The 53151-nt window shown below is 67.9% G+C and carries 53 protein-coding genes and 6 pseudogenes (1 of these 59 cut by a window edge); 28 read left to right on the top strand and 31 right to left on the bottom strand.

Features of this window, described 5'->3' with window-relative positions; all coding sequences use genetic code 11:
- Positions 1-323 precede the first annotated feature (323 nt).
- Positions 324-1415: a cation diffusion facilitator family transporter gene (locus tag ACZ3IC_RS10855; RefSeq protein ID WP_467414724.1), complete on the bottom strand. Its 1092-nt coding sequence runs from the start codon at positions 1413-1415 to the stop codon at positions 324-326.
- A 66-nt stretch (positions 1416-1481) separates the two neighbouring features.
- Here ACZ3IC_RS10855 and ACZ3IC_RS10850 point away from each other — a divergent pair, with 66 nt between their 5' ends.
- The 4 genes from ACZ3IC_RS10850 (at position 1482) to ACZ3IC_RS10835 (ending at position 5385) form a co-directional block, all read left to right on the top strand.
- A complete protein-coding gene (locus ACZ3IC_RS10850; RefSeq protein WP_467414722.1) occupies positions 1482-1841 on the top strand; it encodes an ArsR/SmtB family transcription factor in 360 nt (119 codons plus the stop codon).
- Between the two features lie 455 nt (positions 1842-2296).
- Entirely contained in the window at positions 2297-3379 is a 1083-nt protein-coding gene (locus tag ACZ3IC_RS10845; RefSeq protein WP_467414721.1) for a magnesium and cobalt transport protein CorA, read from the top strand.
- A 603-nt stretch (positions 3380-3982) separates the two neighbouring features.
- The gene (locus ACZ3IC_RS10840) at positions 3983-4546 is read left to right on the top strand and encodes a hemerythrin domain-containing protein (protein WP_467414760.1); all 564 of its coding nucleotides are present in this window, start codon (positions 3983-3985) and stop codon (positions 4544-4546) included.
- A gap of 62 nt (positions 4547-4608) precedes the next feature.
- Positions 4609-5385, top strand: coding sequence for a VOC family protein (locus ACZ3IC_RS10835; protein WP_467414719.1), 777 nt, complete (start codon positions 4609-4611; stop codon positions 5383-5385).
- A 94-nt stretch (positions 5386-5479) separates the two neighbouring features.
- On the opposite strand, the gene ACZ3IC_RS10830 is transcribed toward ACZ3IC_RS10835, so the two are convergent.
- Positions 5480-5926: a Crp/Fnr family transcriptional regulator gene (locus ACZ3IC_RS10830; RefSeq protein ID WP_467414717.1), complete on the bottom strand. Its 447-nt coding sequence runs from the start codon at positions 5924-5926 to the stop codon at positions 5480-5482.
- A gap of 632 nt (positions 5927-6558) precedes the next feature.
- On the opposite strand from ACZ3IC_RS10830, the gene ACZ3IC_RS10825 reads away from it, so the two are divergent.
- A complete protein-coding gene (locus tag ACZ3IC_RS10825; protein ID WP_467414715.1) occupies positions 6559-6885 on the top strand; it encodes a plasmid stabilization protein in 327 nt (108 codons plus the stop codon).
- A 180-nt stretch (positions 6886-7065) separates the two neighbouring features.
- The gene (locus tag ACZ3IC_RS10820) at positions 7066-7623 is read left to right on the top strand and encodes a hemerythrin domain-containing protein (protein ID WP_467414758.1); all 558 of its coding nucleotides are present in this window, start codon (positions 7066-7068) and stop codon (positions 7621-7623) included.
- A 466-nt stretch (positions 7624-8089) separates the two neighbouring features.
- Here ACZ3IC_RS10820 and ACZ3IC_RS10815 read toward each other — a convergent pair whose 3' ends face one another.
- Positions 8090-8788 (bottom strand): UdgX family uracil-DNA binding protein, encoded by a 699-nt coding sequence (locus tag ACZ3IC_RS10815; RefSeq protein WP_467414714.1) that lies wholly within the window; start codon positions 8786-8788, stop codon positions 8090-8092.
- A gap of 360 nt (positions 8789-9148) precedes the next feature.
- Here ACZ3IC_RS10815 and ACZ3IC_RS10810 point away from each other — a divergent pair, with 360 nt between their 5' ends.
- The 4 genes and pseudogenes from ACZ3IC_RS10810 to ACZ3IC_RS10795 all read left to right on the top strand — a co-directional run bounded on the left by ACZ3IC_RS10810 (position 9149) and on the right by ACZ3IC_RS10795 (position 11867).
- On the top strand, positions 9149-10333 hold the full coding sequence (locus ACZ3IC_RS10810) for an alcohol dehydrogenase catalytic domain-containing protein (protein WP_467414712.1): 1185 nt from the start codon (positions 9149-9151) through the stop codon (positions 10331-10333).
- Positions 10334-10453: 120 nt separating this feature from the next.
- On the top strand, positions 10454-11491 hold the full coding sequence (locus ACZ3IC_RS10805; RefSeq protein WP_467414711.1) for an NAD-dependent epimerase/dehydratase family protein: 1038 nt from the start codon (positions 10454-10456) through the stop codon (positions 11489-11491).
- 13 nt (positions 11492-11504) lie between these two features.
- Positions 11505-11600: pseudogene (locus ACZ3IC_RS10800) on the top strand (DUF6233 domain-containing protein); the annotation flags it as partial.
- 57 nt (positions 11601-11657) lie between these two features.
- On the top strand, positions 11658-11867 hold the full coding sequence (locus tag ACZ3IC_RS10795) for a hypothetical protein (RefSeq protein WP_467414756.1): 210 nt from the start codon (positions 11658-11660) through the stop codon (positions 11865-11867).
- Positions 11868-12276: 409 nt separating this feature from the next.
- Here the strand turns inward: ACZ3IC_RS10795 and ACZ3IC_RS10790 are convergent, their stop codons facing one another.
- The gene (locus ACZ3IC_RS10790) at positions 12277-13365 is read right to left on the bottom strand and encodes a glutamate--cysteine ligase 2 (RefSeq protein WP_467414709.1); all 1089 of its coding nucleotides are present in this window, start codon (positions 13363-13365) and stop codon (positions 12277-12279) included.
- 493 nt (positions 13366-13858) lie between these two features.
- Here ACZ3IC_RS10790 and ACZ3IC_RS10785 point away from each other — a divergent pair, with 493 nt between their 5' ends.
- A complete protein-coding gene (locus ACZ3IC_RS10785) occupies positions 13859-14923 on the top strand; it encodes a lipoate--protein ligase family protein (RefSeq protein WP_467414707.1) in 1065 nt (354 codons plus the stop codon).
- A gap of 357 nt (positions 14924-15280) precedes the next feature.
- On the opposite strand, the gene ACZ3IC_RS10780 is transcribed toward ACZ3IC_RS10785, so the two are convergent.
- Positions 15281-16756 carry an amidase gene (locus ACZ3IC_RS10780; protein ID WP_467414705.1) on the bottom strand — a complete coding sequence of 492 codons (1476 nt, stop codon included), beginning with the start codon at positions 16754-16756 and terminating at the stop codon, positions 15281-15283.
- 359 nt (positions 16757-17115) lie between these two features.
- On the opposite strand from ACZ3IC_RS10780, the gene ACZ3IC_RS10775 reads away from it, so the two are divergent.
- Entirely contained in the window at positions 17116-17892 is a 777-nt protein-coding gene (locus ACZ3IC_RS10775; protein ID WP_467414704.1) for a hypothetical protein, read from the top strand.
- Here ACZ3IC_RS10775 and ACZ3IC_RS10770 read toward each other — a convergent pair.
- The 3 genes and pseudogenes from ACZ3IC_RS10770 to ACZ3IC_RS10760 all read right to left on the bottom strand — a co-directional run.
- A complete protein-coding gene (locus ACZ3IC_RS10770; protein WP_467414701.1) occupies positions 17855-19417 on the bottom strand; it encodes an NCS1 family nucleobase:cation symporter-1 in 1563 nt (520 codons plus the stop codon). The genes ACZ3IC_RS10775 and ACZ3IC_RS10770 overlap by 38 nt on opposite strands.
- Positions 19418-19542: 125 nt before the next feature.
- Entirely contained in the window at positions 19543-20544 is a 1002-nt protein-coding gene (locus ACZ3IC_RS10765) for a TIGR03842 family LLM class F420-dependent oxidoreductase (RefSeq protein WP_467414755.1), read from the bottom strand.
- Positions 20545-20559: 15 nt separating this feature from the next.
- Positions 20560-21074, bottom strand: a pseudogene (locus ACZ3IC_RS10760) (amidohydrolase family protein); the annotation flags it as partial.
- Between the two features lie 688 nt (positions 21075-21762).
- Between ACZ3IC_RS10760 and ACZ3IC_RS10755 the strand changes: the two are divergent.
- A complete protein-coding gene (locus tag ACZ3IC_RS10755; protein WP_467414699.1) occupies positions 21763-24174 on the top strand; it encodes a beta-N-acetylglucosaminidase domain-containing protein in 2412 nt (803 codons plus the stop codon).
- A 302-nt stretch (positions 24175-24476) separates the two neighbouring features.
- Here ACZ3IC_RS10755 and hydA read toward each other — a convergent pair whose 3' ends face one another.
- The 8 genes and pseudogenes from hydA to ACZ3IC_RS10715 all read right to left on the bottom strand — a co-directional run bounded on the left by hydA (position 24477) and on the right by ACZ3IC_RS10715 (position 30727).
- Positions 24477-25868, bottom strand: a complete 1392-nt coding sequence (hydA, locus tag ACZ3IC_RS10750; RefSeq protein WP_467414696.1) for a dihydropyrimidinase — start codon at positions 25866-25868, stop codon at positions 24477-24479.
- A 347-nt stretch (positions 25869-26215) separates the two neighbouring features.
- Positions 26216-26413, bottom strand: a pseudogene (locus ACZ3IC_RS10745) (transposase); the annotation flags it as partial.
- Between the two features lie 18 nt (positions 26414-26431).
- Positions 26432-26551 (bottom strand): annotated as a pseudogene (locus ACZ3IC_RS10740) (IS30 family transposase); the annotation flags it as partial.
- A gap of 385 nt (positions 26552-26936) precedes the next feature.
- Positions 26937-27932, bottom strand: coding sequence for an SRPBCC family protein (locus ACZ3IC_RS10735; RefSeq protein WP_467414695.1), 996 nt, complete (start codon positions 27930-27932; stop codon positions 26937-26939).
- Between the two features lie 6 nt (positions 27933-27938).
- Positions 27939-28688 carry a histone protein gene (locus ACZ3IC_RS10730; protein WP_467414694.1) on the bottom strand — a complete coding sequence of 250 codons (750 nt, stop codon included), beginning with the start codon at positions 28686-28688 and terminating at the stop codon, positions 27939-27941.
- Between the two features lie 7 nt (positions 28689-28695).
- Complete coding sequence (locus tag ACZ3IC_RS10725; protein ID WP_467414692.1) at positions 28696-28923, bottom strand: hypothetical protein; 228 nt, start codon at positions 28921-28923, stop codon at positions 28696-28698.
- A gap of 476 nt (positions 28924-29399) precedes the next feature.
- Positions 29400-29528 carry a gas vesicle protein GvpO gene (gene gvpO / locus ACZ3IC_RS10720; protein WP_467414690.1) on the bottom strand — a complete coding sequence of 43 codons (129 nt, stop codon included), beginning with the start codon at positions 29526-29528 and terminating at the stop codon, positions 29400-29402.
- A 1043-nt stretch (positions 29529-30571) separates the two neighbouring features.
- Complete coding sequence (locus ACZ3IC_RS10715; RefSeq protein WP_383059705.1) at positions 30572-30727, bottom strand: DUF6131 family protein; 156 nt, start codon at positions 30725-30727, stop codon at positions 30572-30574.
- Between the two features lie 1087 nt (positions 30728-31814).
- Here ACZ3IC_RS10715 and ACZ3IC_RS10710 point away from each other — a divergent pair.
- The 9 genes from ACZ3IC_RS10710 to ACZ3IC_RS10670 all read left to right on the top strand — a co-directional run bounded on the left by ACZ3IC_RS10710 (position 31815) and on the right by ACZ3IC_RS10670 (position 35905).
- A complete protein-coding gene (locus tag ACZ3IC_RS10710; protein WP_467414687.1) occupies positions 31815-32198 on the top strand; it encodes a gas vesicle protein GvpO in 384 nt (127 codons plus the stop codon).
- An 85-nt stretch (positions 32199-32283) separates the two neighbouring features.
- Positions 32284-32721, top strand: coding sequence for a gas vesicle structural protein GvpA (locus ACZ3IC_RS10705; RefSeq protein WP_467414686.1), 438 nt, complete (start codon positions 32284-32286; stop codon positions 32719-32721).
- 3 nt (positions 32722-32724) lie between these two features.
- Positions 32725-33438: a GvpL/GvpF family gas vesicle protein gene (locus tag ACZ3IC_RS10700; RefSeq protein ID WP_467414684.1), complete on the top strand. Its 714-nt coding sequence runs from the start codon at positions 32725-32727 to the stop codon at positions 33436-33438.
- Between the two features lie 9 nt (positions 33439-33447).
- The gene (locus ACZ3IC_RS10695; protein WP_467414681.1) at positions 33448-33699 is read left to right on the top strand and encodes a gas vesicle protein GvpG; all 252 of its coding nucleotides are present in this window, start codon (positions 33448-33450) and stop codon (positions 33697-33699) included.
- A 105-nt stretch (positions 33700-33804) separates the two neighbouring features.
- Positions 33805-34227, top strand: a complete 423-nt coding sequence (locus ACZ3IC_RS10690; protein ID WP_467414752.1) for a gas vesicle protein — start codon at positions 33805-33807, stop codon at positions 34225-34227.
- Entirely contained in the window at positions 34224-35039 is an 816-nt protein-coding gene (locus tag ACZ3IC_RS10685) for a GvpL/GvpF family gas vesicle protein (RefSeq protein WP_467414679.1), read from the top strand. The genes ACZ3IC_RS10690 and ACZ3IC_RS10685 overlap by 4 nt, the downstream gene beginning before the upstream one ends.
- The gene (locus ACZ3IC_RS10680) at positions 35036-35275 is read left to right on the top strand and encodes a gas vesicle protein (RefSeq protein WP_467414677.1); all 240 of its coding nucleotides are present in this window, start codon (positions 35036-35038) and stop codon (positions 35273-35275) included. Before ACZ3IC_RS10685 ends, ACZ3IC_RS10680 begins: the two co-directional genes overlap by 4 nt.
- Entirely contained in the window at positions 35272-35679 is a 408-nt protein-coding gene (locus tag ACZ3IC_RS10675) for a gas vesicle protein K (protein WP_467414676.1), read from the top strand. Before ACZ3IC_RS10680 ends, ACZ3IC_RS10675 begins: the two co-directional genes overlap by 4 nt.
- 52 nt (positions 35680-35731) lie before the next feature.
- Positions 35732-35905 (top strand): CsbD family protein, encoded by a 174-nt coding sequence (locus tag ACZ3IC_RS10670; protein WP_467414675.1) that lies wholly within the window; start codon positions 35732-35734, stop codon positions 35903-35905.
- Between the two features lie 315 nt (positions 35906-36220).
- Here ACZ3IC_RS10670 and ACZ3IC_RS10665 read toward each other — a convergent pair whose 3' ends face one another.
- Positions 36221-37174: a Rieske (2Fe-2S) protein gene (locus tag ACZ3IC_RS10665; RefSeq protein ID WP_467414673.1), complete on the bottom strand. Its 954-nt coding sequence runs from the start codon at positions 37172-37174 to the stop codon at positions 36221-36223.
- Between the two features lie 179 nt (positions 37175-37353).
- Here ACZ3IC_RS10665 and ACZ3IC_RS10660 point away from each other — a divergent pair.
- Positions 37354-37772, top strand: a pseudogene (locus ACZ3IC_RS10660) (VOC family protein).
- The gene (locus tag ACZ3IC_RS10655) at positions 37769-38746 is read left to right on the top strand and encodes an iron-containing redox enzyme family protein (RefSeq protein WP_467414671.1); all 978 of its coding nucleotides are present in this window, start codon (positions 37769-37771) and stop codon (positions 38744-38746) included. The pseudogene ACZ3IC_RS10660 and the gene ACZ3IC_RS10655 overlap by 4 nt, the downstream one beginning before the upstream one ends.
- Here ACZ3IC_RS10655 and ACZ3IC_RS10650 read toward each other — a convergent pair.
- The 5 genes from ACZ3IC_RS10650 to ACZ3IC_RS10630 form a co-directional block, all read right to left on the bottom strand.
- Positions 38726-38908, bottom strand: coding sequence for a CDGSH iron-sulfur domain-containing protein (locus ACZ3IC_RS10650; protein ID WP_467414669.1), 183 nt, complete (start codon positions 38906-38908; stop codon positions 38726-38728). The genes ACZ3IC_RS10655 and ACZ3IC_RS10650 overlap by 21 nt on opposite strands.
- 58 nt (positions 38909-38966) lie before the next feature.
- A complete protein-coding gene (locus ACZ3IC_RS10645; RefSeq protein WP_467414667.1) occupies positions 38967-39629 on the bottom strand; it encodes a HemK2/MTQ2 family protein methyltransferase in 663 nt (220 codons plus the stop codon).
- A 15-nt stretch (positions 39630-39644) separates the two neighbouring features.
- Positions 39645-40610 (bottom strand): LLM class F420-dependent oxidoreductase, encoded by a 966-nt coding sequence (locus tag ACZ3IC_RS10640; RefSeq protein ID WP_467414665.1) that lies wholly within the window; start codon positions 40608-40610, stop codon positions 39645-39647.
- 98 nt (positions 40611-40708) lie between these two features.
- Positions 40709-40966 carry a DUF5133 domain-containing protein gene (locus ACZ3IC_RS10635; protein ID WP_467414663.1) on the bottom strand — a complete coding sequence of 86 codons (258 nt, stop codon included), beginning with the start codon at positions 40964-40966 and terminating at the stop codon, positions 40709-40711.
- A gap of 292 nt (positions 40967-41258) precedes the next feature.
- Positions 41259-41432, bottom strand: coding sequence for a CsbD family protein (locus tag ACZ3IC_RS10630; protein ID WP_467414662.1), 174 nt, complete (start codon positions 41430-41432; stop codon positions 41259-41261).
- A 1114-nt stretch (positions 41433-42546) separates the two neighbouring features.
- On the opposite strand from ACZ3IC_RS10630, the gene ACZ3IC_RS10625 reads away from it, so the two are divergent.
- Positions 42547-43116, top strand: coding sequence for a DJ-1/PfpI/YhbO family deglycase/protease (locus ACZ3IC_RS10625; protein ID WP_467414661.1), 570 nt, complete (start codon positions 42547-42549; stop codon positions 43114-43116).
- Positions 43117-43165: 49 nt separating this feature from the next.
- Here the strand turns inward: ACZ3IC_RS10625 and ACZ3IC_RS10620 are convergent, their stop codons facing one another.
- The 4 genes and pseudogenes from ACZ3IC_RS10620 to ACZ3IC_RS10605 form a co-directional block, all read right to left on the bottom strand.
- Entirely contained in the window at positions 43166-43702 is a 537-nt protein-coding gene (locus ACZ3IC_RS10620) for a hypothetical protein (protein WP_467414658.1), read from the bottom strand.
- A 288-nt stretch (positions 43703-43990) separates the two neighbouring features.
- Positions 43991-45274, bottom strand: a complete 1284-nt coding sequence (locus tag ACZ3IC_RS10615) for an aspartate aminotransferase family protein (RefSeq protein ID WP_467414655.1) — start codon at positions 45272-45274, stop codon at positions 43991-43993.
- Positions 45271-46113 carry a nitrilase-related carbon-nitrogen hydrolase gene (locus ACZ3IC_RS10610; protein ID WP_467414654.1) on the bottom strand — a complete coding sequence of 281 codons (843 nt, stop codon included), beginning with the start codon at positions 46111-46113 and terminating at the stop codon, positions 45271-45273. Before ACZ3IC_RS10610 ends, ACZ3IC_RS10615 begins: the two co-directional genes overlap by 4 nt.
- A 264-nt stretch (positions 46114-46377) precedes the next feature.
- Positions 46378-46497, bottom strand: a pseudogene (locus tag ACZ3IC_RS10605) (aminoglycoside phosphotransferase family protein); the annotation flags it as partial.
- Between ACZ3IC_RS10605 and ACZ3IC_RS10600 the strand changes: the two are divergent.
- A complete protein-coding gene (locus ACZ3IC_RS10600; protein ID WP_467414653.1) occupies positions 46464-46751 on the top strand; it encodes a hypothetical protein in 288 nt (95 codons plus the stop codon). The pseudogene ACZ3IC_RS10605 and the gene ACZ3IC_RS10600 overlap by 34 nt on opposite strands.
- Here ACZ3IC_RS10600 and ACZ3IC_RS10595 read toward each other — a convergent pair.
- The 3 genes from ACZ3IC_RS10595 to ACZ3IC_RS10585 form a co-directional block, all read right to left on the bottom strand.
- Positions 46729-47904 (bottom strand): RNA polymerase sigma factor, encoded by a 1176-nt coding sequence (locus tag ACZ3IC_RS10595; protein WP_467414750.1) that lies wholly within the window; start codon positions 47902-47904, stop codon positions 46729-46731. The genes ACZ3IC_RS10600 and ACZ3IC_RS10595 overlap by 23 nt on opposite strands.
- Before the next feature lie 8 nt (positions 47905-47912).
- A complete protein-coding gene (locus tag ACZ3IC_RS10590; RefSeq protein ID WP_467414650.1) occupies positions 47913-48320 on the bottom strand; it encodes a YciI family protein in 408 nt (135 codons plus the stop codon).
- Between the two features lie 63 nt (positions 48321-48383).
- Positions 48384-48725, bottom strand: a complete 342-nt coding sequence (locus ACZ3IC_RS10585; RefSeq protein ID WP_467414649.1) for a hypothetical protein — start codon at positions 48723-48725, stop codon at positions 48384-48386.
- A gap of 92 nt (positions 48726-48817) precedes the next feature.
- On the opposite strand from ACZ3IC_RS10585, the gene ACZ3IC_RS10580 reads away from it, so the two are divergent.
- Positions 48818-49924 carry a Rieske 2Fe-2S domain-containing protein gene (locus tag ACZ3IC_RS10580; RefSeq protein ID WP_467414647.1) on the top strand — a complete coding sequence of 369 codons (1107 nt, stop codon included), beginning with the start codon at positions 48818-48820 and terminating at the stop codon, positions 49922-49924.
- Between the two features lie 241 nt (positions 49925-50165).
- Here the strand turns inward: ACZ3IC_RS10580 and ACZ3IC_RS10575 are convergent, their stop codons facing one another.
- Positions 50166-50435: a helix-turn-helix domain-containing protein gene (locus ACZ3IC_RS10575; protein WP_467414644.1), complete on the bottom strand. Its 270-nt coding sequence runs from the start codon at positions 50433-50435 to the stop codon at positions 50166-50168.
- Positions 50436-50476: 41 nt separating this feature from the next.
- Here ACZ3IC_RS10575 and map point away from each other — a divergent pair, with 41 nt between their 5' ends.
- Positions 50477-51244: a type I methionyl aminopeptidase gene (gene map / locus ACZ3IC_RS10570; RefSeq protein ID WP_467414643.1), complete on the top strand. Its 768-nt coding sequence runs from the start codon at positions 50477-50479 to the stop codon at positions 51242-51244.
- Between the two features lie 251 nt (positions 51245-51495).
- Here the strand turns inward: map and ggt are convergent, their stop codons facing one another.
- Positions 51496-53151, bottom strand: partial view of a gamma-glutamyltransferase gene (ggt, locus tag ACZ3IC_RS10565; RefSeq protein ID WP_467414641.1) — the 3' portion only. The gene runs 153 nt beyond the window's last position; 1656 of the gene's 1809 nt are visible here — the last part of the coding sequence; its start codon lies beyond the right edge, outside the window; it ends in the stop codon at positions 51496-51498.

Below are 53151 nucleotides of genomic sequence, written 5' to 3'. Positions count from 1 at the left end.
CCGTCCAGCTGCACCCCTTTTCCGACGGTCCGGGGCCGCGCGGTGTGAACTCACCACGCGGCCCCGGACCGTTTCCGATCACCATTGACGCGGGTCCGGCGGCGTCCCGTACCGGTTCGGACGAAGTCGGCGTGATGGCAAGGTTGCGGAAGACCTTGCGTACCGGGTCGGAGAAGGCCCAGGACACCGGACAGACATGACCGGCCACACCTGCCTCGCCCGCGAGGCCGATGACGCGGACCGACCATCCACGCCCTGGAGGTACTCGCCGACCACGACCGACGAAGTCCTCATCGTCCTGGTGCCGTTGCAGATCTCCCGGCTCAGGTCCCGTGGTGGGCCAGGACCAGGTGCGGGTCCGGGGCACCCGGCGCCGGAGTCGGGTCGGCATGGATCAAGGCCGCGGTCAGCTTCGGTACGGCGTGCAGCAGGGCATGCTCGGCCTCCACGGCCACTTGGTGGGCTTCACGCACATTCAGTTCGCCGTCGACGACGACCGCGACCTCCGCACGCAGCCGGTGGCCGATCCAGCGCAGCCGCAACTCACCCACCGCCCTTACGCCCGGCACTCGTTCCAGCGTTTGCTCGGCCGCGTCGACCAGGGCGGGGTCGACGGCGTCCATCACCCGGCGGAAGACTTCCCGGCAGGCGTCGCGCAGCACCAGCAGAATCGCAGCGGTGATGACCAGACCCACGATCGGGTCGGCAAGCCGCCAACCGATCGCGGCACCACCTGCGCCCAACAACACGGCGAGCGAGGTGAATCCGTCGGTTCGGGCGTGCAGTCCGTCGGCGATCAAGGCAGCAGAGCCGATCTCGCGTCCGACTCGGATGCGATAGCGAGCCACCCACTCATTGCCGATGAAGCCGACCACGGCCGCGGCAGCGACGGCGGGCAGGTAGCTGATCCCCCGCGGGTTCAGCAGCCGGTCGATCGCGGTCCAGGCGGCAAAGAATGCGGAGGCCGCAATGGTCAGCACGATGACGATCCCGGCCAGGTCCTCGGCCCGCCCGTAGCCGTAGGTGAAGCGGCGGTTCGCCGCCCGGCGACCCAGGACGAAGGCCACGCCCAACGGCACTGCGGTAAGTGCGTCGGCCGCGTTGTGCACGGTGTCGCCGAGCAGAGCCACCGAGCCGGACAGGACGACCACCACAGCCTGCGTCACAGCCGTGACGCCGAGCACCGCCAGAGAAATCCATAGCGCCCGCATGCCCTGCGCGGAGGACTCCAGGGCACGGTCGACCTTGTCGGCGGACTCGTGCGAGTGCGGTTTCACCAGGTGGCCGAGCCGATGCCGCCACCGCGCCCGGCAGCCGGTGCCACCGTTCCCATGGGCATGCCGGCTGTCCCGCCCGTGGTCATGGTCGCGAATGTGCCGGTACTCGTGCGGGTGGTGTCCAGGCTGCTCGCTCATGGTCCGGCCTTTCGACGCGGGACGGGGATGTGGACACCACAAGGCGCCCCGATCCATTATGTACACATGAGCGCACGCATGCACCTATCACCTGCACCCGCTACGCACCCGCAAGATCCAGGCACCGAACAGCTCACGCACGCCGCCGCGGTCCTGGGCCTGCTCGCCGACCGCACCCGGCTCGCACTGGTGCACACCCTCGGCAAAGGTGAAGCGGATGTCACCACACTGACGGCAGCCTGCGGAGCCGCTCGTCCGGCGGTCAGTCAGCACTTGGCCAAGCTGCGACTGGCGGGGCTCGTGTCCGTACGCAAGGAAGGTCGGCGCATGATTTACGGCCTGTCCAACGGGCACTTGCGGCGCGTGGTCAACGAAGTCCTGAACCTCGCCGACCACCACCTCGGCGGCGCTGCCGTACACGACTGAGAGCCTGTCGGGTGGCCTCCGATCGGATGGCGGACGCGGTCTGGTGCGTGCGATTCCAAGGCGGAGGAGGAAGTCAACGCGAAGGGGGCCCCATGCCTTCAAGGCCCTCAAGCTATGGGGGAGTTGGTGGCTGACGACAACGCGGGAAGCGTGCGTGCCAGGGCGTGGCCGCCCGGTCGGAGGTCACCCGACAGGCTCTGCGGCGGCGGGCCTCTGCGAGGTGGCAAAAGCGGCTCCACAGCAGGCGGTTGACGCCGGCAACGTACAGTCTCGTCACCACCAAGTTCGCCGCACTTGAGGCGGAATCACCTCGGCAGCGGCCGGGGCCTTGGGGCAGGCTTTTGAACACCGTCGTCGAAAACGCTCCGGCCGTACGCCCGCCCCTCCTCATCCCCAGGCCCACAACGGCCGGCGGCACACTGGCGACCTGCTGTCCGAAGGAGCTCGATGTGCCGATGATCCGCAATCTCCGACGTGCGGTGCGCCGCGCCTACCGCCGGAAGGTCGACCTGAGCCACCCTGCCCGCTCTCCGCTGGGCAGCGCGGTGGTCAACTGCGTGATCTACGAAGACGGCGTACGGCAGCCGACTGCCTGCCCGACGGACGAAGCTCTGCGGCGGGTCCGCAAGTCCGGCCGCGGCTTCGTGTGGATCGGGCTGCACGAGCCCTCCGAGACGGAATTCGCGGGAATCGCCGAGCTGTTCGGCCTGCATCCGCTGGCAGTCGAGGACGCGGTGCATGCCCACCAGCGGCCGAAGGTGGAGCGGTACGGCGAGACGCTGTTCGCCGTCTTCAAGACCTGCCGCTATGTCGAGCACGAGGAGCTCACCGCCACCAGCGAGGTGGTGGACACCGGGGAGCTGATGATCTTCACCGGTTCCGACTTCGTGATCACCGTCCGGCACAGCGCGCACGGTTCGCTCGGTCCGCTCCGCGAGGCGTTGGAAGCTGCCCCCGCGCAACTGGCCAAGGGGCCCGCAGCCGTACTGCACGCGATAGCCGACCATGTGGTCGACGACTACCTGGCTGTGGCGGACTCGGTGCAGATCGATATCGACGCCGCCGAGACCGATGTCTTCAGTGGGCACGCCGCTCGTGGTGACGCGGGCCGGATCTACCAGCTCAAGCGCGAACTACTGGAGCTCAAGCGTGCGGTGGCACCACTGGACCGACCGCTGCAGGCGTTGGTCACCCGGCCCATGCCGCCGGTCAGCCCGGAGATGCAGCCGTACTTCCGTGACGTCGCCGACCACCTGGCCCGCGTCATCGAGCAGATCACGTCGTTCGACGCCCTGCTCGATTCGATCCTCCAGGCCCACCTCGCCCAGGTGACCGTCGCCCAGAACGAGGACATGCGCAAGATCACGGCATGGGCGGCGATCATCGCCGTACCGACGATGGTCTGCGGCGTGTACGGCATGAACTTCGACGACATGCCGGAGCTGCGCTGGACCTACGGGTATCCCCTCGCCCTCGGAGTCATGGCTACCGCCTGCCTCGTCATCCACCGAACCTTCCGCCGTGCAGGCTGGCTCTGACCAGCGTCCCTCCGGACCTGCTCCGGCCCTGCGGTAACACCTCGAGGAAGGACAGGACGTACGGGCCGGTCATCGCTGCGGAGAAGAGCAGGAAGGGGCAGTTGGACGCCACGGTGCGCCGGAATGTCACGCCTGGGCGGGGACTCCCGACCCGGCCCGGCGGTGCGGGATCGGGCGCGGGCGCAGCGGCGCTGAGGTGCGGTGGAGTACGGCCGGGTGCACGGTGAGGGCAAGAGCCTGGCCCCGACGATCGTGGTACGCGGCCCCTGACCAACCGGCGGCGACGTGTCGTGGTCAGTCATGGGACAGAGTGGAGATCACGGGTCCGGCCCATTCCGACCGTGGTGTTCTGCTCTTCCTGAAGCAGGCCGGCCTCGAAGAACTGGAGGCGATTCTCGACAGCAGGAGCCGAAGCCCACCCATACATGCCGCAGGCCCTGCGGGCCCCAGGGAACCGGGGCCGTTCAAGCGTGCTCAGGGTGCCACTGAGCCGGGGAGGTGAGTCCCGGTCCGGCATGGCCCGCGAAGCACCGGTTTTCCTCCCGTGGCCTGATGGCTGGGTCACCCCGCCTGTGGGGCAACGAACCCGAGGAAGCGATTGTCATGGGACACGGTGGCAATGTGATCGCGGAGCTCACGGCCGATCATCGTGAAGTGGAAGAGTTGTTCCAGCGGATCGAAGCGCAGCCCGTCGACCATCCGCAGCGGCGGGAACTGGCGGACCGGCTGACCGCGGAACTGGTGCAGCACTCGGTGGCCGAGGAAATGCACCTGTACCCGACCGTACGCAAGCAGGTCCGCGGCGGTGAGGAGCTGGCGGACAAGGAGCTGGCCGAGCACACCAAGATCGAGAAGATGCTCAAGGACCTTGAAGATTTGAACGCCGACGATCCACAGTTCAACGACATCGTCATGAAACTGAAGCGCGAGTTCGCCACCCACCTGAGCGAGGAGGAGAACGACCTCTTCCCGAAGCTCGCAGCCTCCTGCTCGCCCGAGAAGCTGGACGAGCTGGGGCAGCTGGTCCGCCGCGCCAAGGAAACCGCCCCCACCCGCCCGCACCCCTCCCTCCCCCACACCCCGCCCGCCAACAAGCTGCTCGCGCCCGGTGCGGGGCTCGTGGACCGCGTACGCGACCTACTGAGCGGCCGCAAGACCACGGGCTGAACCCGCCCGTCACACCGCAGCATTCCTGACGCGGACGATTCATTCACCAGAAGGAGCATCGAATGCCGGCCCTCGAACAGATCATGCCGGTGATCGGCGCACCCTGCTGGGTCAGCCTGCTGACGCACGATCTGCACGCAGCACAGACCTTCTACGCCGAGGTCATGGAGTGGGAATTCCGTGACAGCTCCCTGGGCAGCGAGTTCTCGGTGGCCATGACGCACGGCAACCCCGTCGCCGGGATCGGATGCTGCTCCCCCGCCGCCAGCCCTCCCACCGTCTGGACCCCGTACTTCGCGGTCGACGACGCCGATGAGACGGCGGACCGGCTCAGGGAGCGCGGCGCCACTCTCGCCGTCGGGCCTCTGAAACTGGGCGCAGGACGTGCCGCGATCGCCGCCGACCGTGAGGGGGCCACCTTCGGTTTCTGGGAAGGCCCGGCCCTTTCCTGGTCGGTAGGCCGCGGCAGCGCACCCGCACAGCTGGACCTGCAGACACGCCACGTCTTCGAGGCCGCCATCTTCTACGCAGAGGTCTTCGACTGGGCCAAACCGCCCGGCGGCTGCACGGTCGACTACGCGCAGGACCACGTCCTCGTCCAGGTCGCAGGCCACACCGTCGCGACCCTTCGCGGCGGGGGCATCGAATCGGCCCCGGACCCGACAATCCGGCCCCGGTGGATCGTCGACTTCCACGTCGAGGGCAGCAAACAGATCGCGGCAGCCGCCGTCAGCGCCGGGGGCGAATCCTCACCGGTACCCTCACTTGCCGGTTCATCGAAGGACGCCTTCATCATCCGTGACCCCGAAGGCGGCCTCTTCACCGTGTCCGACACATGACGAGCAGCCCCCTCCGGGTTACCCGAGTGGACTGGGCCGCCGAGGGGCAGCGCGGACCCACCCGGGCGAGGGTGCTGATCCTTTCCGAAGAGACTCAGGACCGCGAGGCGGATTCGTAGAGGTCGAGCAGCCGGCCGCGCGTCGCGTGCAGCCGTTGGGTGAGCACCAGGCCGACCCACTGACTGATCGCGAATCCGAATTCGGGGTCCGCTCGGCACAGCGCCCGTACCTGGGGTGCTTCGAATTCGTAGGCGCGGACGGGGCTCATCGTCTCGGCCCCCAGTTCCCACTCGAAGGGCGGGAAGAGCCACGACAGTCCGATCAGCTCGCCCGGCCCCAGTGTTTCTATTTCTGCGCGACGCCGGTGAGTAACCTGTGCGTCGAGGGTCACCGCGCCGGTCTTCAAAATCCAGAAGTGGTCGGCAGCCATGTGTTCCTCGAAGAGTCGATGCGCTGCGGGGAACCCTACGTTGTCGGCAAGGCTCAGGAGACGGTCACGATGTACGGGCGTTAGAGACGTGACCTTGAGTGTGGTGGTCATTCGGAGAACACCTCCGAGGGGTGGCTCTGCGGAGGCGGGGCCCTCATGCATGCCGCCGAAAGGCATCGCCCACCGCAGCGTTCATGCCCCCTTGGGACGGAGCGCCCCGAGAACATGGCCCGAGCGTGTCGGCTGATGCGGTCACGAGGTTCCGCCGACCTCTCGTAGAGAAGTTGTTCCCCGTCGTGGTGGAAGTACGCGACCGGCTGGGGGCGACGACTGGCCGGTGCACCTCGCGCCCCCGCCCGAGCGGTGAGCCGGCCACCGGGGCGACGCGACCTCGCCGACCTTGAGGTGATCCGACAGGAATGGCCGGGGGTTCGATCCGCATGCTGTGGATCAGCGGCACCAACGCTGCCGTGTCCCTGCCCGAGCTGGCCCACATCCGCTCGATCCTCGCCAGAAACGCCTGTGCACGCTGCACTCGCGCGACCGTCAGCAGTGGCCCCGCCGCTACCACTCCCCCGCGAGTGCCCCCACACGTGTCCCCGGGCTGTCCCGGGTGGCGTGGGGGGCACGGGGGGCGTATGGGTGGAGTGACGCGGCGGCCCGGTGAGGGGTGGCCCGCTTGGCGCGGGAGTCTTCGCGGACTTCCGTGTACGCAGAGTCGGACATGAGAAAAGGAGCGTTTGATGCCTGCAGGTTCGAGTCGTAAGCGGGAGAGGCAGTACGAGCACATCAAGGAGAGTGCGCAAAAACGCGGTGCTTCCGAGGAGCGTGCGAAGGAGCTTGCGGCGCGCACGGTGAACAAGGAACGGGCCCGGTCCGGGGAGGCCAAAACAGCCAGCAAGACCTCAACGCGCGATCCGAAATCCGCCTCACAACGCGGCGGTGAGCGGTCCCATCGTGGAGCGCAGGGGCCAACGAAGGACCAGCTGTACGAAGAGGCGAAGAAGAAGCACGTCGAGGGCCGCTCGACGATGAACAAAGAGGAGCTGCGCAAAGCACTCGGTCATTGACATCGGACGGCCCGCCGAGCAAGCGTTCCGGGCCGGCCGGCGGCGGGGTCGAAGAAACGAGCCTGCATGGCAGGCAGAGCCGCTGCATGGGCGGATGTCTGTTGCGCGGCCGTGAATGCGTTTCGTTTTTCCGCGTGTCCGGTTCCGGCCGCGCGTCTGGACCTGAAGGCGGTATGCATCATGCGGCATGGCGGCGATGTCGTCGAGGAGCTGACGGCCGACCACCGTGAGGTGGACGAACTTTTCGACCGGATCGAAGCCGTTCCGGCACGAGGCCCAGAACGCAGACGGCTGCTCGACCAACTGACCATTGGGCTCGTACGGCACGCAGTCGCAGAGGAGCGGCACCTGTATCCGGCAGTGCGAGAGCACGTCCCGGGCGGCGATGCGCTGGTCGATAAGGAAACTGCCGATCACGTCCGTGTCGAGCGGCTGCTGAAAGACCTTGAGGGGATGGATGCAGACGATCCCGAGCTCATCCACCTGTTCGTCAAGCTCCGCACCGAGGTCCGCGCACATGTCCAGGACGAGGAAGGCAATCTGTTCATCCAGCTCCGCGCGGCCTGTGGTCCAGAGCTTCTGGATCTTCTGGGGCAGGACGTCCGTATGGCGAAGGAGACGGCTCCCACCCGTCCGCACCCCGGCGTCCCGAGCTCCCCACTGGCCAGCAAGATCCTTTCTCCTGGGCTGGGGCTGGTCGACCGTGTACGCGACTTCATCACCGGCCGCGGCGAATGACCGGCTCTACCACTTGTCCGGCAGAGTTCGGGGTCCGGCGCAATCCATGGAACGGGATCGGAGCACCCGCACACGGCTGCCGGCCGACCGGGGTGACCAGCAGTGTTTCGGCCCGTCCAGTCCATTCCGCCGCTCACCGCCGACACTCCACAGAGCTTGAACAAGGCGAGCACCCCCACCCGGTCTTCACCAGCCGGAGCGGCATCAGCCGCCGACACCGCAGTCGAGGGGATTCCCTGCCCCCGGCAAGCGGGAGCGCCTTACCGGACTTGCCGGCGGTGCCCAGGAAGGTACTGTGCGGGCGGGGCATCGCCGGGCCGTGGCCCTGGGCTTCGCGCGCGAGGGCGCCCCTGACGCATGGCGACGCCTCGCGGAACAACGAGGGGAGCGCCCGGTGCAAGGCCACACCTCTGGGTAGGTGGCTTCTTACGCTCAGCAAACCGAGCCCGCGTCGCAAATCGAGGCCTCAGGCGAGGAACCGTGCGGCCACCCGCAGATCCGAAAGCAGACCTCGGTACGCCTCGTCCCGGTTCTTCGCCCGCAGCACGGCCGAGGGATGCACCGTGGCGAGGAACCGGTGGTTGTTCGCGTCGGCCTCCGGGACGGCATCCTGCTCCGCGGGGATGTCCCAGTCAGACAGGTCCGGCAGGGGCAGCAGCGCGCCGCGCGCCTCGGACACCCTGAAGGAGCTGCCGAACAGGGCCTTGCCTGCGGTCGCGCCCAGTGCCACAACAAGTTCTGGATCGATCCGGCGCAGTTCGGCAGCCAGCCAAGGGCGGCAGGCTGTAATCTCCCGAAGGTTCGGTGTCTTGTGGATACGCCGCTTTCGCGTATCCGTAAGGGGCGCGAACTTGAAGTGCTTGACGGCGTTGGTGAAGTAGACCTGGTTCTCGTCGATCCCGGCTTCGGCCAGTGCCTTGCGCAGCAGCCCGCCCGCCGGGCCGACGAACGGTTTGCCCTGGCGGTCCTCCTGGTCGCCCGGCTGCTCCCCGACCAGAACCGTGCGCGCGTCGGCCGGACCGGCACCGAAGACCGTCTGCGTGGCGTCCGCATACAACGCACACCCTCGGCAATCGGCCGCCGCACGGCGCAGAGCGGGCAGGCCACCCCTGCTGGGTAGGTAGTCGAGGGCGCTCTCGTGGAGTCTCTTTGCGCTGTCGGCCATGATAAATCCCCTGCTCGCCCCGGACGCCAGCCGTCTCTTTGGGAACCTGACGCCTCACATTCAATGGATTCCACCGTCTCAAGCCAGGCTCGGCCTGTCCCGCGGTGCGCGGGCGAGGAGGCGAATGCCTCCAGCATCCGCGCCACAGGAGGCGAGGTGGCCCAGCCACTGGTTGGCTGGATAGGTCGGCCCGTATCGGCGACGCACGTGGCCAGGCCTGGGAGCGTGACCGTGCTGGAGGCAGCGGATGTGATGCCGAGGCACCGGCGACTGGGCGCTCCCGCCGGCGGCGGGGTGGAGAGCGACCCGCCGGGAGCACCCGGCCCGCGATCTAGAGGTACCGCAGTGAGGAGAGACACCATGCGTGCACTCACCTGGCAGGGACGTCGGGACGTGCGGGTGGAGGACGTCCCGGATCCACACATCGAAGGCCCCACCGACATCGTCGTACGCATCACATCCACCGGGATATGTGGTTCCGACCTGCACCTGTACGAAGTGCTCGGACCGTACCTGGAGCCGGGCGATGTCCTCGGTCACGAACCGATGGGGGTGGTGGAGGAGGCCGGCCGCGACGTCACGGCGGTGCGGGTGGGTGACCGTGTCGTGGTCCCATTCAACGTCTCCTGCGGCACCTGCTTCATGTGCGAAAGGGGGCTGCAGTCCCAATGCGAAACCACGCAGGTCCGCGAGAAGGGGACCGGAGCAGCATTGTTCGGGTACACGAAGTTGTACGGGCAGGTGCCCGGCGGGCAGGCGGAACTGTTGCGCGTGCCGTTCGGGAACACGCTGCCGATCCCGGTTCCGGACGGGCCGTCCGACGACCGATACGTCTACCTGTCCGACGTGCTGCCCACCGCCTGGCAGGCGGTACGGTACGCGTCCGTTCCTCCCGGGGCCAGCGTCACGGTGCTGGGGCTCGGGCCCATCGGGGACATGGCGACCAGGGTCGCCCGGCACTTTGGCGCCGAATTGGTGATCGGCGTCGACCTGGTGCCCGAACGCCTCGCCAGGGCGGCCGCGCGGGGCATTCAGATCTTCGACATGAACCGCTACGGCAAGGAGCTGCCGGACGCAATCCGGGAGATCACCCACGGCCGGGGAACCGACGCCGTCATCGACGCGGTCGGGATGGAGGCCCACGGCGCGCCGCTCGCGAAAACCGCGCAGTGGGCCACCGGTCTGCTGCCCGACATGGTCGCCCGGAGGCTCATGGAGCACGCGGGTGTGGACCGTCTGGCCGCCCTCTACACCGCGATCGACGTGGTGCGCCGTGGCGGAACCATCTCGATCTCCGGCGTCTACGGAGGCGCGGCGGATCCACTGCCGCTGCTGACCCTGTTCGACAAGCAGATCCAGGTGCGTATGGGTCAGGCCAACGTCCGGCACTGGGTGCCGGAGATCCTTCCCCTGCTCGACGACGAGGACGTGCTCGGAGTGGACGGATTCGCCACCCATCACCTACCGCTGTCGGACGCCCCGAAGGCGTACGCGATGTTCCAGGACAAGGAGGACGGGATGGTCAAGACCCTCCTGCACCCCTAGCCCCGCCGGACGACCGGCACTCGCAGGAGGCGCTGCGCCGGAGCAGGCTTCGGCTTGCCGGGGCACGGTGAATGCACGGACGGCGTTCCCGCACGATCCTTCGGAAAGGGCGGAATGACCATGAGCACACATGCGGGCTTGCGCGTGGTGGTGACGGGGGCCACCGGCAATGTGGGGACCAGTGTCGTCAGAGCCCTCTCGGAGGACCCGGACGTGGCGGATGTCCTCGGTCTCGCGCGACGGCGGCCGGAGGCATCCGTCCCGGGGGTGCGGTGGGCCTCCGTGGACCTCTCCCACGAGGACAGCCCGGGCGTGCTGGACCAGCATCTGGCCGACGCCGATGCCGTTGTCCACCTGGCCTGGCGTTTCCAGCCCACGCACGATCCAGTGGTCACCTGGCGAAGCAACGTCCTGGGGTCCGTGCGGGTCTTCGACGCCGTGGCGCGCGCGGGCGTGCCGGCCCTGGTGCACGCCTCTTCAGTGGGCGCTTACTCCCCCGGTCCGAAGAACGTGCCGGGGGTGGACGAGGATTGGCCCACCCACGGGTGGCCGGATGCCGCCTATTGCCGGGAGAAGTCTTACCTGGAGCGGGTATTGGACTCCTTCGAGTTGCGTCACCCGGAAGTCCGGGTGGTGAGGATGCGGCCCGGGTTCCTGTTCAAGGAGCAGGCCGCCAGTGAGCAACGTCGCATCTTCGCGGGCCGTTACGTCCCCGGCGCCCTGCTGCGCCCGGGCCTTCTCCCGTTCGTGCCGGACCTGCCGGGGCTGCGGCTCCAGGTCCTCCATACCGATGACGCGGCGCAGGCCTATCGGGCGGCCGTGCTCACAGACGTACGGGGCTCGTTCAATCTGGCAGCGCAGCCGGTCCTCGGTCCGCGGGAGCTCGCGGATCTGCTCGACGCCCGAGCGGTACGCCTCCCGACGACACTGGTACGGACGGCTCTGTCGGTGGCATGGCGCGCCCACGCCGTGCCGGCCTCCCCGCATCTCTTCGACGCGGTGCTGCGCCTGCCGGTCCTCGACTGCGCCCGGGCGCACGACCTGCTGGCGTGGCAGCCGGCCCGGTCGGCACAGGAGGCGTTGTCGGCTTTTCTGCGCGGCGTACGACATGGCGCGGGCATGAACACCCCGCCGCTGGCCGGCGGGCAGTGGGGCTGACCACAACGAGGCAGTGAACCCCGACCGGAACAGGAAGGAACGTCACCAACCAATCAGTCGCGAGCAGGCCCTCGCCGCTCTCGCTAAGGGAATCCGGGCGTGCGCGCACTGCAGGCCAGATGGAACTCGGGGTGCTGTGAGCAGCACCCCGTCGCACCCTGAAGAGATGAAGGCTCCGATAGTCGTCCACGGCCTCTCCCGTTCTGGCGGACGGAGAGTCGCCATCAAAGGGAAGGTCGTCGGGATCGCCCACAACGACAGCGACCTCGTCGAATTCCTGAGGCGTGCCGGGCTCGACAACGCCTGGGAACTCGTCGAAGACCCCCACTGGATCGAATGGCGCGGCGGGCGGGCGCACTGGTACGAAGCAGCGTGACGAACTTCCTCAGTTCGCTCGGCACTCCTCTCGGGCCTGACGCTGCCGTCTTGCCGCCATGACCGGCCGGGAGGTCCACCCTGAGAGCTGGCCGGCTCTCTCGACGTGGCCGGGCCGACTGCGCTCCGGTCGGCGTCTTTGTAATGCGATCACGCCCGACCCGCACAAGGAAGTACGGGCGGTGGCCCAGCCGCGCCCCTCCCCTGCCTCCGCACGGGGACAGGTCGCCTCCCTTCCCGGCGCGTCGGTCCGCTTCCCGTCCCAAACCCGCCATGGGGCCTGGAGGTACGTATGCCGCGGCCCTTGGAGCGGTCAGTTTTGGCCTGGACAGCATCCCGATCAAGGTCATCAGCGCGACCGAGGACCGCTCGGTCTCATTTCCTGGAGGACATGGGCGACCTCCCCACGGTCAGCCACGTGTCCTGGACACGCACTCGGCCACTGCGTCACGAAGACTTCCCGTGCGAGCGAGCAGTTCCCGTTGGGTCTGTGCCCCGGTCCCCCGCTCCAGTACGTCCATGAGCGCCTTTTCAGCCGAAGCGAAGTCGTGACTGTCCTCCAGCGCACTTCGAACGTGCGCGAGCAGGGCCCCGACGACATCGGCCGCGGGCTCGGGGCGCATGGTGCGGGGGTGGAGCAGTTGCCCCTCCAGTCCCGACCGGCTGGCTTGCCAGGCAGCCATACGCAGGACGCCCACTCCCGTGGGGTCCGGCGGATCGCCGGCACGCCATTCGCGTGCCGCGGTCTCGACGAGGCCGCGGACGAGCGTAGCAAGCAGCACGGTGTCGGCCGGGTACAGGCACACGTCCGCCACTCTGATCTCGATCGTCGGGTACCGGTGCGAAAGCCGCGCGTCGAAATAGATCATTCCTTCGTCACGCAGGACTCCCGTGTCGATGAGTGCCTGGACCTGTTCGTGGTAGCGCTCTGCGGAACCGAAGATCTCGACCGGTCCGGCGGAGGGCCAGCGCCCCCAGACCCTGCTCCGGTAACTGCTGTACTTGGTGTCGCTGCCTTGCCAAAACGGCGAGTTGGCGCTCAGTGCCAGCAGGACAGGCAACCATGTGCGCACCCGGTCCAGCACACCGACGCCCTCCTCGTCAGAGGACACGGAAACGTGTACGTGGCATCCGCACGTCAGCTGTTCCTGGGTGGTCTGACCGAACCTGTCAGCCAGCCAGCTGTACCGCTCACCCAGACCGATCGAGGGGCTGACCGGCAAAGGGGCCGTTGCGAGGGCCACCACAGCTGCCCCGGTCCGGGCGGCACTCTCTGCGGCCTCAGCGCGCCAGCGGCGGATTTCGTCCGCGAGTTCGCGCATCTCACTGCACGGTTCGGTGGCGAATTCCAGTTGCTGATGATGAAGCTCCGGCTCGAAGACCGAGTCTCCCTCCGACCGGCGTTGGGCGACGGCCAGCACGGCCGTCGAAAGCGCCCGGGGCTCACCGCTGGATGTGTCGACGAGCAGCAGTTCCTCCTCAACACCAACAGTCCGCACGATTGCATTCTCCCAGCAGCGGCCCACTGGCGCTTGTCATAAGTCGTCGCGTGGCGTCGCCTTGCCGCAATCGAGTGAGCAGGATCGCGAGGATGAACCGGCCCCATGGCAGCAAACCGGTCGTGACCCATGCCGAAATCACCCTGGCCGGCTTCCCGGCCGTGCCGGAGAGAGACGGAGTTCGCAGTGTGACAGCCCACTGCGGCAGCGTGGCGCACCGCCGACGCTCGTGCCGTCCCAGGCCTGCAGGCCGACTAGAAGCAAAGCTGCAGGTAGCGGCAGAGGAGTCGAGCTGTACGCCAGGTTCTGTTCGGCCCGCAGGCGTATGACAAGCCTGACGGTCGCGCTTCCGATGCCGCTCCAGCAGCGTCGAAGCTGCGTAGCCGCTCGTCACGAGCGAGCATTAGGCTGCGATGGAAAGTATGTGCGCGTCTATCTCACGTCGGAGCAGCAGGCTCAAGATCCACGTCGCGCACTGGAAGGGAACAGAGCCGTGCATGGCGAGTACAAGGTGCCCAGCGGCAAGCTTGTCGTCGTAGATCTGGACGTCGAGGAAGGCGTACTACGCAATGTGCGCGTTGCCGGGGACTTCTTCCTGGAACCCGACGAAGCAATCCTCTCGATCAACAGGGCCCTGGAGGGTGCCCCGTCCTCAACGGACGCCGCAGGCCTGGCGGCCCGGATCACGGCGGGGCTGCCGGAGTCGACCGTCATGCTCGGACTGACCGCGGAGGGCGTCGGCATCGCTGTTCGGCGAGCGCTGGCCCATGCGACCGAGTGGAGCGACTACGACTGGCAGTTGGTGCACACGGAACCACAGGCCCCGGCCCTGCACATGGCACTGGACGAGGTCCTCACCGCCGAGGTGGCCGCCGGGCGGCGGGCTCCCACGCTGCGGGTCTGGGAATGGGCCTCGCCTGCTGTGGTGATCGGCAGCTTCCAGTCGCTGCGCAACGAGGTGGACCCCGGAGGGGCGGCAAAGCACGGAGTGACCGTGGTACGCCGCATTTCTGGTGGTGGGGCCATGTTCGTAGAGCCCATGAGTACCATCACGTACTCCCTGTCCGTGCCGGAGTCGCTGGTCTCCGGCCTCTCCTTCGCCGACAGCTACGCCTACCTTGACGACTGGGTGCTGGGCGCCCTCGGCGACATGGGCATCAAGGCCTGGTACCAGCCCCTCAACGACATCGCCACCGATGCCGGAAAGATCGCCGGCGCCGCACAGAAGCGGATCGTCGGCTCTGATGGTGGCCCTGGTGCCGTCCTGCATCACGTGACGATGTCCTATGACATCGATGCGGACAAGATGCTGGAGGTGCTGCGGATCGGCAAGGAGAAGATGTCCGACAAGGGCACCAAGAGCGCCAAGAAGCGCGTCGATCCGCTCCGTCGCCAGACCGGCCTCGCCCGGGAACAGGTGATCGAGAACATGATCGCCTCCTTCCGCAACCGCTACGGGCTGACCACCGGCGCAGTCACAGTGGAAGAGATGACCCGGGCGCAGGAGCTGGTGCGGACGAAGTTCGCCACCGAGGAGTGGATTGCCCGGGTGCCTTGAGCACCCCGCCGGATGCCGTGTGGCATCCGGCGGGAGCAAGCACTCGCCCGTGATCACGCAGGCTCGTAGGGCCGGAGCCTTCCACGGCTTCGACACCTTCGCGCCACGGGCAGCTCTCAGCCAGGACGCTCGCAACGCCCGTTCCCGCCGGCTTCGGCGCGTCCTCACACAGTCCGATGCGAGCAGTGAACCTGCCTGCTGAGCAGGTTACGGCGGCCGGGCGTTGGCGCGTCAGGCACCGGCCCCAGCTACCCCCGAGGCGCTCGCGCACCCGACTCGAGGTGATGAAGCGCGCCCGGCTCGCGCTCGTTGCGCGCCACATCGGTACGCCCGCGGCATTGAACTGCCGGCGCTTGGTCAGCGCCCGCCGCCCGGCCTGACCGAGGGGGACGGCGCGGGTGGCCGGTGCTCGTACCAGCGGCGGTCGGCCTCCAGCTGGGCGGCGAGTGAGATCAGCCGTTCCTCGCTGCGGGAGGGGCCGAGCAGCTGGGCGCCGACGGGCAGCCCGTCGGAGGTGAACCCGGCCGGTACGTTGATGCCGGGCCAGCCCAGTACGTTCCAGGGCCAGGCGTACGGGCAGGCCTCGGCCATCGCCACATCGGTGCGCCAGGCGCTCAGCCCGTCGAACCTGCCGATCGGGGGCGGTGGCAAGGCGGTCGTCGGGGTGAGCAGTACGTCGTACCCGGCGCCGGCCCCGGACCTGTGGAAGAACGCGCCGATCCTGCGGTGCTGGCGCACCTCCCGCTCCCTGGCAGCGCGCACCACCCGGCCGCCCAGACGGGTGCCGGTGCGCAGGGCGCTGCGGGTGCGCGGGTCGAGGAGGGCGGGCTCGGGGTGGCGGGCGGCGAGTTCGGCGATCCCGGCGGTGGCGCGGGGGATGAAACCGAGGCCGATCAGCCCGTAGCGGGGCCTGGCCTCCTCCACGTCGTGGCCGAGGCGTGCGAGGGCCTCCGCCAGTGCGGTGACGGCCCGTCGCACATCGGGGTGGAGTGCGGAGCCGGTGAGGGTGAGCGGGGGGCGCCAGGCGAGGGCGATGCGCAGTCTGCCCGGGTCGCGGCGGGCGGCGGCCGAGGCCTCGACGGGGGGCGGGCGGTGCGGGTCGTCCGGGTGGGGTCCGGCGACCGCGTCGAGCAGCAGGGCGGCGTCGGCGACGGTCCTGGCCAGCGGCCCGTTGACGGTCAGGCCCTGGAAGGCGTCGCTCTGCGGGTGGACGGAGATCCGGCCGCGCTGCGGTTTGATGCCGACGAGGTGGGTCCAGGCTGCGGGGATACGGACGGACCCGGCGCCGTCCGAACCGAGCGCGGCGGGTACGAGCCCGGCCGCTACGGCCGCCGCGGAACCGCCGGACGAACCGCCGGGGGTGTGTCCGTTGTTCCAGGGGTTGCGGGTGGCGCCGAAGGCGGGGCCCTCGGTGAACGGCCACTGGCCCAGCTCGCAGGAGTTGCTCTTCCCGACGATCACGGCCCCGGCGGCGCGCAGTCTGCGTACGACCTCGCTGTCGGCGGTGGCGGCGGGCAGATCGCCGTCGCAGCCGAAGTAGGTCGGCATCCCGACGACGTCGGTGTCGTCCTTGACCGCGACCGGCACCCCGAGCAGGGGCAGCCGCTCCCCCGCGGCAAGCCGGCGGTCGGCCTCGGCAGCCTCGGCGAGGGCGGCCTCGGCGCGCAGGTGCCTGAAGGCGTTGAGGGTGCCCTGGCTCGCTTCGATACGGCTCAGGGCGGCGGACACCTGCTCGGTCGAGGTGGTACGGCCTTCGGCCAGCTCCCGTGCGCTGTCGGCCAGTCCGGCCGGGCCGGCCGGTTCGGTGGTTTCCACGGCTTCCGTTGAGGACATGGGCTGCCAGCTTTCCTCGCATCGGCAGGTGCGCACGCCCGCACCTGTACGCCCGCACGAACTTACCGGAGGGTAACGAGTAGTGGGCGGTCCGCTCAACCGTTCGGTGGAGTCGCGTGCCACGCCGGCCATCCGTGGGTGGACAGTGATCCGGACCGGCGGTGGGAGCGGCCGGCGGGTGCGCTCGCGGGGTTCCTGGACCGGAATGCTTCGTCGAGACGGGAATCGGTCCGGCCACCTGGGCGCGACGGTCGGTTCGACGGCTCCTCCGCCGCGCGGCCCGTCCTGGCCCGTCGTACTCTCAAAAGGATCGGATCGCACACCTGAACAGGCCCGACGGGCCCTTCGAGGGAGACGCCGTGACCGGCCAACTCATCGGCACACGCCAGGCCGCCTGGGCGGCGGTCCTCGTACTGGGGCTCACGAGCGGTGGTGTCATCGGCGGCGGTGCGGCCCGGGCGGACGACGGCATCGACACGCTCTCCGCCCAGCAGATCGCCGACCGCTCACGCGACGCGCTCCTGAGCGCCCACTCCCTGCACCTCAACATGCGAGGCGACCTCGGCAACGACAGTCCGCCGATGGCTCTGGATCTCACTTTGGACCGGGACGGCAACTGCACCGGTTCGGTGGACCTCGGCAGCAGTCAGGGGTCGGTCCGGATCGTGAAGCGCGGCAACGACGTCTGGGTCAAGCCGGATGCGGACTTCTGGAAGAACCAGGTTCCCTACGGCGGCCCGGCCTTCGCCGCAATCCTCAAGGGGCGTTACATGAAAGGCTCGGCCACCGACCCGAGGGTGCGCGAGATGGCGGACGGATGCGATCTGGACACCTTCCGGGTGCTGGTCAGCGACCACGCGAACAACGACCGGGGCACGCTGAACAAGGGCAGGAAGACCACGCTCGACGGGGTTTCGGTGATCCCGCTGACCAGGCTCAGGGACGGTCGGACGCTGACGACGTACGTCGCGGCCACGGGCACGCCGTACCCGCTGAGGCTCACGGTGCAGGGCGGTGGGGCGAACGCGATCGTGGGCTTCTCGGCTTTCGACAGGCCGGTGCCCACGGCCACACCGCCACCGGACCGGACATTCGACATCAGTGCGCTGCTGAGCCGTCCGATGGCGCCGGTATGACGCCGGACCGACGGCCGCTGAGCACCGCGTACAGCACCAGCGACGAGGCCAGCCCGACCGCCCAGCCGTAGTCCGCCAGCGGCTTGAGGATCGGGATCAGCCCGTCGGCCGGGAACGGGCCCGTGCCGGGGGCCGAGTGGGAGCCTCCGATCGCCAGGATGCCGCCGACGGCGAACGCGACGACCGCCCGCCAGTTCCAGCCGTTCGCGTACCAGTAACGGCCGCCGGGCCGGTAGAGGTCCGCGAGGTCGAGCACGGTGCGGCGGACGATCCAGTAGTCGGCGATCAGGATGCCCGCGACCGTACCGAGCAGTCCGCCGACCAGGCCGAGCCAGGTGAAGATGTACAGCTCCGGGGTCTCGGTGAGTTTCCACGGCATGATGAGAACGCCGACGACACCCGTGATCAGGGCGCCCATACGGAAGTTGATGAACTTGGGGGCGAGGTTCGCCAGGTCGTACGCGGGTGACACGACGTTCGCCGCGATGTTCACGGAGACCGTCGCGACCAGCACCGTCACCAGGGCGTAGAGCAACCCGAAGACGTCGTCGGTCCTGGCGACGAGCTGGACCGGGTCCCAGATCGCCTCCCCGTACACGACCTGTGAGCCGGAGGTGACCAGGACCGAGAGGAGAGCGAAGAGCGTCATCGTGGTCGGCAGGCCGAGCGACTGGCCCCGGATCTGGGCGCGTTGGCCGGCCCCGAAGCGGGTGAAGTCGGGGATGTTCAGCGAGAGCGTGGCCCAGAAGGCGATCATGCCCATCAGGGAGGGGAAGAAGACCGGCCAGAACTCCTTGCCCCAGCCGAGCTGGGAGGGCTGGTCGAGCAGCGGGCCGAAGCCGCCGGCCTTGACGGCGACCCAGACCAGCAGCACCACGGCACCGACGATGACGAACGGGGCCGCCCAGTTCTCGAACCGCCGCAGGGTGTCCATCCCCCGGTAAATGATGGCGAGTTCGAGCGCCCAGAAGAGGATGAAGCAGAGCCAGAGCGTCCACGGCTGCCCGCCGATCCGGGACGCCTCGGCCCATCCGCCGAAGATCTTCCCGAGCAGGGTGAAGATGCCGACGCCGCCGATCCAGGTCTGGATGCCGAACCAGGCACAGGCCACCGCGGCCCGGATCAGCGCGGGCAGATTGGCACCGCGCAGGCCGAAGGAGGCGCGGGCCAGAACGGGAAAGGGGATGCCGTACTTGGGTCCGGCATGCCCGGTGAGCAGCATCGGGCCGAGCACGATCAGGTTGGCCAGCGCGATGGTGAGGACGGCCTGCTTCCAGTCCATGCCGAGGGCCACCAGGCCGGAGGCGAGCAGCCAGGACGGGATGTTGTGGGCCATGCCGACCCAGAGCGCGGCGAAGTTGTACGTCGTCCAGCGGCGCCGTTCCAGCGGTACGGGCAGCAGGTCCTCATTGGCGAATCGGCTGTCGGTGGGAACGGCGCCGGGGGCGAGTTCGATGCGGCCCGACGGGTCGGGTATCCGGTTCTGCGGTGGGAGGGGTGGGGTGGGTGGGACGGTGGATGTCATGGCGGTGGGCCCTTCGCTCGGGAACGGTGCCGTGCGGGGCGGGGCGCGGGGGTGCGTGCCACCCATGGGGCGTACAAGCGTGGGTGCGTACCCCCATGGGGACTCACCGGCGTGGGGCGGGCGGGTCAGGTGGACAGGGCGGGGATGATCTGTGAGCCGTAGGCGTCGATCGTCGCCTCGCGTGCATCGTGCATGTTGTAGACGGCGAACTGGTCGACGCCCAGGTCGCGCAGGGCCCGGAGCTTCTCGATGTGCGCCTCGGCGGGGCCGAGCAGGCAGAACCGGTCGACGATCTCGTCCGGTACGAACGTCGTGTCGGGGTTTCCGGCGCGGCCGTGGTGGCTGTAGTCGTAGCCGGACCGCCCGGCGATGTACGCGGTCAGAGCCTCGGGGACGAGTCCGGAGTGCTCGCCGTACCGGGAGACAAGGTCCGCGACATGGTTGCCGACCATGCCGCCGAACCAGCGGCACTGCTCGCGGGCGTGGTCGAGGTCGTCGCTCACATAGGCGGGGGCGGCGACGCAGATGGTCACGGAGTCCGGGTCACGGCCCGCCTGTGCCGCCGCATCCCGTACTGCTTTGATCATCCACTCCGTGAGGAACGGGTCGGCGAGCTGAAGGATGAACCCGTCGGCCTTCTGCCCGGCGAGGGCGAGCGCCTTCGGGCCGTACGCGCCCATCCAGACCGGCAGGCGGCCGCCCTTCACCCAGGGGATCTGGACGGGCTGCCCGTCGACGGTGGCCTCCCGCCCCTCGGCGAGGTCGCGGATGACGTCGATGGCCTCGCCCAGGCGGGCCAGGGTGTTGGGCTTGCGTCCTGCGACGCGCATGGCCGAGTCGCCCCGCCCGATGCCGCACACGGTGCGGTTGCCGAACATGTCGTTGAGGGTGGCGAAGGTGGAGGCGGTGACCTCCCAGGTGCGGGTGCCCGGGTTGGTGACCATGGGGCCGACGACGAGGTGTTCGGTGTGCTCGAGGATCTGGCTGTAGATGACGAACGGCTCCTGCCAGAGCACCGCCGAGTCGAAGGTCCAGCCGTAGCGGAAGCCGTTGCGTTCGGCGCGGCGCATCAGGCCGACGACGGCCGAAGCGGGCGGGTCGGTCTGGAGGACGAGTCCGAAGTCCATGACGGGTGCTCCTAAAGGGCAGTGGTCGGTGGAGACGGCCTGGAGTTCGTTGTTCCTGAGACCCCGCCAGAGCGCTTCCTGGTGTTCCTCGGGCGCAGGGGGGTGGAGCAGACGTATTTCACGCCCTCGAAGTCCGGCTCGGCGAGGTTGTCCGTGGAGAGGAAGAGGTACTGCGGACAGGTCTCGCCGAAGACCGGAAGCCCCTTGTGGCGGGCGGCGGCGACCTCGGCGACGGCCTCGTCCGCGGAGACGTGCACGACATACAGGGGGGATCCGGCGACGCGGGCCAGCTCCACGGCGCGGTGGGTGGCTTCGGCCTCCAGCGCCACCTTGCGGACGTCGCCGTGGTGGCGCGGGTCGGTGCGGCCCTCTGCGAGGGCCCGCTCGACGAGGACGTCGATGGCGATGCCGTTCTCCGCGTGCATCATGATCAGGCCGCCGTTGTGGGAGACCCGTTGCATGGCGCGCAGGATCTGGCCGTCGTCGCTGCAGAAGACACCGGGGTAGGCCATGAACAGCTTGAAACGCGTGCGGGCGCGCCCTCGGACATCGTGACGTCTCCCCCGGCGACACCGCGCTTCGCGGGGCCGCCCAGGCGCGGGTCGAAGGTACCTGTGATGCAAAGGTCCGGCAGACCGTAAAGGGGCGGAACCGGTGTGCCGTCGTAGTCGCCCAGTGCGCATACCGCCCTCTCCCAAGCTCCGGTCTTCAGGTACTCAAGGGCACGCTGGTAGAGGCTCTGTGGGCGCTGCCCTGGAGTGACGTGCTCCGGCAGATCTTTCCACATGAGGCCGTGCCGAACCCGTACAACAACGCCTCGAACGCGAGTCGCGGGGGGACAATCCTGGACTGCTTCCTGGGTCTTGGGAAGAGGTCCTCCACAGATGCCCACTGTTCATCCGTGAGCGTCGGCGGCACCATGCGCGTGTGCTCCTGGAACCAGGCTTCGAAGGGGCAGCCGACGTCACGGGGGGCATCAAGGCAACGGGCAGCCGAGTCCACACCTGTGTGCGCGACTCCCGACCACCTCCGCCACCCGCCAGAGGCACCTCGGATCGCAGCGAACCCGGCCGAGCGGTCGGGTAGTTGGTGGTTGCCGAGCGCGAAGCCGAGAAACGGGCAACGGCCGCCCAAATACGGTCGGCACCCTTGACAGGGAATGGAGTTCCGCCACTATCCTTGCGGGCAGAATATTGGTCTAGACCTCTTGGAGCCCTGATGGGAAGACGCGTTATCGCTCTGAGCGCATGTCTCGCACTTGCAAGTTCCATGGTCTCCGGCGCGCTGGCTCAGGGCCCCGTGGCCTTTGCCGCATCACCGCAGCAGGACCCGTCTGCCACCGCCGAACCGCTGCCGCCCGTCTCCCCCACGCCCCAGTCGCTCACCCGCTCCGGCCGCGATGCCACCGTGACCGGCCGTGTGCTCCTCGTCGCCGACGACGCCACGGACGCGGCAGCGCGTGACCGCCTCGTCCGCGAGCTCAGGAAGCACGGCTCCGACCGGGTCGACATCGTCACGCCCGGCAACGTCCCCCAGGCCGCCGCCGGCCTGCTCACCGTGCGGATCGGCCCGGCCGCCCGGCCGGACATTGCCGAGGCGCTCGGCGACGTGGCTGCCCCGGACCGCGCCGAGGGTTACGCCCTGCGGGTCGACGCCAGTGAGCAGGGCGCGCAGATCGCCCTGGGCGGTCACGACGCCACCGGCCAGTTCTACGCCGTACAGACGCTCCATCAGCTCTTCGTCCGCGGCAACGACGGCTGGAAGATCGCCGGCGCGCAGGCCGCCGACTTCCCGTCGATGCCGCTGCGCGGCACGATCGAGGGCTTCTACGGTCAGCCCTGGACGCACGCCGAGCGGCTGGATCAGATGGACTTCTACGGCGACGTCAAGGCCAACACCTACATCTACGCGCCCAAGGACGACCCCTACCACCGCGACAAGTGGCGCGACCCCTATCCCACCGACAAACTCGCCGAACTGGGCGAGCTGGTGAACCGGGCCACCGCGAACCACGTCCGCTTCACCTTCGCCGTCTCACCCGGCGGCTCGATCTGCTACTCCGACCCCGACGACCGCAAGGCCCTCAAGGCCAAGCTCCAGGCCCTCTACGACTTGGGCACCCGGTCCTTCTCCATCCCGCTGGACGACATCAGCTACACCAGATGGAACTGCGCGGCCGACCAAGCGGCGTACGGCCAACCGGGACGCACCGCAGCTGCGAAGGCCCAGGTCGACCTGCTCAACGACCTCCAGCAGAACTTCATCGCCACCCACGAGCGCGCCCGCCCGCTCCAGATGGTGCCGACCGAGTACGGCGACCTGACCGACACCACCTACAAACAGACGATGCGGGCCACCCTCGACCCCGCGGTCGTGGTCATGTGGACCGGTACCGACGTCGTACCGCCCGCGATCACCAACGAGCAGGCCGACGGCGCCTCCAAGCTCTTCGGCCGCAAGGTCTTCGTCTGGGACAACTACCCGGTCAACGACTACGGCAACACCAGCGGTCGGCTGCTGCTCGCCCCCTACGACAAGCGCGAGGCGGGCCTGTCCAGCCACCTCTCGGGCATCGTCGCCAACCCGATGAACCAGCCGTACGCCAGCAAGATCGCGGTCTTCGGCGCCGCGGACTTCACCTGGAACGACAAGGCGTACGACGCGAAGGCGAACTGGGCGCGCGCCATGGCCTACCTCGCGGGAGGTGACCGCCGGGCCACCGACGCGCTCCTCGTCTTCGCCGACCTGGAACACCTGGCCCCGACCTTCGGCACCACCCCCTGGCAGTCCCAGGCACCCGAACTCACCAGCCGGATAGCCGAGTTCTGGAAGGCATGGGACGCGGGCGACCGCACCGATTCCGTCAAGGCGCTGCGCACCTACGCGAACGAAATCGAGGCCGCCCCGGCCGCTATCCGCGCCGGGTCGGTGGAGCAGGGCTTCGCCGCCGATGCCAAGCCCTGGCTTGACGCCACCCAGCTGTGGGGCATGTCGATGGTGAAGACACTGGACGCGCTCGCAGCCCGGCAGGCCGGTGACAAGGAGAAGGCCGAGGCGCTGCTCGCCGACTCCGAGGCTCTGCAGAAGCAGGCCCGAGCCGTACGGGTCGATCCGGCGCGCAACACCTGGGGCAAGGCCCAGCCCAAGGTCGGCGACGGGGTACTCGACTCCTTCCTCATCCAGGCGGACATCCGGCTCCAGCTGTGGGATACCGCGGGCGGCTCGGAGAACCTCGCACTGAAGGGCACGGCGAGCGCATCCAGCGTCGAGCAGAACCTCGACCGGCTCTCGGCCCGGTACGTCAACGACGCTCAGCTCGGCACCCGTTGGGCATCCGGCTACAGCGACAACGAGTGGGTCCAGGTGAAGCTCGCCGCCCCCGCCAAGGTCGCAGCGGTAACCCTCGCCTGGGAGGGCGCCTGCGCGACGGAGTACCAGATCCAGACCTCCCTGGACGGGACGAACTGGACCGAGGCGGCCACCCAGCACCCCGACAGCTGCGGCAATGACGTGATCAAGATCAACTCCGACAGCGCGGTGCAGTATGTCCGAATGCAGGGCGTTCAGCGGAAGACGACCTGGGGCTACTCGGTCCACGAGATGGGCATCTACGGCTCGCCCGTGGCGTGATCCGGCGGTAGCCGCCAAGGCGTAGTCAAGAGGCAGGAGGGCGGACCGCCCAACGCGGACCGCCCTTTTGTCACCTCGTGATCCGTCGCCGGCGCCGCGGTGTGCGCAGCAGGGGCGGCGGCCGGTCTGGCCTTCACCCGGCTGCTCCGCGCGGAACTCCCGCGCTTGGTCAGGTCGGTGCGAGTGCTGGTGTACCGCGGTGGCAGGTGGGGCAGGCGCCGGTCCAGGCCGGCAGCCGCTACTACAACACCCCGGAGAAGATCGCCCAACGTATTGAACGAGGGATTTCGCCGCGAGACATCTCAGTTCGCGAACTGACAGATTCCTCGCGGCAGATACGCCCCGTGCCCCGCGTGGCCCACATACGTGCGCTTTTCGATCACCGGAACACCTCGTGACAGCACCGTCTCTACCCGCCCCGTCACCTGTTTGCCTTCGTAGGCCGAGTAGTCGACGTTCATGTGATGCGCCTCGGCGGACATGACGTGCTCAGCATGCGGGTCGTAGATGACGATATCGGCATCAGCCCCCGGAGCGATCGTGCCCTTCTTCGGATACAAGCCGAACATCCGGGCCGGCGCCGCGCAGGCGATCTCAATCCAACGACGGCGGCTGATATGCCCGTCCACCACGGCCTGGTGCAGCAGTTCCATGCGATTCTCGACACCCGGCATGCCATTCGGAATCTTCGAGAAGTCACCACGACCCATCTCCTTCTGTCCCTTGAAGCAGAACGGGCAATGGTCCGTGGAAACCACCTGCAGATCATTCGTCCGCAGCCCACGCCACAGCGCTGCCTGATGCTCTTTCGGACGCAGCGGGGTGGAACAGACATACTTCGCGCCTTCGAATTCAGGCTCTGCCAGGTTATCGGTCGAAAGGAAGAGGTACTGCGGGCAGGTCTCGCCGAAAACCGGAAGGCCCTCGTCCCGAGCCCGCGCCAATTCGGCGACGGCCTCCTGCGCCGACACGTGCACCACGTAGAGAGGAGACCCCGCCACCTGGCTCAGCTTGATCACTCGATGCGTCGCCTCCGCCTCAAGGAGTGCCTTCCGGACTTCACCGTGGTAGCGAGGGTCCCTCTCACCACGTGCCAGCGCCTGCTCCACCAGCACGTCGATGGCGAGACCATTCTCCGCATGCGTCATCACCAGCCCGCCATTCGAGCCGGCGCGCTGCATGGCCCGAAGAATCTGACCGTCGTCGGAGAGAAAGACCCCCGGATACGCGGTGAAGAGCTTGAACGAAGTGACGCCGGCCGAGACGAGCGTATCCATTTCCTTGAGCGAGGACTCGTTCACATCGGACATGATCATATGGAACGCGTAGTCGATCGCGCACTTTCCATCCGCTTTCTCATGCCACGCGTCGAGCCCTTCACCAAGCGATCCGCCCTTGGACTGGATAGCGAAATCAATGATGGTCGTCGTGCCACCCCAGGCCGCGGCCCGAGTTCCGGTCTCGAAGGTGTCGGAAGCGAACGTGCCGCCGAACGGCATCTCCATATGCGTGTGGGCGTCGACACCGCCTGGGATCACGTACTTCCCCGCAGCGTCGATGACATGATCGGTCGTCCACTCATGACTGTCGTGGGTGGCCATGGCCACGACACGGCCACCGTCTACAAGCACGTCGACGTGCAACTCGTCGGAGGCCGTGATGACCAGGCCACCGGTGATCAGAGTGCGTGCCATAGCTTCTGCTCCATCTACGTCGGATACGGGGTACTCACTCATGAGCCGTTCTGCATGCCCGATGCGCCCGATGGGGCGCCGTCGACGGGACCGGTAGGGCGATTCCGCCCTACCGCTTGGCCGAGATAGGCGCGTTCCTGCAGGTCAGGCACCTACTCGGGCTGAACATCCCTGGTCACGCGAGCCAATGAAACGTGTGCGAGTGCGCCCTCCGGCATCGTGACGTTTCCATCGACCACTTCGCGTCTCGGGGGGCTGCTGAGGCGCGGGGCGAAGGTGCCTGTGATGTCGAGGTCCGGCAGCCCGTACAGGGGTGGAACCAGTGTGCCGTCGTAGTCGCCCAGTGCTCATACCGCCCTCTCCCAAACTCCGGCCTTCAGGTACTCAAGCGCACGCTGGTAGAGGCTCTGGGGGCGCTGCCCTGGAGTGATGTGCTCCGGCAGGTCCTTCCACATCAGGCCGTGCCGAACCTTGTACAGCGATGCCTCGAACGCGAGTCGCAGGGGGATAATCCTGGACTGCTTCTTGGGCCTTGGGAAGAGGTCCTCTACGCGCGCCTACTGCCCTGTGTCGATGCGGAGTTGAGCATGCTGAGCCAGCTCTTTGCCACGGTCCCAGGTCAACGAGCGGCGCAGGTGTTCGGGCAGTGCAGTGATCGTGGACGCGTTCGCGTCCTCCACGGCCCGGCGCCACGGGCGGCCCGGCGGCCCCATCTCGACGTTGTAGCGGGCCAATGCCCAGCCACCGGGGTTCTGGGCGACCCCGCGCAGATGCAGATACGTGCCAGTCAACCGGTTGCCCGCCGCTTTGGCGTCCCTCGGTCCTCCAGCCGCGTCCTGCCATGCGAAACGTGCGGCCAGACCAGACGTGCCTTCGATGCGCGGGATCGGCCGCACCTCCCCTACCGCCAAGGACTCGAACGAGTGCTCTGCCCAGGAGATGTCTTGATGTCACCAGCGATCACGATCCTCGTATCGAGAACGCGTTCGAGGATGTCGGCAAGCTCGGTGGTCTGCGGCCCCGAGACAACGTAGGAGCCCAGCCTAAATGTCGACGTCAGTCACGGCGTCATCTCCGCCCTCTCTGCCTCCTGGAGGAAGTTACGTCCTCGTCCTCGTATTCGCCTTCCTCTTCTTCTTCGTCCTCGTAGTCGGCGCCCTGCTCGTCCTCGGGCCCGTAGTCCTCGTAGTCCTCGTCGCCCTCGTCCTCGGGCTCCTCGCCTTCTGTGTCCTCCTGCTCAGCAGCCTCTTCTTCCACGGCTTCTTCGTGAGACACGACGACTTCGCCATCCCTGATTTCGCCGCGCCAGCCCTCGGGATCTTCCTGGGCGAGGGTGACGTATCGCTGAAAGTTTTTGAAGTCGAGTCGCATTCGGCGTCCTTGGGCGCGCCACAGGTTGCCTGTCTTCTCGAAGAACCCGGACGGGTAGTACTCCACGACCAGGACGATTCGAGTCAGGCTGGGGGCCAACTCATGGAAGCTGACCGCGCCACGGGTAGTGCCCTTGGCGCCCTCGGACGTCCATACGATGCGGTCGTCGGGAATCTGTTCCTGGACAGTTGCTTTGAAGCTGCGCGAGGAAGGGCCGACTTTAACCTTCCAGTCACTGGACATCTCATCGCTCTTCGAGACGTCGCGAACGCCCTTGGCGAAACTGCTGAACTGGTCGTACTGCGTCCAGTAGTCGTACGCGACACGCAGGGGCACTCCCACATCGAGAACCTCGATGATGTTCATGACCTTGCCACCGCTCGACTTGCGTTTACCCTTTCCGCTGCCGAACGCTCCCTTGACCTTCCCCGCGACGTTTTCCTTGAGGCCCTTGGCTTTTTCCCCGACGAATGCCCTCAGGGGGGATTCGCCCTGGAGTATGCGGGAGCCGATCGCAGGAAGCGATCCGGTCGCGGCTACATCGGTGAGCTGTCCCGTGACGTCGGTCAGTTTGTCGCCCGCCTTCTCGGCGAGTCTCTCCACTTGCGCAGTGAGGAAGTTGGACAGCTCTTCGCGAAGTCGATCCGCACCTGACTCTTCCACTGCGGGCTGCTCACTTTCCGTCCTGGTCATGACTGGCTACCTCCGACGATCTGCTCGCTTGGATGCTGCTCGCTTCGCCGACGTCGTCTTCCGAGCCGCCGCCTTCTTCGCCGGAGCCTCCTTCCGAGCCGCCGCCTTCTTCGCCGGAGCCTCCTTCCGAGCCGCCGCCTTCTTCGCCGGAGCCGCCTTCCGAGCCGCCGCCTTCTTCGCCGGAGCCGCCTTCCGAGCCGCCGCCTTCTTCGCTGTCCGAGACTTCTCTTCCTGGGCGGCAGGGGCCTTCTTGCGTGCCCTGCGGCGCTTCGGCTCTTCCGGCTCTTCCTCTTCCTCTTCCTCGTATTCTTCCTCTGGCTGTCCCTCCTCCTCCTCTTCCGGCTCCTCCTCTATCCCTTCCTCTTCCTCGTACTCCGCGCCTTCCTCTTCCGGCTCGTATTCTTCCTCTTCCTCGCCTCCCTCTTCCTCCTCCTCGTGCTGCTTCCCGCCGAGCCGGGCCGTACGGTCACTGAGGGCACCGGCCAGCGAACTCATGCCGCGGTCGGCGGCGGCCGTCACTGCCTTTCGGCCCGCGTCGAGGACTTGCCCTTTCAGCTGCTCCTGCAGATCGGCGAACTGGGGAATCTCGCCGAGTCTGCGCATCCCCTCGGCGGCAAGCTGTCGGGGTTCGAGGCCGAATCGTCTGCCTGCCAGATAGGTTGCAATGGTCAGCGCCAGCCGGCCCTTCTTCGTCCGGCCCAGCACATAGCCGCCCACTACTGCGGCCGCAAGGGTCACCTTGGATGTGTCATCCATGAGTACGTCACCTTCGATCGTTCGACGTGGGGCTGTTGTGCAGCATGTAGCCGGACGAGCAGCCGTTCCTCATCTCGTTTGAGCAGGGCAGCGTGGCCGCGAGACGCAGCTCGGCGTGTTCACGGTGCGCGTCGGCAATGCGCTCCGCCACGCTTCGGAAGTTCTCGCTGTCGCAGCGGTTGACAAGGAAAGACGTGTTGAGCACGCATCCCCAAGCATCCGGTCCGCTGGCCACCACACGGACCATGGGTGTGAGCTCGCGGAGACTCGCCGCCTGGCTTCGGCGGCCCTGCTCTCAAGACCAGCCGCCACGGCTTCGCCCAGCCGGAGGCTGGCTTCACACCTGGGACGTCGACGTGATTCCAGCAGCAGCTGCCGAACCTTCTTGTCCCCGCGACGAGACTTGCATGTGCGTTTTGTGCCGGACGTGCCGTGACGTTGGCCTCGATGCCAACGGTCAGTTGACCGCGTACGGTCTCCTCGGCCGGAACGACTATCCCGAACCGCATGGGCGGGACCAGGCCCTCATCCGAAAGGCGCAGCAAAAGAACTCGGTGAGCCGACTTCGGACAGGCTTCGTTGACGACTGCGGCAACCTGCCCGTGCCGGATCGTCCGCAGAGGGACAGCCGGGCTGCCCACGCCGCCGACGTTCCTCAATAGCGGTCGCAGGCATGGGGAGTCGTCCTTCTGGTAATTGAACAATCCTGGATCACTTATCCCCGGCGGACGCCCGCCGCCAGTGGCGGACCCTGCGGTACTCCATGAGTTCGAGCTGTACCTCGTAGGAGGCAAGAAGGCTCGTTGTGTCTGGAATCCGGGGAAGCTCAAGGACGTCCACGAAGACGCACCAACCGTCCTTGAGACACGTCTCACCACCGATACGCCCCCCATGGGAGGGTCGATCGAACTAGTCAAGCTCCGGCAGGCAGCACGGGCACCATGCTGCGCTCGACGCATAAATGGCATGCGGCGAGCCGCTGTCGTCAAGGATTTCCCGGCGCGCGGCCGACGTTCTTCTGCCATGAATTCAAGTCTGATCCGTATCGGGCGAATCGCACCTTGAACGGAGCCATCGGGCGCTCCTGCCGGGGTGGGCCGTCGTGTGGTGATCGATGTTTTGGCGATGTAAGACGACGGCGCACGGGCCCAACGCTTTTCATGGCTGCGGACTCCAGGCACAGGTCGTACGGTCTCAGTGCCGGCCGGGTGCACGAAGGGCTGTTCCACGGCTGTGGTCGCGGTGTACGCGAGGCGCCCACCCAGGGCAAGGACGGGACTCCGCGTACAACTGCGGCGCGCGACGTTGATCCCAGGAGCACCACTCTCATCGTCGCCTGAATGAGCGGGGGCGGAACGGACAGACCGGCATGCCGATGCCTCGCTGCCCGTTGGAGCAGGCCCTCTTGGTCTGTCGCTCACCCCGCGTCCCGGGGGCATTCCTCGACGACTTCCGCAAGTCGCCACAGCATGCTGCGGCGTCGGATCTGCGCAAGGGCTTCGGGAACTGTGGTTGTGGAGTCTCCCTCCCGGTCCGTGCAGCGGGTGCTCTGCGCGCGGCACGTCGAGGCGACGGACCGTCGTGCATCCGCAGAACTCCTTCGGACCCAGACGCACCCTGCATTTAATCGACGATCCGAGTCCCGGCCGACGCCCGTTGCCGGGGCGGAGTCGAAGGTCCCCACCAGCCAGTCCGCATACCGGCTCTCGTCCTCCAGCACCGCCCAGAGGACGGGCGGTTCCCGCTCGATGAGCTGTTGACGCACGGCCGTGTGCGCTCCAATCCGGGTCGCTGAATCTCCGAGCCCGGTAGCGATTTGCGGACCGCACCATATCCGCGGAGAACGCAATAGCCGAGTGCACGGGGAGCCGGAACAAGCAGCCCTACCAGTAATGCCGTCGACCGCCCACCCCATGCCCGACCGCACCCAGGATCCAGAGAACGATGCCGATCGCGACGAGCACGATACCGATGGTCCACAGGATCGATATGCCGGCCACCAGGCCGATGACCAGCAGAATGACGCCGAGGATGATCATGACGTCCTCCATTCTCGCAGGTCTTTTCAGTATGCGCCTCACACATACACACGGCGATGCAGGCCAGGAAATGGCCACGGGGAGCACGGCTGGTCGTGGACGTGGGTGAATCCCGTCAGCAGGACAATCTCAGTGATCGTCTGGTGTGTAGCGAGTGGCGGGTATGCCGACAAATTCGGTTACTGAGCGTAACGGATGAGAGTACTAGTGGTGTCCATCGCAAGGCTTCACGCAAGGCAAGATTGTCGCCGTCCGGCAGCAACAACGACGCGCAGCATAGGCAGCAGATATGCCCGAAGACGGGCGACGTCCCAGCAGCCCCAAGGGAATGGAGCAGCGCGCCACCGGAGCGTCCCCGCCGGCGCTTCTCCGGCAGCTGGGCCTGAGCAATGCGAGCGGTTTCAACTTGATCGTCCGCGGTCATCGCGAATCTCCCCCGGGTTCCACCGGCTTCCGGCCAGCAGCCTCCGCAGCCCGTCGGGCATGCGGTGACCCGCGAATTCTGCGCCGTCAGCCGCCTTTCCGGCCGACTGGGCCCAGCAGGCCCCGCACGTAGTCCCGCATCCGCGGTCGCGGATCGAAGCGCGAGGATTTCGCGCCGACCCGCACCAAATGGCCCTCAATTCCTTCCGCCCACAAGCCAGTTCCAAGCTCTCGATCACCCCGAAAGCCGCCCTGCCTGAGGCAGCACCCGTAATCCCATCGTTCGAATGACAGACACGTCGATCCCGCACCTGACACAACATCAGGCAACGACATTGAAAAACAAACCCATGGCCCGGCACCAAGAGGCCTGACATACCACCGGGACATCGCGACCGCTCAGGCATGCTGATTCGCCGCGCCGAGGACGGGTTGACGCAGAGGAAGGGCTCTGCTCCGCACAGTGCAGGACGTTACTCACTGGCAGTTATGAGAGCACACAGCCCGGTAAGGCTCAGGGTGGGCCTGCGGCACGGTTGTCGCCGGCGTTGACAGAGCCGCGCTGGGGAGCCCGAGATGCGGTCAGCCCAGGCCGTATATCATGAAGTGGCGCGTCGTGAATGTGGCGCGGGCAGCGTGTCGTCTCCGATTCCGGAGAGGGAACATGGCCGCAGGCGAAGAACACGAGACGCAGCGCGTCCGGCGTCCGTCCAGCAAGCAGAGCGCCAGGAAAACCAGTGTTGGACGGACCGTGAGCCGAACGAGCGAAACGAAGCGCACGGCCCGCCGGGTTTCGGCCCCTCGGGCTATGCGGAATGCGACTGAGCAGCTCCAGGAGCTTTTGGGACGAGCCCCCGAGTCCGTCTCGGCAGTGAAGCCGACGGAGGACGGCTGGCAGGCGGACGTGGAAGTGTTGGAGCTGGAACGTGTCCCCATGACTACCAGCGTGATGGCGACCTATCGGGTGATGCTGGACGAGGAAGGCGAACTGGTGGCGTACGAGCGTACTCGTCGATACACCCGAGGGCAGATCGACCGGCCTAGCTAGGGTCTGGGCTGCTACCGCAGCACCGTTCGCAAGACGAACGGAATGCACGCCCCGGACCAGGCGTAAGCCGCTGAGAGGAGGCACCATGACTGTGGTGCCGCAAGGCGGAGGAACCATTTCCAGGGGCGGAGGAGGGTCCGGGAACCTCTACGACGTCCTTGATCTGATTCTGGACCGCGGCCTGGTCATCGACGTGTTTGTGCGTGTGTCGCTGGTAGGCATCGAGATCCTCAAGATCGACGCCCGCATCGTGGTGGCGAGCGTGGACACCTATTTGCGCTTCGCAGAGGCCTGTAACCGCATCGACCTGGAGGAGGGTCGCAAGGCGCCCTCCCAGCTGACCGACCTGGTCGGCGAGGTGACCGAAGGCGGAGCGCATGGCAAGGCCAAGGGAGCTCTCAGCGGGGCCGCAGAGGTGGTGACCGAGGCCCTCAAGGGAGGGCATGAGGAGGAGGAGGAAGAGGAGCCCGAGAGGCGGGAGCGGCCGAGGCGTCGGCCTGCCGCCCGGCGCCGGAAGGAGTGAGCCATGGCCGTATACGTCTACTCCATTGTCGCGACAACTCATCCGCAGCGTCTCGCCGACCTCGACGGGGTGGGGAACCCGCCCTCGACACTCCGCACGGTGCGTACCAAAGAGCTGTCCGCGGTCATCAGCGACGCCCCCGAGGAGCTACGGCCCAAACGCCGCGACCTCGGCGCGCACCAGGCCGTCCAGGAGCGGCTGATGGCCGACGGCACGGTTCTACCAATGCAGTTCGGCTTCACCGCCACGGACGACAACGCCGTACGAGCGGTGCTGGAGGACCGTACGGACGAGTTCACCGAACGGTTGCGGGCGCTGGAGGGCTGCGTCGAATACCACCTGAAGGCCGCCCAGGACGAGAATGCGCTGCTGCGGCAGATCCTTCAAGAGTCCGACGAGGCGCGCGGGCTCAACGAGGAGATCAGAAGCGGCAACGGCAGCCCGGAACTGCCGCTCGCCCTCGGGGAACTGGTCTCCCAGGAAGTGCAGGCGCGGCAGGATCAGCTCGCCGACGGAGTCCTCGATGCGTTGCGCGGTTTCGCGCGGGAGGAACGCTCGTCGCAGGCGACCGGGAACGACTTCCTGAGCGTGTCCTTCCTGGTGGAGCGGGACAACGAGAAGAGCTTCCTCAGCGCGGAGCAGGATCTCGCCAAGGAGCTGGGTGAGGACTTCGATATTCGGCTGCTCGGCCCACTGCCCGCCTACAGCTTCGTCTAAGGAGGCCTCATGGGACTGTTGACTCAACTCGCCACTCTGCCACTGGCGCCGGTGCGCGGCGTGGCCTGGGTCATCGAGCGCGTCGTCGAGACCGCGGAGAACGAGTACTACGACCCCGCACCCGTCGAGCGGGAACTCGCCGAGCTCGAGCGGGCGCTGCTGGCGGGAGACATCGACGAGGAAACCTTCGACCGGCGCGAGGACGAGCTGCTGGACCGACTGGACGAGATCAGGGCCCATGTCCAGGGCACCGATACATGATCGCGGCAGCCGCCGCGGAGACGGAGCGCCGCCGCGCGCTCCCGTCGCAACGCCGGGAACCCGGGATAGAGGTGCAACGCCGTGAACCAACCCGTCGCCAGGAGGATGGGCGACTTCCCGTCCAGGGCCGGCCCCTACGGCGGTCAGGGCTCCTCGGCCAATCTCGCCGACATCCTGGAGCGGGTCCTGGACAAGGGCATCGTCATCGCGGGCGATATCCAGATCAACCTGCTGGATATCGAACTGCTCACCATCAAGCTGCGCCTGCTGGTCGCATCGGTGGACAAGGCGAAGGAGATGGGCATCGATTGGTGGGAGCACGACCCTGCGCTGTCCTCACGCGCCAGCGATGGCTACCGCTCACTCGCCCAGGAGAACAAGCGGCTGCGCGCCGAGATCGAGGCCATGCGCGAGGGCGGTGAGCTGCCCCCGGGCGTCGACGAGGAAAGCCGCCCTGCCGCCCGCCGCCGCACCGCACGTACATCACGCACCAAACGGGCCGAGCCGCAGAAGCGGGATGAGTCATGACCGAGGTCATCACCTACGCCTACGCCGTGGCGCGGGACGCCGACGGAGTTCTGGAAGAGGAGCTGGCCGGGCTCCCCGGAGTGGCGGACGCGCCGGTGCACCTGGTGCACACAGGGCACTGCGGTGACGTGGTGGTCGCAGTCAGCCCGGTGCCCGCACAGGACTTCCATGAGGCCGCGCTGCGCGCGCACCTCGAAGACCTGGACTGGCTGGAGTCGGTCGCCCGCGCACATCACCGGGTGATCGAGGCTCTGGCCGCGCGCACCACCGTCCTGCCGCTCCGGCTGGCCACCGTGTACCTCGACGACGAGCGGGTGGGGCAGATGCTCGATGCCCGCCGGGAAGCCTTCGCCGAGCGGCTGTCCGACCTGGCCGCACAGGTGGAATGGGGCGTCAAGATCTACGTCGAAGCGCCCGCGGCCAGCGAAAGCCCGGCAGAGCCGTCCGCAGAGCCGGACCTGAGCCCCGGGCGTGCCTATCTCAGCCACCGCAGAGCGCAGCGCCACGCCCGCGAAGACGCCTACCGGGACGCCCAACAGGCGGCCCGGTGTGTCGAGGACGCAGCGCGTGACGTGGCCGTTGACCGGGTCCAGCACCGGACTCAGCAAGGCGAACTCGCCCGCGGGCCGGGAGAGAACGTCGTCAACGACGCCTACCTCGTGCCGCTGGCGCACTCCGAACGGTTCCGGGCCGAAGTCATGCAGGCCGCCGAGGGACTTCCAGGGATACGCATCGAGGTCACCGGACCCTGGGCGCCCTACTCCTTCGCCACGCCCGCCGAAGCCGAATCCTTGAAGAGAGCCGCGCCGTGAGGGCGGACGGCGGGCCGTTGGCCGCGGCAGAAGAGCCGCTGCCGGACCGGCAGATCGCGCTGATCGACCTGTTGGACCGGCTGCTGAGCGGAGGTGTGGTCCTCACCGGTGACGTCGTACTCTCCATCGCAGATATCGATCTTGTACGCATCTCGCTGCGTGCGCTGATCGTCTCCATCAGCGAACAGAACCCCTCCCCGTGGCCCGCCCTGGCACCCCCTGCGAGGCGGCCATGACAGATGAAACCCACCGGCCCAGCAATCGCTTCGACGAGGTCGCCGACGCGGCGGCCCGCGCCTTCCGTCTGCTGCCCGCCGCCCCGCAGGACGTCCTGCCGCCGAGCGGCTCGAAGGCGCAGGGAACCACACATCGGGTGACCACCGACCCCGACACGGTGGAACGGGACCTGATCAAGCTCGTTCTCACCATCGTCGAGCTGCTGCGACAGCTCATGGAACGCCAGGCACTGCAGCGGGTCGACGCCGGAGACCTCACCGAGGAACAGGAGGAGCGGCTGGGGGCCACACTCATGATTCTCCACGAGCGTATGGTGGAACTGTGCGCACGGTACGACCTCTCCATGCAAGACCTCAATCTGGATCTCGGGCCTCTCGGCACGTTGCTGCCACCGTCCGAATAGCAGTCGGCCGAACCCCCGCTTGCTCGACCGAAGGCCCATAAAGGAGCACGACATGGGCATCAGAAAGAAGACCAAGAACATCGGCGAGACAGCCGAAGGGAAAGCCAAGGAAACGCTCGGGAAGGCCGTCGGTAACGAAAGCCTGGAAAGCAAAGGAAAGGCCGAAAAGACCAAGGGGAAACTGAAGTACGCCGTGGAGAAGGGCAAGGACAGGTTCCGGCACTGAAAGACACGCTCAGGCACTATCAGTCACGGCCCCGCCGTCGCACTCCGTGCGCCGACGGGGCCGGCGCCGTTCGTACCCAGGTAGTCGTTCGCCTGTGCTTGGGAATAGAGTGCCGCGCTTTCGGCTCTCCGCCGCTGCGGGTCGGCTCCTTGGAAGTGCGGGGGCGAGGTAACACCCGCGAAGGAGCCGTTCGCGCGGTCAGACGGTCCGAGCCGCCGCGCGCTCCAAGTGGCGCAGGGCTGAAGTGGAATGTGTCATGCGTGGCAGGACGACCGCACCGCGTCGCAGAACGCGCGTCGACGACATCTGCTCAGGTCATTGCGTGGTGCGCCCGGCGCCGGGCAGCTGTACGTGGACGGTGCCGTCGCTGTCCACGCTCACCTCGAAGGACGGCTGCGGTGCGGTAGCCGGCCCACGTACGTTCGCGCCGTCCGACAGTCGGAAGACACTGCCGTGCCAGGGGCATTCCACGCAGCCGTCGGCGATCTTCCCGTCCGACAGGGGTCCTGACAGGTGGCTGCACCGCTCGGCAAGGACATGAATGCGGCCGCCCGGCTGACGGAACACCAGCAAAGGCACCTCACCCAACTGCCGCCGCACGGCCTCCCCGACTGGGAAGTCCTCCACTCTGCCGATCGGATGCCAACCCTCTTCCAATAGTCGCCGGACCGCTGCCGCCTTGTTGGCGCCTGCGGCTTGTCGATAGGCGAGGTGGCCACCGAGCATCCCGCCGGTACCAGCCATGCACAGCCCCGCAAAGCCGAGCGCCTTGCCCCATGCCGTACGGCCACGACCACGATGCACCCAGGATCCCGTGTAGAGCCCGATGGCCGCGGCAATCGACGCCGCGTGCACCAGGCCGGTACGCATCTGGTCCTCGTGCTGCTCAGCCCAGTCCACCCAGCCGGCCAAGGCAGCCGGCGCGGCTGCCAGTACGCCCACCCCCACCAAGATGCGGGCACTGCGCCGGGTGCCGGGCACGACGTCCAGCACCGCGGCGGAAAACCACGCGCCCATCGGAACCTGCACCAGTGCAGGGTGCAGGGGATGGCCGATCGGCAGACCGTGCAGCACATCGCGCCAGCGCCCCAGAGGCACGCCGCGCACCAACCCGCGCACGGGGCTGATCACCACATCAAGCTTCTCCAGGCGGCCCAGCGCGTCGAGGGACCTCAGAACGCGGTCCTCGGTGCGGGCGGCCGCCACTTTTACCCTGCCGCTGCTCAGAGCGAGAATCGCGAATTTCGTATACCGCACTGAAAGCCGCATGCTGAGCGGTTTGCCATGTGCGGCCGATTTCCAAACAAGCATCAGCTCCGCTCCACTCTGGTGGCTGAAGAAGCCTCGGGCGAGATGTTGTCATGTGGGCCGACGACGGAAGCTCGTCCCCCGTAGGTACCTGGCCCGTCACCCGTGTGTTCTGAGCGACGGCAGGTACCCGAGTCAACTTGACCGTTGCAAAGACAAGTGTCCTCGTGCTGACCTGCGCGGAGCCCGAAGCCCTCTGGCGGAGTTCTACGCATCACTGCTCGATGCGGAAATCCAGGTGGTGAGCGATCCTGATTTTGTGGAACTCGTCGGCCATAACGGCGTGCATCCGGCGATCAGCCGGGACCACGGCTACGCCCCTCCCAGCCGGCCGCGGCCAGACAACGGCCAGCAGGCGCATCTTCGGATACTCGTCGCGCACGGTGATTTGGACGAGGCGGAAGGAGAAGCGGTGAGCTTCGGTGCCATGCCGATGGATGCCAAGGCCCGCGGTGGGCTGGTCGGCGTACGCTTGTACGCCGACCCCGCCGGGCACTCATTCTCCCTCGCCGTGCCCCCACGGAACGAGCCGACGGGCCGAGGAGAGGAAGCCTCATGAAGCTGCCGGAAACCCGGGGTGATGTATCTGCCGCCCTGATCGAAGCGCTCGGCCGGGAACCGGGTCGGCGCAGGCTGCCGGACACGTCCCTCACGGCGGGCGCCGACCCGTACGGCGACGACCTCCAGCTCGCCCTGTACCTCTGCTACGAGTTGCACTACCGCGGCTTCGACGGAGTGGACGGCGCCTGGGAGTGGGATCCGGAACTGCTCAGGGTGCGTGCCGCGCTGGAGCGCGGGTTCCTGGCAGCTCTGCGCGCTGACGTGCCCGCTGTCGACGACGTCGGCAGCGCGCTGGAGGAAGTCGTTCTGGAACCGGTGGACGCCGATGGCGTGTCGTACTTCCTGCGGGACGAGGGCGAGCTGTGGCATCTGCGCGAGTACGCCGCCCACCGCTCGCTGTACCACCTCAAGGAGGCCGACCCGCATGTGTGGGTGATTCCACGCCTGACGGGCCGGGCCAAGGCAGGAATGATCACAGTGGAGTACGACGAATTCGGAGCGGGACGGGCGGAACGGGTCCACTCGAAGCTGTTCGCCGATCTGATGGCGGACCTCCAGCTGGACACCTCGTACGGGCGCTACCTCGACGCCGGATCGCCGCAGATGCTCGCGACCGTCAACCTCATGTCGCTCTTCGGACTCCACCGCTCACACCGAGGTGCGCTGGTCGGTCACTTCGCCTCAGTGGAGATCACCTCATCACCGGGGTCCAGGCGCCTCGTCGAGGCATTGGAGCGAGCCGGTGCCGGGCCTGCGGCGGTCCACTTCTATGCGGAGCATGTGGAGGCCGACGCCGTACATGAGCAACTCTTGCGACATGAGGTCATCGCCGGTCTGCTCCAGGAGGAGCCGGATCTGGCACCGGACGTCGCCTTCGGCATCGCGGCCACCGGATGGTTGGAAGACCGGTTCGGGGAGCAGTTGCTCGGCGCCTGGCGGCACGGCGGGTCCTCACTTCGTGTGCCGCTCTGAGGCCTGCGATGGACCTTTCGGCTTCTTCCGGCCGCGATGGCTCGTGTCGCACCAAGGGAAGATTCGGCTCCGTCGGCAGGTACACAGTGCGACAACAGGACGGTCCGAGCGAGCAATGGTGCCGTCCTCCTGGACCACTTCAACGGGCCCTTCCACGAGCATGGGTCCGCCCGGCTCCTGCATGACGCGCCGTGCAGCTGCCCGACGTGTGCTCTCCGGTTCAGCACGGCCGTTCTGCACGGATCACCACCAGTTCCTCTTTCTCCTGGCCGGGCTCGATCAGACCCTGCATCTCCAGCCAGTCGGCCCGTTCACGTAGGACAGGCCCGAAGGGAACGAACCGGCGGTCGATCACTGTGACGTCCAGACCGGCTTCAGCCAGCCGCGCTACGGTGATCACTGGACCGCTCAGCGCGGAGTGGACCGCGAGCAGCACGCCCCCAGGGCGCAGCAGAGCGGGGACCTTCGCACAGAGTCGGTCGATCACCGCCCGGCCGTCGATCCCCGCCTCCCAGGCGCGAGCAGTACCGCGAGAAGGCAATCGGACGTTCATGGACGGTACGTACGGCGGGTTCGCCAGCACCAAGTCGAACCTCAGGCCGGTCACAGGCTCCGTCAGGTCACCGCGGCTGGCCCGGATAGCCCGCGCGTGCCCGGACAGCAGTGCGTTCAGTCGTGTCGTGAGCACCGCCGCGGTCGACGTGTCGATGGCGATCACGTGGGCAGCGCCGTGGCGGGCGGCGGCGATCGCCACCACGCCGGTACCGGTACCCACGTCGAGTACCTCCGCTCCGGGTGACAGACGTTCGCGCCGCAGAGCGGATATCAGCATGGCTGTGTCTTCCTGTGGCGCGTAGACACCCGGAGGCTGGAGGAGTTTCAATGTCGCGACCGGCTCTCAGAGATCACGCAGGGCGGGCAACAGGGCCTTCTCCGCCCAGTCGAGGAAGGGCTGCTGGTGGTCACCGCCGACCTGGACCAGGGCGATCTCCGTGAAGCCCGCCTCGGCGTAAGGACGCACTGCTTCGACGAAGGTGCCGACGTCGTCACCGCACGGGATGGAATCCGCGATGTCGTCCGGGCGCACGAACTGGGAGGCCCCGGCGAATCCGGCCGGCCCGGGCAGCTCTGCGTTGACCTTCCAGCTGCCGACCGACCAGCGGAACTGGTCGTGCGCCCGTGCGACCGCCGCATCCCGGTCGGTGTCGTAGCAGACGGGCAGCTGGCCGACCCGCGGCTTGCCCGTACCGCCGTGCCGGTCGAAAGCGTCCAGCAGGTCGCTTTTGGGCTCGGTGGCAATGACGAGATCGCCGAGCCGGCCGGCGATCTCGCACGACCGTTCCCCCGATACCGCGATGCCGATCGCAGGCAGCTCGTCGGGCAGGTCCCAGAGCTTGGCGTTCTCCACGTCGAAATGTGTGCCGTGATGGCTCACATCACGGCCACCGAAGAGCGCGCGAATCACTTCCACAGCCTCTTCCAGCATCTCCAAACGAACGTGGGCGGCGGGCCAGCCCGCACCCACCACATGCTCGTTGAGGTTCTCACCGGAACCGAGACCGAGTCGGAACCGTCCCTGGGCGAGCAGCTGCATCGTCACGGCCTTCTGAGCGACCACCGCAGGGTGGTATCGCACGGTCGGGCATGTCACGTACGTCATCAACGGGATTCGTGATGTGGCCTGTGCGGCCGCGCCGAGCACGCTCCATGCGTACGGGGCATGTCCCTGGGAGTCCAGCCACGGAAAGAAGTGGTCCGAAGTGACGGAGAAGTCGAAGCCGGCGCGCTCGGCGCCGACCGCGTGCTCGACGAGCTCACGCGGACCGGCCTGCTCGGTCATCATCGTGTATCCGACCAGCACCATGGAACACTCCTTGCCGGCCCTTCGACTCCGAACACGAGCTGTCCGGCTCCTGGGCACCCGGGTCATGTGACGAGGCCGCTCACCTCGGGCCCGAGAAATCACGAGACTGTTTTCCGCGGTTCCGCGACATCACATCGGCAGCCGCCATCACCGACCGGGCCCCACCCGAGGTAGATCTCGGCTTCGGTAATCGCATCGCGGGTGGTGCGCTGCCCCATGACTACACACAAGGTGTACGCGACATCCTCAAGGTGCCGGCGGCTAGCCAGATCGTGCGGCTCTGCCAGGACGACGACCTCCCACGCGCGATAGCGCCGCAGTAGCGAATCGACCAGGGACTTGTCCGGGAGCAACATCGCGGCTCCTTAGGCTGGGTGGCGGCCCACGCGCAAGATTGGGACACCACTCGTAACCCCGAGTCGATACGGCGGCGCTTCCCTCAACGGGAGATCACGTTGAAAACAGGGTGCAATCAGCCTCAGCGATCCGACGTTGCAATCGCCCGGGACCACCGAGACGTCAGCGAAAATTTCTCCGAGCACCGAAGCCTGACGCCTGGTGCTGGCCGCGCGGCCAGCACCAGCCCAGCCCCGGCGTCCGTGAAACCCGGATGCGGTCGCCCCGGGTGCGCGGCCTGCAGTGCAGGTCCTACTGTCCGGACTTCTTCAGCCTCTCAGCCGCCTTTGCCGCGGTCTCCTGGGCCTTGCCTGTCATTTGCTCGCCGCGGCCCTCTGCCTGCATGGCCTTGTCATCCACGGCACCGCCGACGGTTTCCTTCAGCTTGCCCTTGACCTGCTTGGCCTTCGCCTTTGCCTTACCCATGACGATTCTGTCCTTCACTGTAGGGGGTGACGTATCCACCTTGCGTCGATCAATCTGAGGCCGCAATCGGTGAGGTGTCGCGCTCACGAGCAACCGGAGAGAAGGGCCGCAGGAGCGGCACTCTCCGGTCAGTCGGGCGGCTCGGGGACCGGGCGAGAACCAGGACCCGGCGCCGGGGGCGACGCGTCTGGCTGGGGCTCGGGGTCGCTGGGACCTGGTTCGGACGGCGGCTGCGGGTCGTGTGGCACAGGATCCGGCCGACTGGGGACTGGCCCGGGACCCTCGGGAGAAGGTTCTGTGGTCATTGCTCTCCCTTCTTGCGTCGCTGCTTCGCACCATCCCAGCGGACCAACCGCAAGTTGAGCGAGGTCGCCTCGGAAATGGTCCGTGACGACGGGGCAGGGTCCTGGCGCCGCAGTCGGCATCTCACACGGGGATGGAGACCGTCAGCAAAGGAATTGGGCAGCCACGCTGTGAAGGAACTACGCATCAACGACTGCATGCGTCGGTCTTTGTCACGGGCGTCGAACGCGCCCTCCCCCACCATGCTTCCACCGTGCCCCGAAGTTCGCCCGGCGCGCGTGGCTGCGTCCACTCAAGCTGCCGTCGGCGCCCGTAGCAGCGCGTGGCGGGGCGTGAATGCTGTCTCCCTGACTGGTGCTGACCGTGCCGTCCTGCGGAGCGATCCGTCTCCCCGGTTGCTCTCGAAGCTCAAGGCGGGAGACGGCGTCGGAGTGTGAGTGCCGGGCGTGTCCGGCCTCGGTACGGAGTGCGGACAGCGTTCTCTCCGAAGCCCCTTATGCCTGCTCAGCGCATGGGTGGGGGAACAACAAAGGGGCTTCCCGCTTCGGCCACCCGCTGTACGCTCGCCGCCGGAGGGCCGAACGTGCATGCTGGCACAGGGCTCGGGTCCACCTCGCAAGACAACGCCATGGTTTCCACGCCCAGCCCACCCCGGCCACCCAGACCACCGGCAGCGGCCACGGCGCGACGCAGATTCCGATCGGTTCCCGCGGGCCGGGAGGCCTGGCAGGCCGCATAAGCGCAAAGATGCGGGAAACCCACGACAGCAAACCACTCCCGGCGGACCGATCTCACCCGAAAGGACCTGGGAATGTCTGACAACGACGTGAGTATGCGGAATGTGCTGGCAATCGTCACAAACTACGGCGTCGAGCAGGACGAACTCCTGGCACCCATCGAACACCTGCGCGGCTGGGGCGCCGATGTGGACGTCGCTGCCGTGTCGGCGGACGATATTCAGACCTTGGTCGGCGACAAGGCTCCCGGAAAAGTTATACGCCCCGAACTCAGTTTGAGCGACGTTGACCCGGCCGATTACGACCTACTGCTCGTGCCGGGTGGCACGTTGAACGCCGATGCGCTGCGCCAGCAGGGTTCGACGACGGAGATCGTCCGCTCCTTCACGTCGTCCGGGCGCCCCGTAGCGGCCATCTGCCACGGCCCCTGGGCCTTGATCGAGGCGGGTGTCATCGAAGGTAAGAGGCTCACCTCCTATCCCTCGTTGAGGACAGACATCGGCAATGCCGGTGGTGAATGGGCCGACGAGCCGGTCATCAAGGATGACTCCCATGGCTGGACCCTTATCACCTCGCGCAATCCGGGTGATCTGGAGCCGTTCCTCCAAGAGATCGATGCAGCGCTCGCCGTAGACGCTCACTGAACGCGACCGGTCCGTTACGGGGTTTCCGGCTTACGGGAAGGGGTGCGCGTCAGCCTCTCTCAAAGGCCGAACCGGCCTGTCGGGCGCGCCACTCCTCCACGACGCCCTGCTGTCGCCGGGCCCGTTCGAGAAGGTCGTCGAGCAATCGCGGATCCAGGCGCTTCTCGGTAGCGGCAAGCCGACGGAGGGTCTGCCATACAGCCGTCTTTCCTTCCACCCCCAGCCGTAGCATCTCCAATTCCAGGAAGGTGCTCAGCGGAGAGCGCCGCGCGAAGCGACCGTTGCTCTTCAGACGCGCCAATTTCTCGGCCGTCCAGCCCGCGCAGACCTTGTAGCGCCGCACCGGGATGCCCAGGTCCTGCATGATGCCGAGCAGACTCATCCGGTCCTGGGCGATCTCGGCGGCGACGGGGCCGAGTGCCCCGGCGAGCGCCGAACCGCGGACCGTGCGTACCAGATGGCGGACCCGCTCCACTCCCGCGGTGGCGCCCATCAGATGGTCGTTGAGGTAGATGCCCAGCATGGCCAGGTCGGTGCTGCGGGTACGTTCGTGCTGAGCCGTGCTGGACCTCGGTCGGTCGTTCATCACGTGCCACCTTTGTCGTCGGTGCGCCAGGAGGGGCGGGTTCGCACCCCGTCGCTCACCGCTGCGGATACCCGCCCAGGCCCTGCACGCACCCGTTCTGCCGACGATGTGCCCCGAACGGAGGTCTACGGGATTTGGGGTCTCCGCTTCGATGCCACCGCGGTCGTGACGCGCACGACACACGGCGCCGCGCCGGCCGCATCTGGCGGCACGAGGGTGTGATGGCGGCCAAGCTGCTAAGCCGCGCACCGGCCGCCGCCCACACCCCCGTCGCTCATTCATAGCTTCTCAGTTCACCGCTCGCAGGGCCTCGGCCAGGATCTCCGCGCCCTTCTCCGCTTCCGGGATGGTCAGCGAGAGCGGCGGTGCGATCCGCAGCACGCTGGTGTTGTGACCGCCGCCCTTACCGACGAGCAGGCCGCCCTCCCGGGCCGCTTCGAGTACGGCGGCGGCTGCCTGCGGGTTCGCTTCGTCGGTGCCGGGCTTCACCAGCTCGATGCCGATCATCAGACCCCGTCCGCGTACCTCCCGCACACACTCCGAAGCCGCGCCGATCGCGCGCAGCCGCTCGATCAGCAGTCCACCGACGCGCCGGGCGTTGCCCTGCAGATCGTGTTCGAGCAGGTACGAAAGGTTGGCAAGTCCGGCCGCCATGGTGACCGGGGAGCCGCCGAACGTCGAAATGGAGTTGGCATCAAGGCAGTTCATGACGTCGGCGCGGGCCACGAGACCGCCGATCGACATGCCGTTACCGATGCCCTTGGCGAAGGTGAGGATGTCCGGCGGCCCGCTCTCACCATGCGCCTGCCAGCCCCAGAAGTGTTCGCCGGAACGGCCCCAGCCGGTCTGCACCTCGTCGGAGATCCACAGGATGCCGTGGCGGTCGAGGACCCGGCGGAAAGCCGCGTACAGACCGTCGGGCGGCGAGGTGAACCCGCCGACGCCCTGGATGGGTTCGGCGATCAGGGCGGCGGGCGCGCGGGTTTGGCCGAGCAGGTCCTCCAGATCGGCGACGCACGCCGCGATGAACTCAGCGTCGCTGAGGTGCGCGAACGGCCCCCGGGTGCGGACGCCGCCGTGCACGTACAGCGTCTGCAGCGGCGACAGACTCGTGGGCGTCCAGGCGATGTTGCCGGTGATGGCGACCGCGGAGAAGGATCTGCCGTGGTAGCTGTTGCGCATCGCGAGGATCTGGTTCGACCTGCGGTACGTGGTGGCGAGCAGCAGCGCCGTGTCGTTGGCCTCGGTTCCGGAGGTGGTGAAGAAGACCCGGGCGTCCGGGATACCGGAGAGCGTGGCGATGCGTTCGGCCAGCTCGACCATCGGCCGGTTCAGGTAGAGCGTGGAGGAGTGGATGATCCGCCCGGCCTGCTCACTGACCGCCTTGGTCACCTCGGGCAGGGCATGGGCGGTCATCGTGGTGAGAATGCCGCCGAAGAAGTCGAGGTAGCGCCTGCCCTCGGCGTCCCACACATGGCGGCCCTCGCCGTGGGTGATCTCCAGCGGGTTCTTGTAATAGAGAGTCAGCCAGTCGGGGCTGACGGCGAGATGACGATGGTGCAGGCTGCTCACGGCTCCACCAGGCCTTCGTATGCGTCGGGGCGGCGGTCCCGGTAGAACGCCCACTGCTGGCGGACTTCGTCGATGAGGCCGAAGTCGAGGTCCCGGACGACGAGTTCCTCCTCCTTGTCGCTGGCGACCTCGCCGACGAACTGGCCGCGCGGGTCGACGAAGTAGCTGGTTCCGTAGAAGTCGTTGTCGCCGTACTCCTCCTGGCCGACACGGTTGATCGCGGCGACGAAGTACTCGTTGGCGACGGCGGACGCGGGCTGTTCCAGTTGCCAGAGATAGCTGGAGAGACCGCGCGAGGTGGCGGACGGGTTGTACACCAACTGGGCTCCATTGAGCCCGAGTTGACGCCATCCCTCCGGGAAGTGCCGGTCGTAGCAGATATAGACGCCGACCTTGCCGACGGCGGTGTCGAAGACCGGCCAGCCGACGTTGCCGGGCTTGAAGTAGTACTTCTCCCAGAACCCCTTGACCTGCGGGATGTGGTGCTTGCGGTACTTGCCGAGATAGGCGCCGTCGGCGTCGATCACGGCGGCGGTGTTGTAGTAGAAGCCGGACTGCTCGATCTCGAAGACCGGGACGACGATCACCATGCCGGTCTCGCGGGCGAGTTCCTGCATCCGCCGGACGGTCGGCCCGTCCGGGACGGCCTCGGCCCAGCGGTAGTGCTCGGGTTCCTGCACCTGGCAGAAGTACGGAGCGTTGAACACCTCCTGGAAGCCGATGATCTCCGCGCCCCGGCGGGCGGCCTCGCGCGCATGCTCCTCATGCTTGGCGATCATGGATTCGGTGTCGCCGGTCCAGGTCGCCTGGACGAGTGCGGCGCGTACGACTTGGGACATGAGCTGCTCCTTCGACGCGGCGTCAGAGAGCCTCTACGCATTTCTACGCCCGTAGACACGTGTGTAGAGGAGAACGTAAGCCCCGTCACACAGCGGGGCAAGACCATCGCCGCGAACCGACGGAGTCGATCATGTTTCACACCCGTGCGGTCCACAGACCCATCCACTTCCCACTCCACCTTCCACGATGGGAAGTGGCCGCCCTAGCATGGAGGTAGAGGAGTGCTCCGCGCGGCCCTGCGCATCCCAGGGCTCCACCAACGGCAGGAGCGCCAGCGCCTTCTTCGCGTTGTGCTCGGCGACCCCCTGCATGAACGCCCGGTCGGGGAAGTCCCCGTCGAGGAGACGCAGTGGACCGGCCACCAGCGACAAACGCATCGCGAGCGTTCGAGAGCCGCGACAACATGAACACCGCGCCCAGCCCGGCGCGTCACTGGCTCTTCCCCGGGCGCCGGGCGGGCCAGCCCTTCCGCCCTGACCGCCTGACCGCGCTCCTCCACGAGATAGAAGTCCCGGCCGCAGCCGCCCGCGACGCCGCTTTCCGGCAGCAGCTCCTTGAACTGCCCGCTCCCGTTGTCGCGGACGCCCTCGGCTACCGCGTCCGAGCGCGCCCCGTCAGCGACACCTGCGGGCGTTGAGCCGGGCGGCCTGGCGCGTCAGGTGGTCGCGCTCGGCGAGGTTGGGTGCCTTCTGGGCCGCCTCGGCGTACAGCCGTGCTGCCGTCGCCAGGTCGCCGTCGCGTTCGTGGAGGTACGCCGCCACCGCGGCGTGGCGGGGCAGTGTGTCGTCCAGCGTTACGAGCGCCGCCAGCCCGGCGCGCGGTCCGTCGGCCTCGCCGACGGCCACTGCGCGGTTGAGCCGGACGACCGGGCTGTCGGTCAGGCGCGCGAGCTCGTCGTACCACTCGACGATCTGCACCCAGTCGGTCTCCTCGGCGGTGGGCGCGTCGGCGTGGAGTGCCGCGATGGCGGCCTGGGCCTGGAACTCGCCCAGCCGGTCGCGGGCGAGGGCCGCCTGCAGGATCTCGATGCCCTCGGCGATCGACTCGGTGTTCCACCGGCCGCGGTCCTGCTCGGTGAGCGGCACCAGGCTGCCGTCGGGCGCGGTCCGGGCGGCGCGCCGGGCGTGGTGGAGCAGCATGAGGGCGAGCAGCCCCGCCGCCTCGGGGTGGTCGATCGCGGCCGCGAGCTGCCGGGTGAGCCGGATGGACTCGGCGGCGAGGTCGACGTCGCCGGAGTAGCCCTCGTTGAAGACCAGGTAGAGGACGCGCAGCACGGTGGCGACGTCGCCGGGCTGGTCGAACCGCACGCCGGAGACGGTGCGCTTGGCCCGGCTGATGCGCTGCGCCATGGTCGCCTCGGGCACCAGGTAGGCCTGGGCGATCTGGCGGGTGGTCAGCCCGCCGACGGCGCGCAGAGTGAGCGCGACCGCGGACGACGGCGTCAGCGACGGGTGAGCGCACAGGAAGTAGAGCTGGAGCGTTTCGTCCACCGCGGGTGCGGGCCCGGGCGCCGGCTCCTCGGCGACGAGGTCCTCACGCCGACGGCGGGCGGCGTCCGCCCGGGTCGCGTCGAGGAACCGGCGCCAGGCCACGGTGACCAGCCAGCCTTTCGGGTCCCGAATGGGGTATCCCCTGCTCGAAGAGCTTGGGGAAGAATCGGTCGGCCAGACGCGGACCGCCTCGACCAGCGCGTCCTGCACGGCGTCCTCGGCCGCCGCGAAGTCGGCTCCGCGGCGGACGAGGATCCCGAGCACGCTCGGCGTGAGGCTCCGGAGCAGGACCTCGTTCATCTCAGAGGTCACTCCGTGATGGTGGGCGGCGCGGCCAGGAACGGGCGCACCTCGAGCCACTCGTGGATCGGCTCCCCGCCCGCCCCAGGGGCGGCCGACAGGTCCCCGGCCAGCTCGATGGCGCGCTCGTAACTGTCGACGTCGATCACCATCCAGCCGGCGATGAGGTCCTTGGTCTCGACGAATGGGCCGTCGGTGACCGGCGGGCGACCCTCGCCGTCGTACCGGACGAACGTCCCCTCGGGGGCGAGCGCCTGGCCGTCGACGAACTCGCCGGTCCCTTCGAGCCGGGCGGCGAAGTCGTGCATGTACTGCACGTGGGCCGAGATCTCCTCCGGCGTCCACTGGTCCATGGGCACGTCGTTGACCGAAGCCGGGGCGCCGCGGTAGTGCTTGAGCAGCAAGTACTTGGCCATCGTGTTTCTCCTCAGTGCTGGTGCGACCCATTCTGGTCGTGTTCATTGCGGGGACGGAGCCAGTCACAGGTTCTCGACATCGCCGTCCGAATTGTTTTGGCTCTCGTAGATGAGCCTGGGTGAGCCGTCTCGCGGTGTCCGGGTCCACGGCGTGGCGCGAGCGCTGGATCGGCCCGGTGCGCGGCCCGCGCCACCGCCTCGTACAATCGCCGCTCGGCCGCCGTAGTCGTTGAAGTCCCGGTACGTGAACCGCTTCTGGATCTCCTGGGCGTGCTCGTACACCGTAGAGCGCCACTCCGGGTACCGCTTCGCGCACGAGGCGTCCGCAATGCCGAGCTGCCCGTCCACTTGTCGTTCGCCGACGTCATCGACCGTGCGCTCGCGTATGCCGTCAACGCCTCCCACGTGCCTTCCCATTCGGGTGATATGCGGCGTGCAGGGAGGATACGGGAACAAACTGGGCAGTCTCCAGGCGGCCGATCCTGAGAGGGGAAGTCGTGGGACTGTCACGCGAGTACGGGCGCGCCATCAGCGAGGGGCCGACGCCGGCCGATGCTGCAGGGGCTCTCGCCTTGCCGTATCCGAGCGGCTGGTCCGCACTGGCCTTCTCCGACGAGCTGCGGCCGGGCACTGTGCTCACCCGGCCGTTGGCGGGGCAGGACGTGGTGCTGTACCGGCTCGGTACGGGGGCGGTCCGCGCCGTCCGTCCGTACTGCCCGCACCTCGGCGCCCATCTCGGTCTGGCGAAGGTCGAGGGAGACGATCTCGTATGTCCCTTCCACTTCTTCGCGTTCGGCCCCGACGGCATGTGCGTGCGGACGGGATACGACACGAAGCCGCCGAAGTCGCCGTTGGCGCAGCTGCCGGTGCACGAGGTCAATGGCGCCGTCTTCGTCTGGCGGCACCACGACGGCCGGGCACCGGACTGGTTCATCCCCGAGTGGCACGAGATCGGCCACCGGCCTGCCCGTCACGCCGCCTGGGAGCTGGCCGGCAATGTCCAGGAAGTCATCGAGAACTCGGTGGACCTCGGGCATTTCGCCACCCTGCACGGCTGGGCCAAGGCCGAGATCGGGGGGCCAGTCGTCTACGACGATGCCATGTTCCACGTGTCCATGCGGGCCCACGAGTCGGCGCCGCTGCTGGGAAGCTTCATCGTCGATGTGGACGTGGACGGTTACGGTCTGGGGTGTCTGCACGCCGATGTGCACACGCCTCGGCTCGGGCTGCGGATGTGCACAATGGTGATGCCGACGGCGATCGCGCCCAACCGGATGCAGTTCCGGCAGAGAAACCGCATCGCCTTCGCGGAACCGGCCCGGCTGCCGGCCCCGCTCGCACGGGTGGTGAGCCGCACCGCAGCCCGGCTGCTGGACCGCGCCGTCTTCCGCTCCAGTTGCGAATTCACCGCCGCCGACTTCCCGATCTGGCATCACAAGCAGTACCAGCAGCCGCCGCGGCTCGCCCCCGGTGACGGGCCGATCGGCCCGTTCCGGCGCTGGGCCCGACGGTTCTACCCGCCGCCGGGGAAGGATGTGGAGACGCAGCTCAACGACGTTGAGCACGGCCACGGAGCCGATGTGCCGGGCAGCCGGGGTCGGTGAATATTTCGGCGGGCAGCAGCTCTCTCATCCCCCGAAGCCGGCCCAGTGCCTCTGCAGTAACCAAGGCGTCCCGTCCTACCGTCCGTTGCAGCAGATGCCGTACGAGAGCTGGCTCCGGGCAGGCCCCGTCCAGCGGATCGGGCCGGGCAGACCCGGACACAGCCGGACACGGCCGGACACGGTCGGACACGGCCGGACGGGGCCGGACACGGCCGACGGGGCCGAACGCGACTGGGCAGGCCTACCCGGCCAGCGGCACCACCTCCGGCTCCGGCGCGCACCGCGTGAGCAGTTCGTCCATCGAGAGTCCGAGCGCCCCGGCCAGCGCCGCGACGGTGAAGAAGGCGGGGGTCGGAGCGCGGCCCGTCTCGATCTTGCGCAGCGTCTCGGCGGAGATTCCCGCGCTCGCCGCGATCTCGACCATGCTGCGCCCGCCGCGCGCCTCGCGGAGCAGTGCTCCGAGGCGTTCGCCGCGGCGGCGCTCTTCCGGGGTCAGGGGTGTTCGCACCATGGCGTCATTCTAATACCGCCGGGACCGGTATAGTAATTGGCATGGTGCAGCTCAAGACAGACACCTCCATCGAAGCGATGCGCGAGACCGGCCGGGTCGTGGCGCAGTTGCTGACGGACGTACGGGAAGCGGCGGCGGTCGGCGTTTCATTGCGCGAACTCGATGAGGTGGCCCGTGGGGTCCTCCGCGAGGCGGGCGCGGGGTCGCCGTTCCTGAACTACCGGCCGCATTTCGCCCCCACCCCGTTCCCCGCCGTGATCTGCGCGTCGGTCAACGACGCGATCGTGCACGGCATCCCGACCGACAAGCGGCTGCGCGACGGCGACCTGGTGAGCATTGACGCGGGCGCGACCCTCGACGGCTGGGTGGGCGACTCGGCGATCAGTTTCACCGTCGGGCGCGCCCGGCCTGCGGACACCCGGCTGATCGACACGGCGTTCGCGGCACTGGAGGCGGGAATCGCCGCGGCCGTCGTCGGCAACCGGATCGGTGACATCGCGCATGCGATCGGCACGGTGTGCCGCAGTGCCGGTTACGGCATTCCGGAGGGGTTCGGCGGCCATGGCGTGGGCCGGTCGATGCACGAGGACCCGGCCGTCCCCAATGAGGGACGACCGGGTCGCGGCATGCCGTTGCGTCACGGGATGGTGCTGGCGATCGAGCCGATGCTGATCGGCAGCGGCAAGGACGCGTTCCGTCCGGACCTGGACGGCTGGACGCTGCGTACGTCCGACGGCAGTCGGGCGGCACACGCCGAGCACACGGTGGCGATCACGGACGACGGTCCGCGCATCCTGACCGCGCTCTGAGCGGCGTGCGAGGCCGGACGGGCCTCGGCGACCGGCGCCAGCGTGGCGGCCGTGAGCAGGTCGGCGCCGGAGGTGGCGGTGAGGGCGAGCGTTCGACTACGCACAGTGGCGAGAGCCCTTCCATCAGGAAACTCTCCTTACCGACGCGGCCAAGATGGACCCAAGGTCACGTCCCCGTCAGCGCCACGGGGCTTTTCCCTCGCAAATATTGGCGACGAACCAGCCTCGTGGGCCAATTTATTGACGTACCGTCACAGCCTTCCGCTCGGCTTCACGACCATGGCCGAGCCCCCGCCCCGGCGTACCTTCTCCGCGGCCGCCAGCCACCGTCCGTCCGGCAGGCGCTGCACACCTGTCGCCGCCCCGATCTCCGGGTTCAGCTTGAAGACATGTCCCAGCGACTCCAGTTCCGCCCGCACCGGGCTGTTCCACAGCCCCGGTTCGAGCTCCGTCGTCGCCGAGTTGCGCTGGCTGGCGCGCGGCGCCGCGATGGCGTCGACCAGCGGCAGCCCCCGGTCGACCTTGCCGATCAGCGACTGCAGCACGGTCGTGATGATCGTGGCACCACCCGGCGAACCCAGGGCCAGCACCGGCTCACCGTGCTTCAGCACGATCGTCGGCGAGATGGACGAACGCGGACGCTTGCCCGGACCCGGCAGATTCGGGTCGTGGACCGCCGGGTTGGCGGGCGCGAACGAGAAGTCCGTCAGCTCGTTGTTGAGCAGATAGCCACGCCCCGGCACCGTGATGCCGCTGCCGCCCGTCTGCTCGATCGTCAGGGTGTACGCGACGACATTGCCCCATTTGTCGGCCGTCGTCAGATGGGTGGTGTTCTCCCCCTCGTACGTCGTCGGGGCGGCCGTTCCACCGGCCTTGCAGTCGGCCAGGTGGGTGGGATCCCCCGGCGCGAGCGGGCTGGTCAGCACCGAGTCGTCCTTGATCAGGCACTCCCGCGAGTCGGCGAACCGCTGGCTGAGCAGCCCCCGCGTCGGTACGTCCTCGAATGCCGGGTCACCGACCCAACGTCCGCGGTCCGCGAACGCGATCCGGCTCGCCTCGATGTAGCGGTGCAGATACTGCGCCTCGCTCGCCTCCGAAAGATCCGTGGACTCAAGGATGTTGAGCGCCTCGCCGACGCTCGTACCGCCGGACGAGGAGGGTGCCATGCCGTACACGTCGAGGCCGCGGTAGCCGACCTTCGTCGGAGCCTGCCGCAGCGCCCGGTAGGACCGCAGGTCCTTCGCGGTGAGGTCGCCGGGACGCACGACCCGGGTGGACTTCGGGTCCACCGGCGGGTTGCGCACGGTCCGTACGACGTCGTCGGCCAGCTCACCCCGGTACAGCTCGCCGATACCCTCGCGGCCCACCTGTTGGTACGTACGCGCCAGATCGGGGTTCTTGAAGACCGACCCGACCACCGGCAGTTGACAACCCGGCAGGAAGAGCTGCCTGCTCGCCGGGAAGTCGGCGAACCTGGCCTGATTGCCCTCGGTCTGCGAGCGGAACGTGCCGTCGACGACGAAGCCGTCCCTGGCCAGCCGCTCGGCTGGCTTCAAGACCTGCCGCAGCGACTTGCTGCCCCAGGTGTCGAGCGCGGCGTCCCAGGTGGCCGGGGTGCCGGGGGTGCCCACGCCCAGTCCGCTGGTGACGGCCTCGTCGAAAGCGAGCGGCTTGCCGTTCTCCAGGAACAGCGAGGAGTCCGCGCTGCGCGGTGCGGTCTCCCGGCCGTCGATCGTCTCCACGGTGCGCTTCTTGGCGTCGTAGTAGACGAAGTAGCCGCCACCACCGAGACCTGCCGAGTAGGGCTCGGTCACACCGAGCGCGGCCGCGGTAGCCACCGCGGCGTCCACGGCGTTACCGCCCTTGCGGAGCACCTCGATACCGGCGGCCGAGGCATCCGCGTCGAC

Source organism: Streptomyces sp. NPDC002958, assembly GCF_055563255.1.
This window is presented reverse-complemented; position numbering and strand designations above follow the sequence as displayed.

Bases quoted from the DNA above. Each gene is read 5' to 3' on its own strand.
- ACZ3IC_RS10855 (WP_467414724.1), bottom strand. From the start codon at position 1,415: ATGAGCGAGCAGCCTGGACACCACCCGCACGAGTACCGGCACATTCGC.
- ACZ3IC_RS10850 (WP_467414722.1), top strand. From the start codon at position 1,482: ATGAGCGCACGCATGCACCTATCACCTGCACCCGCTACGCACCCGCAA.
- ACZ3IC_RS10845 (WP_467414721.1), top strand. From the start codon at position 2,297: ATGATCCGCAATCTCCGACGTGCGGTGCGCCGCGCCTACCGCCGGAAG.
- ACZ3IC_RS10840 (WP_467414760.1), top strand. From the start codon at position 3,983: ATGGGACACGGTGGCAATGTGATCGCGGAGCTCACGGCCGATCATCGT.
- ACZ3IC_RS10835 (WP_467414719.1), top strand. From the start codon at position 4,609: ATGCCGGCCCTCGAACAGATCATGCCGGTGATCGGCGCACCCTGCTGG.
- ACZ3IC_RS10830 (WP_467414717.1), bottom strand. From the start codon at position 5,926: ATGACCACCACACTCAAGGTCACGTCTCTAACGCCCGTACATCGTGAC.
- ACZ3IC_RS10825 (WP_467414715.1), top strand. From the start codon at position 6,559: ATGCCTGCAGGTTCGAGTCGTAAGCGGGAGAGGCAGTACGAGCACATC.
- ACZ3IC_RS10820 (WP_467414758.1), top strand. From the start codon at position 7,066: ATGCGGCATGGCGGCGATGTCGTCGAGGAGCTGACGGCCGACCACCGT.
- ACZ3IC_RS10815 (WP_467414714.1), bottom strand. From the start codon at position 8,788: ATGGCCGACAGCGCAAAGAGACTCCACGAGAGCGCCCTCGACTACCTA.
- ACZ3IC_RS10810 (WP_467414712.1), top strand. From the start codon at position 9,149: ATGCGTGCACTCACCTGGCAGGGACGTCGGGACGTGCGGGTGGAGGAC.
- ACZ3IC_RS10805 (WP_467414711.1), top strand. From the start codon at position 10,454: ATGAGCACACATGCGGGCTTGCGCGTGGTGGTGACGGGGGCCACCGGC.
- ACZ3IC_RS10795 (WP_467414756.1), top strand. From the start codon at position 11,658: ATGAAGGCTCCGATAGTCGTCCACGGCCTCTCCCGTTCTGGCGGACGG.
- ACZ3IC_RS10780 (WP_467414705.1), bottom strand. From the start codon at position 16,756: ATGTCCTCAACGGAAGCCGTGGAAACCACCGAACCGGCCGGCCCGGCC.
- ACZ3IC_RS10770 (WP_467414701.1), bottom strand. From the start codon at position 19,417: ATGACATCCACCGTCCCACCCACCCCACCCCTCCCACCGCAGAACCGG.
- ACZ3IC_RS10765 (WP_467414755.1), bottom strand. From the start codon at position 20,544: ATGGACTTCGGACTCGTCCTCCAGACCGACCCGCCCGCTTCGGCCGTC.
- ACZ3IC_RS10755 (WP_467414699.1), top strand. From the start codon at position 21,763: ATGGGAAGACGCGTTATCGCTCTGAGCGCATGTCTCGCACTTGCAAGT.
- hydA (WP_467414696.1), bottom strand. From the start codon at position 25,868: ATGGCACGCACTCTGATCACCGGTGGCCTGGTCATCACGGCCTCCGAC.
- ACZ3IC_RS10735 (WP_467414695.1), bottom strand. From the start codon at position 27,932: ATGACCAGGACGGAAAGTGAGCAGCCCGCAGTGGAAGAGTCAGGTGCG.
- ACZ3IC_RS10730 (WP_467414694.1), bottom strand. From the start codon at position 28,688: ATGGATGACACATCCAAGGTGACCCTTGCGGCCGCAGTAGTGGGCGGC.
- ACZ3IC_RS10715 (WP_383059705.1), bottom strand. From the start codon at position 30,727: ATGATCATCCTCGGCGTCATTCTGCTGGTCATCGGCCTGGTGGCCGGC.
- ACZ3IC_RS10710 (WP_467414687.1), top strand. From the start codon at position 31,815: ATGGCCGCAGGCGAAGAACACGAGACGCAGCGCGTCCGGCGTCCGTCC.
- ACZ3IC_RS10705 (WP_467414686.1), top strand. From the start codon at position 32,284: ATGACTGTGGTGCCGCAAGGCGGAGGAACCATTTCCAGGGGCGGAGGA.
- ACZ3IC_RS10700 (WP_467414684.1), top strand. From the start codon at position 32,725: ATGGCCGTATACGTCTACTCCATTGTCGCGACAACTCATCCGCAGCGT.
- ACZ3IC_RS10695 (WP_467414681.1), top strand. From the start codon at position 33,448: ATGGGACTGTTGACTCAACTCGCCACTCTGCCACTGGCGCCGGTGCGC.
- ACZ3IC_RS10690 (WP_467414752.1), top strand. From the start codon at position 33,805: ATGGGCGACTTCCCGTCCAGGGCCGGCCCCTACGGCGGTCAGGGCTCC.
- ACZ3IC_RS10685 (WP_467414679.1), top strand. From the start codon at position 34,224: ATGACCGAGGTCATCACCTACGCCTACGCCGTGGCGCGGGACGCCGAC.
- ACZ3IC_RS10675 (WP_467414676.1), top strand. From the start codon at position 35,272: ATGACAGATGAAACCCACCGGCCCAGCAATCGCTTCGACGAGGTCGCC.
- ACZ3IC_RS10670 (WP_467414675.1), top strand. From the start codon at position 35,732: ATGGGCATCAGAAAGAAGACCAAGAACATCGGCGAGACAGCCGAAGGG.
- ACZ3IC_RS10665 (WP_467414673.1), bottom strand. From the start codon at position 37,174: ATGCGGCTTTCAGTGCGGTATACGAAATTCGCGATTCTCGCTCTGAGC.
- ACZ3IC_RS10655 (WP_467414671.1), top strand. From the start codon at position 37,769: ATGAAGCTGCCGGAAACCCGGGGTGATGTATCTGCCGCCCTGATCGAA.
- ACZ3IC_RS10650 (WP_467414669.1), bottom strand. From the start codon at position 38,908: ATGCTCGTGGAAGGGCCCGTTGAAGTGGTCCAGGAGGACGGCACCATT.
- ACZ3IC_RS10640 (WP_467414665.1), bottom strand. From the start codon at position 40,610: ATGGTGCTGGTCGGATACACGATGATGACCGAGCAGGCCGGTCCGCGT.
- ACZ3IC_RS10635 (WP_467414663.1), bottom strand. From the start codon at position 40,966: ATGTTGCTCCCGGACAAGTCCCTGGTCGATTCGCTACTGCGGCGCTAT.
- ACZ3IC_RS10630 (WP_467414662.1), bottom strand. From the start codon at position 41,432: ATGGGTAAGGCAAAGGCGAAGGCCAAGCAGGTCAAGGGCAAGCTGAAG.
- ACZ3IC_RS10625 (WP_467414661.1), top strand. From the start codon at position 42,547: ATGTCTGACAACGACGTGAGTATGCGGAATGTGCTGGCAATCGTCACA.
- ACZ3IC_RS10620 (WP_467414658.1), bottom strand. From the start codon at position 43,702: ATGAACGACCGACCGAGGTCCAGCACGGCTCAGCACGAACGTACCCGC.
- ACZ3IC_RS10610 (WP_467414654.1), bottom strand. From the start codon at position 46,113: ATGTCCCAAGTCGTACGCGCCGCACTCGTCCAGGCGACCTGGACCGGC.
- ACZ3IC_RS10595 (WP_467414750.1), bottom strand. From the start codon at position 47,904: ATGAACGAGGTCCTGCTCCGGAGCCTCACGCCGAGCGTGCTCGGGATC.
- ACZ3IC_RS10590 (WP_467414650.1), bottom strand. From the start codon at position 48,320: ATGGCCAAGTACTTGCTGCTCAAGCACTACCGCGGCGCCCCGGCTTCG.
- ACZ3IC_RS10575 (WP_467414644.1), bottom strand. From the start codon at position 50,435: ATGGTGCGAACACCCCTGACCCCGGAAGAGCGCCGCCGCGGCGAACGC.
- map (WP_467414643.1), top strand. From the start codon at position 50,477: ATGGTGCAGCTCAAGACAGACACCTCCATCGAAGCGATGCGCGAGACC.